The 56,274-nt window shown below is 67.6% G+C and carries 50 protein-coding genes, 1 tRNA gene, 1 other RNA gene and 2 pseudogenes (1 of these 54 only partly in view); 25 read left to right on the top strand and 29 right to left on the bottom strand.

Features of this window, described 5'->3' with window-relative positions; genetic code table 11:
• Nucleotides 1–255 carry the end of an aldehyde dehydrogenase family protein gene (locus EJI01_RS00260; RefSeq protein ID WP_126835119.1) on the top strand. The gene continues 1,179 nt to the left of window position 1, outside the view, so the window shows 255 of its 1,434 coding nt (coding positions 1,180–1,434); the start codon falls outside the window, past its left edge; it ends in the stop codon at nt 253–255.
• A gap of 7 nt (nt 256–262) precedes the next feature.
• Here the strand turns inward: EJI01_RS00260 and EJI01_RS00255 are convergent, their stop codons facing one another.
• The gene (locus EJI01_RS00255) at nt 263–1,171 is read right to left on the bottom strand and encodes a ZIP family metal transporter (RefSeq protein ID WP_126835118.1); all 909 of its coding nucleotides are present in this window, start codon (nt 1,169–1,171) and stop codon (nt 263–265) included.
• A 134-nt stretch (nt 1,172–1,305) separates the two neighbouring features.
• Here EJI01_RS00255 and EJI01_RS00250 point away from each other — a divergent pair, with 134 nt between their 5' ends.
• The 6 genes from EJI01_RS00250 (at nt 1,306) to EJI01_RS00225 (ending at nt 7,065) form a co-directional block, all read left to right on the top strand.
• Nucleotides 1,306–2,067, top strand: coding sequence for an SDR family oxidoreductase (locus EJI01_RS00250; RefSeq protein WP_126835117.1), 762 nt, complete (start codon nt 1,306–1,308; stop codon nt 2,065–2,067).
• A gap of 72 nt (nt 2,068–2,139) precedes the next feature.
• Nucleotides 2,140–3,426: a serine hydrolase domain-containing protein gene (locus tag EJI01_RS00245; protein ID WP_126835116.1), complete on the top strand. Its 1,287-nt coding sequence runs from the start codon at nt 2,140–2,142 to the stop codon at nt 3,424–3,426.
• Between the two features lie 47 nt (nt 3,427–3,473).
• A complete protein-coding gene (gene moaA, locus EJI01_RS00240) occupies nt 3,474–4,589 on the top strand; it encodes a GTP 3',8-cyclase MoaA (protein ID WP_126835115.1) in 1,116 nt (371 codons plus the stop codon).
• On the top strand, nt 4,586–5,230 hold the full coding sequence (gene mobA / locus EJI01_RS00235; RefSeq protein WP_126835114.1) for a molybdenum cofactor guanylyltransferase MobA: 645 nt from the start codon (nt 4,586–4,588) through the stop codon (nt 5,228–5,230). Before moaA ends, mobA begins: the two co-directional genes overlap by 4 nt.
• The gene (gene glp / locus EJI01_RS00230; RefSeq protein WP_126835113.1) at nt 5,227–6,540 is read left to right on the top strand and encodes a gephyrin-like molybdotransferase Glp; all 1,314 of its coding nucleotides are present in this window, start codon (nt 5,227–5,229) and stop codon (nt 6,538–6,540) included. Before mobA ends, glp begins: the two co-directional genes overlap by 4 nt.
• 18 nt (nt 6,541–6,558) lie before the next feature.
• Nucleotides 6,559–7,065 (top strand): Crp/Fnr family transcriptional regulator, encoded by a 507-nt coding sequence (locus EJI01_RS00225; RefSeq protein ID WP_126835112.1) that lies wholly within the window; start codon nt 6,559–6,561, stop codon nt 7,063–7,065.
• Here the strand turns inward: EJI01_RS00225 and rnhA are convergent.
• A complete protein-coding gene (rnhA, locus tag EJI01_RS00220; protein ID WP_126835111.1) occupies nt 7,062–7,511 on the bottom strand; it encodes a ribonuclease HI in 450 nt (149 codons plus the stop codon). The two genes, EJI01_RS00225 and rnhA, sit on opposite strands and share 4 nt — an antisense overlap.
• Nucleotides 7,508–8,296, bottom strand: coding sequence for a class I SAM-dependent methyltransferase (locus tag EJI01_RS00215; RefSeq protein WP_260602251.1), 789 nt, complete (start codon nt 8,294–8,296; stop codon nt 7,508–7,510). Before EJI01_RS00215 ends, rnhA begins: the two co-directional genes overlap by 4 nt.
• Between EJI01_RS00215 and gloB the strand changes: the two genes are divergently transcribed.
• Nucleotides 8,295–9,092 (top strand): hydroxyacylglutathione hydrolase, encoded by a 798-nt coding sequence (gloB, locus tag EJI01_RS00210; protein ID WP_126835110.1) that lies wholly within the window; start codon nt 8,295–8,297, stop codon nt 9,090–9,092. The two genes, EJI01_RS00215 and gloB, sit on opposite strands and share 2 nt — an antisense overlap.
• On the top strand, nt 9,089–10,675 hold the full coding sequence (locus tag EJI01_RS00205; RefSeq protein ID WP_126835109.1) for a transglycosylase SLT domain-containing protein: 1,587 nt from the start codon (nt 9,089–9,091) through the stop codon (nt 10,673–10,675). Before gloB ends, EJI01_RS00205 begins: the two co-directional genes overlap by 4 nt.
• A gap of 3 nt (nt 10,676–10,678) precedes the next feature.
• Here the strand turns inward: EJI01_RS00205 and EJI01_RS00200 are convergent, their stop codons facing one another.
• The 7 genes from EJI01_RS00200 to dnaX form a co-directional block, all read right to left on the bottom strand.
• Complete coding sequence (locus tag EJI01_RS00200) at nt 10,679–11,512, bottom strand: ABC transporter permease (RefSeq protein WP_126835108.1); 834 nt, start codon at nt 11,510–11,512, stop codon at nt 10,679–10,681.
• Entirely contained in the window at nt 11,513–12,328 is an 816-nt protein-coding gene (locus EJI01_RS00195) for an ABC transporter ATP-binding protein (RefSeq protein ID WP_126835107.1), read from the bottom strand.
• Nucleotides 12,329–12,378: 50 nt separating this feature from the next.
• A complete protein-coding gene (locus EJI01_RS00190; protein ID WP_126835106.1) occupies nt 12,379–13,413 on the bottom strand; it encodes an ABC transporter substrate-binding protein in 1,035 nt (344 codons plus the stop codon).
• A 112-nt stretch (nt 13,414–13,525) separates the two neighbouring features.
• Nucleotides 13,526–13,918, bottom strand: coding sequence for an MAPEG family protein (locus tag EJI01_RS00185; protein WP_126835105.1), 393 nt, complete (start codon nt 13,916–13,918; stop codon nt 13,526–13,528).
• A complete protein-coding gene (gene recR, locus EJI01_RS00180; protein ID WP_126835104.1) occupies nt 13,918–14,508 on the bottom strand; it encodes a recombination mediator RecR in 591 nt (196 codons plus the stop codon). The genes EJI01_RS00185 and recR overlap by 1 nt, the downstream gene beginning before the upstream one ends.
• A 127-nt stretch (nt 14,509–14,635) precedes the next feature.
• Complete coding sequence (locus EJI01_RS00175; protein ID WP_012747441.1) at nt 14,636–14,968, bottom strand: YbaB/EbfC family nucleoid-associated protein; 333 nt, start codon at nt 14,966–14,968, stop codon at nt 14,636–14,638.
• 40 nt (nt 14,969–15,008) lie between these two features.
• The gene (gene dnaX, locus EJI01_RS00170; RefSeq protein ID WP_126835103.1) at nt 15,009–16,814 is read right to left on the bottom strand and encodes a DNA polymerase III subunit gamma/tau; all 1,806 of its coding nucleotides are present in this window, start codon (nt 16,812–16,814) and stop codon (nt 15,009–15,011) included.
• A gap of 114 nt (nt 16,815–16,928) precedes the next feature.
• On the opposite strand from dnaX, the gene EJI01_RS00165 reads away from it, so the two are divergent.
• Both EJI01_RS00165 and ffs read left to right on the top strand, forming a co-directional pair.
• Entirely contained in the window at nt 16,929–18,047 is a 1,119-nt protein-coding gene (locus EJI01_RS00165) for a M12 family metallopeptidase (protein ID WP_185878769.1), read from the top strand.
• Nucleotides 18,048–18,085: 38 nt separating this feature from the next.
• Nucleotides 18,086–18,182: signal recognition particle sRNA small type (ffs, locus tag EJI01_RS00160), an RNA gene on the top strand.
• A gap of 27 nt (nt 18,183–18,209) precedes the next feature.
• Here ffs and EJI01_RS00155 read toward each other — a convergent pair.
• From EJI01_RS00155 to EJI01_RS00140, 4 genes are all read right to left on the bottom strand, one after another.
• Nucleotides 18,210–18,491 (bottom strand): hypothetical protein, encoded by a 282-nt coding sequence (locus EJI01_RS00155; RefSeq protein WP_126835101.1) that lies wholly within the window; start codon nt 18,489–18,491, stop codon nt 18,210–18,212.
• Nucleotides 18,492–18,565: 74 nt separating this feature from the next.
• Nucleotides 18,566–19,813: a TIGR03862 family flavoprotein gene (locus EJI01_RS00150; protein ID WP_260602250.1), complete on the bottom strand. Its 1,248-nt coding sequence runs from the start codon at nt 19,811–19,813 to the stop codon at nt 18,566–18,568.
• Nucleotides 19,810–23,079 carry a UvrD-helicase domain-containing protein gene (locus EJI01_RS00145; RefSeq protein ID WP_126835100.1) on the bottom strand — a complete coding sequence of 1,090 codons (3,270 nt, stop codon included), beginning with the start codon at nt 23,077–23,079 and terminating at the stop codon, nt 19,810–19,812. Before EJI01_RS00145 ends, EJI01_RS00150 begins: the two co-directional genes overlap by 4 nt.
• Nucleotides 23,076–25,625, bottom strand: coding sequence for a PD-(D/E)XK nuclease family protein (locus EJI01_RS00140; protein WP_126835099.1), 2,550 nt, complete (start codon nt 25,623–25,625; stop codon nt 23,076–23,078). Before EJI01_RS00140 ends, EJI01_RS00145 begins: the two co-directional genes overlap by 4 nt.
• 129 nt (nt 25,626–25,754) lie before the next feature.
• On the opposite strand from EJI01_RS00140, the gene trxA reads away from it, so the two are divergent.
• Both trxA and rho read left to right on the top strand, forming a co-directional pair.
• Nucleotides 25,755–26,087, top strand: a complete 333-nt coding sequence (trxA, locus tag EJI01_RS00135; RefSeq protein WP_093108875.1) for a thioredoxin TrxA — start codon at nt 25,755–25,757, stop codon at nt 26,085–26,087.
• A 186-nt stretch (nt 26,088–26,273) separates the two neighbouring features.
• The gene (gene rho, locus EJI01_RS00130; RefSeq protein WP_093108876.1) at nt 26,274–27,539 is read left to right on the top strand and encodes a transcription termination factor Rho; all 1,266 of its coding nucleotides are present in this window, start codon (nt 26,274–26,276) and stop codon (nt 27,537–27,539) included.
• A gap of 135 nt (nt 27,540–27,674) precedes the next feature.
• Here the strand turns inward: rho and EJI01_RS00125 are convergent, their stop codons facing one another.
• Nucleotides 27,675–28,736, bottom strand: coding sequence for an oxidoreductase (locus tag EJI01_RS00125; RefSeq protein WP_126835098.1), 1,062 nt, complete (start codon nt 28,734–28,736; stop codon nt 27,675–27,677).
• Between the two features lie 151 nt (nt 28,737–28,887).
• Here EJI01_RS00125 and EJI01_RS00120 point away from each other — a divergent pair, with 151 nt between their 5' ends.
• The 3 genes from EJI01_RS00120 to EJI01_RS00110 all read left to right on the top strand — a co-directional run bounded on the left by EJI01_RS00120 (nt 28,888) and on the right by EJI01_RS00110 (nt 32,299).
• Nucleotides 28,888–29,154 carry a type B 50S ribosomal protein L31 gene (locus EJI01_RS00120; RefSeq protein WP_126835097.1) on the top strand — a complete coding sequence of 89 codons (267 nt, stop codon included), beginning with the start codon at nt 28,888–28,890 and terminating at the stop codon, nt 29,152–29,154.
• An 80-nt stretch (nt 29,155–29,234) separates the two neighbouring features.
• Entirely contained in the window at nt 29,235–30,962 is a 1,728-nt protein-coding gene (locus EJI01_RS00115) for a hypothetical protein (RefSeq protein ID WP_126835096.1), read from the top strand.
• Nucleotides 30,959–32,299 (top strand): MATE family efflux transporter, encoded by a 1,341-nt coding sequence (locus EJI01_RS00110; protein ID WP_126835095.1) that lies wholly within the window; start codon nt 30,959–30,961, stop codon nt 32,297–32,299. Before EJI01_RS00115 ends, EJI01_RS00110 begins: the two co-directional genes overlap by 4 nt.
• Here the strand turns inward: EJI01_RS00110 and phoR are convergent.
• The 7 genes from phoR to pstS all read right to left on the bottom strand — a co-directional run bounded on the left by phoR (nt 32,283) and on the right by pstS (nt 38,971).
• Nucleotides 32,283–33,623 carry a phosphate regulon sensor histidine kinase PhoR gene (gene phoR, locus EJI01_RS00105; protein ID WP_185878768.1) on the bottom strand — a complete coding sequence of 447 codons (1,341 nt, stop codon included), beginning with the start codon at nt 33,621–33,623 and terminating at the stop codon, nt 32,283–32,285. The two genes, EJI01_RS00110 and phoR, sit on opposite strands and share 17 nt — an antisense overlap.
• 42 nt (nt 33,624–33,665) lie before the next feature.
• On the bottom strand, nt 33,666–34,358 hold the full coding sequence (phoB, locus tag EJI01_RS00100) for a phosphate regulon transcriptional regulator PhoB (RefSeq protein WP_126835094.1): 693 nt from the start codon (nt 34,356–34,358) through the stop codon (nt 33,666–33,668).
• The gene (gene phoU, locus EJI01_RS00095) at nt 34,359–35,060 is read right to left on the bottom strand and encodes a phosphate signaling complex protein PhoU (RefSeq protein WP_126835093.1); all 702 of its coding nucleotides are present in this window, start codon (nt 35,058–35,060) and stop codon (nt 34,359–34,361) included.
• Nucleotides 35,061–35,068: 8 nt separating this feature from the next.
• Nucleotides 35,069–35,851, bottom strand: coding sequence for a phosphate ABC transporter ATP-binding protein PstB (pstB, locus tag EJI01_RS00090; protein ID WP_126835092.1), 783 nt, complete (start codon nt 35,849–35,851; stop codon nt 35,069–35,071).
• A gap of 5 nt (nt 35,852–35,856) precedes the next feature.
• Nucleotides 35,857–36,741, bottom strand: coding sequence for a phosphate ABC transporter permease PstA (gene pstA / locus EJI01_RS00085; RefSeq protein WP_126835091.1), 885 nt, complete (start codon nt 36,739–36,741; stop codon nt 35,857–35,859).
• Nucleotides 36,742–36,859: 118 nt separating this feature from the next.
• Nucleotides 36,860–37,918 carry a phosphate ABC transporter permease subunit PstC gene (gene pstC / locus EJI01_RS00080; protein WP_185878767.1) on the bottom strand — a complete coding sequence of 353 codons (1,059 nt, stop codon included), beginning with the start codon at nt 37,916–37,918 and terminating at the stop codon, nt 36,860–36,862.
• A 15-nt stretch (nt 37,919–37,933) separates the two neighbouring features.
• Nucleotides 37,934–38,971, bottom strand: coding sequence for a phosphate ABC transporter substrate-binding protein PstS (pstS, locus tag EJI01_RS00075; RefSeq protein WP_126835089.1), 1,038 nt, complete (start codon nt 38,969–38,971; stop codon nt 37,934–37,936).
• A 249-nt stretch (nt 38,972–39,220) separates the two neighbouring features.
• On the opposite strand from pstS, the gene EJI01_RS00070 reads away from it, so the two are divergent.
• A complete protein-coding gene (locus EJI01_RS00070; RefSeq protein WP_126835088.1) occupies nt 39,221–40,738 on the top strand; it encodes a Ppx/GppA phosphatase family protein in 1,518 nt (505 codons plus the stop codon).
• Between the two features lie 3 nt (nt 40,739–40,741).
• Here the strand turns inward: EJI01_RS00070 and EJI01_RS00065 are convergent, their stop codons facing one another.
• The 3 genes from EJI01_RS00065 to EJI01_RS00055 all read right to left on the bottom strand — a co-directional run bounded on the left by EJI01_RS00065 (nt 40,742) and on the right by EJI01_RS00055 (nt 44,331).
• Nucleotides 40,742–41,203, bottom strand: a complete 462-nt coding sequence (locus EJI01_RS00065; protein ID WP_126835087.1) for a SixA phosphatase family protein — start codon at nt 41,201–41,203, stop codon at nt 40,742–40,744.
• Between the two features lie 11 nt (nt 41,204–41,214).
• Nucleotides 41,215–43,401, bottom strand: coding sequence for a polyphosphate kinase 1 (gene ppk1 / locus EJI01_RS00060; protein ID WP_185878766.1), 2,187 nt, complete (start codon nt 43,399–43,401; stop codon nt 41,215–41,217).
• Between the two features lie 63 nt (nt 43,402–43,464).
• A complete protein-coding gene (locus tag EJI01_RS00055) occupies nt 43,465–44,331 on the bottom strand; it encodes a GNAT family N-acetyltransferase (protein WP_126835085.1) in 867 nt (288 codons plus the stop codon).
• Between the two features lie 139 nt (nt 44,332–44,470).
• On the opposite strand from EJI01_RS00055, the gene EJI01_RS00050 reads away from it, so the two are divergent.
• From EJI01_RS00050 to EJI01_RS00040, 3 genes are all read left to right on the top strand, one after another.
• Entirely contained in the window at nt 44,471–46,156 is a 1,686-nt protein-coding gene (locus EJI01_RS00050) for an FAD-dependent oxidoreductase (RefSeq protein WP_126835084.1), read from the top strand.
• A gap of 83 nt (nt 46,157–46,239) precedes the next feature.
• Complete coding sequence (locus EJI01_RS00045) at nt 46,240–46,944, top strand: glutathione binding-like protein (protein ID WP_126835083.1); 705 nt, start codon at nt 46,240–46,242, stop codon at nt 46,942–46,944.
• Nucleotides 46,945–46,984: 40 nt separating this feature from the next.
• Nucleotides 46,985–47,061 (top strand) — tRNA-Pro (locus EJI01_RS00040).
• Between the two features lie 114 nt (nt 47,062–47,175).
• On the opposite strand, the gene EJI01_RS29170 is transcribed toward EJI01_RS00040, so the two are convergent.
• Nucleotides 47,176–47,370, bottom strand: a complete 195-nt coding sequence (locus tag EJI01_RS29170; RefSeq protein WP_260602249.1) for a hypothetical protein — start codon at nt 47,368–47,370, stop codon at nt 47,176–47,178.
• 147 nt (nt 47,371–47,517) lie between these two features.
• On the opposite strand from EJI01_RS29170, the gene EJI01_RS29165 reads away from it, so the two are divergent.
• The 3 genes and pseudogenes from EJI01_RS29165 (at nt 47,518) to EJI01_RS00030 (ending at nt 51,937) form a co-directional block, all read left to right on the top strand.
• On the top strand, nt 47,518–47,913 hold the full coding sequence (locus tag EJI01_RS29165) for an autotransporter domain-containing protein (protein WP_260602291.1): 396 nt from the start codon (nt 47,518–47,520) through the stop codon (nt 47,911–47,913).
• Between the two features lie 475 nt (nt 47,914–48,388).
• Nucleotides 48,389–48,892: pseudogene (locus tag EJI01_RS29630) on the top strand (ESPR domain-containing protein); the annotation flags it as partial.
• A gap of 105 nt (nt 48,893–48,997) precedes the next feature.
• Nucleotides 48,998–51,937 (top strand): autotransporter domain-containing protein, encoded by a 2,940-nt coding sequence (locus EJI01_RS00030; protein ID WP_185878796.1) that lies wholly within the window; start codon nt 48,998–49,000, stop codon nt 51,935–51,937.
• A 128-nt stretch (nt 51,938–52,065) separates the two neighbouring features.
• On the opposite strand, the pseudogene tnpC reads toward EJI01_RS00030, so the two are convergent.
• A pseudogene (gene tnpC, locus EJI01_RS00025) lies at nt 52,066–52,673 on the bottom strand (IS66 family transposase); the annotation flags it as partial.
• Nucleotides 52,674–52,823: 150 nt separating this feature from the next.
• The gene (locus EJI01_RS29560; RefSeq protein WP_185878765.1) at nt 52,824–53,864 is read right to left on the bottom strand and encodes a hypothetical protein; all 1,041 of its coding nucleotides are present in this window, start codon (nt 53,862–53,864) and stop codon (nt 52,824–52,826) included.
• Between the two features lie 938 nt (nt 53,865–54,802).
• Here EJI01_RS29560 and EJI01_RS00015 point away from each other — a divergent pair.
• Complete coding sequence (locus EJI01_RS00015) at nt 54,803–55,024, top strand: hypothetical protein (protein ID WP_126835081.1); 222 nt, start codon at nt 54,803–54,805, stop codon at nt 55,022–55,024.
• Nucleotides 55,025–55,076: 52 nt separating this feature from the next.
• Here the strand turns inward: EJI01_RS00015 and EJI01_RS00010 are convergent, their stop codons facing one another.
• Nucleotides 55,077–55,412 carry a hypothetical protein gene (locus EJI01_RS00010; RefSeq protein WP_126835080.1) on the bottom strand — a complete coding sequence of 112 codons (336 nt, stop codon included), beginning with the start codon at nt 55,410–55,412 and terminating at the stop codon, nt 55,077–55,079.
• Between the two features lie 544 nt (nt 55,413–55,956).
• Between EJI01_RS00010 and EJI01_RS00005 the strand changes: the two genes are divergently transcribed.
• Complete coding sequence (locus EJI01_RS00005) at nt 55,957–56,139, top strand: hypothetical protein (protein ID WP_126835079.1); 183 nt, start codon at nt 55,957–55,959, stop codon at nt 56,137–56,139.
• Nucleotides 56,140–56,274 lie beyond the last annotated feature (135 nt).

Raw genomic sequence — 56,274 nt, 5'->3', positions numbered from 1 at the left:
GACGAGGCTGTGGCGCTCGCCAATGCCACGCAGTTCGGCCTGGTCGCCGGCATCTGGACCGAGAACGGCGCGCGCCAGTTCCGCATGGCCAAACGCGTGAAGAGCGGCCAGGTGTTCATCAACAACTATGGCGCCGGCGGGGGTGTGGAGCTGCCCTTCGGCGGCGTCAAGTCCTCGGGCTATGGCCGCGAGAAGGGGTTCGAGGCGCTCTACGGGTTCACCACATTGAAGACGGTGGCCGTGAAGCACGGTTGACCGGGGTCTAAGCCAGCGCGGTATCCAGCAGCATCATCAGCACGAAGCCCACCATCAGCCCACCCGTCGCGAAGGCCTCGTGGCCCTTGCGGTGGGACTCGGGGATGATCTCGTGGCTGATCACGAACAGCATCGCGCCGGCGGCAAAGCCCAGGCCCCAGGGCAGCAAGGCGGCCGATCCGCTCACGATCGCAGCGCCAAGCACCGCGCCCAAGGGTTCGACCAGGCCGGACGCCATGCCGAGCCCGACCGCAAAAGCCCGCCGGTAGCCCGCAGCCAGCAGCGCCACGGCAACCACCAGGCCCTCGGGCACGTCCTGGATCGCGATGCCGGTTGCCAGCGCGCTGCCGCGCAGCGCATCTCCGCCCGCGAAGCCAACGCCGATGGCCAAGCCTTCGGGGAGGTTGTGCAGCGCGATCGCGAACACGAACAGCCAAGTGCGACGGAGCACCTGTGCGTTGCGCCCCTCCACGCCCTTGATGAAATGCTCGTGCGGCAGCACGCGGTCCAGCACCAGCAGCGCGAGCGCGCCGAGCAGGATCGCGCTGCCAACGATGCCGCCGGCGCCCCACGCGTCCACACCTGTGGCGCGCGCGGCAGCAATGCCGGGAATGATCAGCGAGAAGGCGCTGGCCGCCAGCATCACCCCGGCGCCGAAGCCGAACAGCGTGTCCTGCGCGCGCTCCGACAGGCGCTGCGAGAACAGGATGGGGAGCGTGCCCAGCGCGGTCGCGAGCGCAGCCACCGAACCACCGGTCAAGGCCTGCAGAACCACCGGCCGGCTGGCCACGGACTGCCAGAGCTGCGCGCCCAGCACCAGCACGCCGGCCAGCACGATCGCGATGCCGACGAACTGCCGCAATGGCAGGCCGGGACGTTTGGCCGCGCCGATGAAGGATGAGCTGTTGTTGTTCATGGCTCAAATGATAGGAATTCTCATTTGATCCGTGCTTCAGCAATTTCAATCCCGGCGATAGGGCACCGGCGGCGAGCGAGGAGAAGAGCTGCCTACACTTGCGCGTTCCTCATAGACAAACCCGGAGACAACGAATGCGCGTCAAGGACAAATCCATCATCGTGACCGGCGCCGGCGGCGGCATCGGCGAAGGCATCGCAAGGCGGCTGGCGGCCGAGGGCGCGCAGGTCATCGTCAACGACATCAACGTCGCGCTCGGCGAACAAGTGGTCGAAGCCATCCTGCGCGCCGGCGGCCGGGCCTCCTTCTTCGCCGCCGACGTCACCCGATCGGCCGAAGTCAAGGCGCTGGTCGAGGCCGCGGTCCAGCGCCACGGCAAGCTCGACGTGATGGTCAACAACGCCGGCTGGACGCACCGCAACCGTCCGGCGCTCGAAGTGAGCGAGGACGAGTTCGACCGCTGCTACGCGGTCAACGTGAAGAGCATCTACCTGTCGACCGTGCACGCCGTGCCGGCATTCCGCGCCAATGGCGGCGGTTCCTTCATCAACATCGCCTCCACCGCCGGCGTGCGTCCGCGCCCGGGCCTCACCTGGTACAACGGCTCGAAGGGCGCGGTCATCACCACCAGCAAGTCGCTCGCCGCCGAATTCGGCCCCGACAACATTCGCGTGAATTGCATCAACCCGGTGTTCAATCCCGACACCGGCCTGGCCGCCGAGTTCGCCGGCGGGCCGATCACCGAAGAGCGCAAGGCGAAATTCCGCGCCACCATCCCGCTCGGCCGCTTCTCGACCGCGCTCGACGTGGCCAATGCGGCGCTCTACCTGGCCAGCGACGAGGCGTCCTTCATCAGCGGCGTCTGTATCGAGGTCGACGGCGCGCGCTGCGTGTAGGGCTGCGGTGCCGGGGAGGCGAAGGCGGCGCAGACCGCACGAACGAATCCCATCCACAACGAGGAGACAAGAATGACGAAGCCATTCAGGCGATACCTGTGCCACATCGCGGCCGGCCTCTTCTTCGCGGGGCCGCTGCTGGCCGCCGCGCAGTCGCTGCCGACCACCACGCCCGAGCGCGTCGGGCTGTCCACCGAGCGGCTGCAGATGATCACCGACGTGCTGAAGGCCGATGTGACCGCCGGCAAGATCCCCGGCGCCGTGCTCCTCGTGGCACGCGGCGGCAAGGTTGCCTGGTTCGAGGCCGTCGGCCGCCTCGACCCGGCCACCGGCACGCCGATGCCGCGCGACGGCATCTTCCGCATCTACTCGATGAGCAAGCCCATCACCACGGTCGCAGCGATGATGCTGATCGAAGACGGGCGCATGAAGCTGGACGACCCGGTCTCGATGTACCTGCCCGAGTACGCCAACATGACGGTCGGCGTCGAGAAGCCGGGCAGCGACAGCAAGCCGGTGCTCGATACCGTGCCGGCACGCCGGCCGATCAGGGTGCACGACCTGATGCGTCACACCTCGGGCCTCACCTACGGCTTCTTCGGCACGGGGCTGGTGAAGGAGGCCTACAACGCAGCCAACCTGCATGCCGGCGATCCGAGCAACGCCGAGTTCTCGCAACGCCTGGCCAAGCTGCCGCTGGCCTACCAGCCCGGCACCACCTGGGACTACAGCTACTCGACCGACATCCTCGGCCGCGTGGTCGAGGTGGTGTCGGGCCAGTCGCTCTACCAGTTCGAGAAAGCGCGCCTGCTCGACCCGCTCGGCATGAAGGACACCAGCTTTTACGTGAGCGATGCACAGCGCCAGCAGCGCATCGCCGAGCCGCTGGCGAACGACCGCAGCTTCGGCGTCGGCGCCGAGTTCAGCGACCCGCGCATCGTGCAGAAAGCCGAATCGGGCGGCGGCGGCATGGTGTCGACCGCCGCCGACTACGCGCGCTTCCTACAGATGCTGCTGAACGGCGGCACGCTCGACGGCAAGCGCTACCTCGGCTCACGCACGCTGGGCTTCATGGTGTCTGACCACGCCAACGGCGGCGCCGGCATCGCGCCCGGGCCGCTCTACCTGCCGGGCCCCGGCTACGGCTTCGGCCTGGGCTTTGCGGTGCGCCGCAGCGACGGCGAAGCGCCCTACCCGGCTGCCGCCGGCGAGTTCAACTGGGGCGGCGCCGGCGGCACCTACATGTGGGTGGACCCCGAGAACCAGATGTTCGTGGTGCTCATGCTGCAGTCGCCCAAGCACCGCGTGCACTACCGCAGCCTGCTGCGCAACATGATCTACGCCGCCGTGGTCAAGTAGCCCTGGAACGGCAACCGGCCGGCCTATGCGTTAAATTGCCCTTCCCCATGAAGAAGCATGTCGTCCCCGTTTCCGAGATCGGCCGCGCCCGCCGCGTGGCGGCACCGGAGCGCGCCGTGCCGGCCACCGGCGTGCTGCTCGACCGGCTTTCGCGTCCGCTCACCGACCTGCGCATCAGCGTCACCGACCGCTGCAACTTCCGCTGCAGCTATTGCATGCCGAAGGAAGTATTCGACAAGGACTACCAGTACCTGCCCCACAGCGCCCTCTTGAGCTTCGAGGAGATCACGCGGCTGGCGCGCATCTTTGCAACGCATGGCGTGCACAAGATCCGGCTTACCGGCGGCGAGCCGCTGCTGCGCAAGAACCTGGAGGTGCTCGTCGAGCAACTGGCCGCCATTCGCACCCCGCAGGGCGCGCCGCTGGACCTCACGCTGACCACCAACGGTTCGCTGCTGGCGCGCAAGGCCGAAGCGCTGAAAGCCGCCGGCCTCAATCGCGTGACCGTGAGCCTCGACGGCCTCGACGACGCGGTGTTTCGCAGCATGAACGACGTCGACTTTCCGGTGGCCCAGGTTCTCGCAGGCATCGATGCGGCCCACGCCGCCGGCCTCGGCCCGATCAAGGTCAACATGGTGGTCAAGCGCGGCACCAACGAGCAGGAGATCCTGCCGATGGCGCGCCGCTTCCGCGGCACCGGCGTGGTGCTGCGCTTCATCGAATACATGGATGTCGGCGCCACCAACGGCTGGCGCATGGACGAGGTGCTGCCCTCGGCCGAGGTGGTGGCGCGCATCGCCGAAGAATTCCCGCTCGCGCCGCTCGAAGCCAGCGCGCCGGGCGAAACCGCGCAGCGCTGGGCCTACCGCGACGGCGGCGGCGAGATCGGCGTCATCAGCAGCGTGACGCAGGCCTTCTGCCACGACTGCAGCCGCGCGCGCCTGTCGACAGAAGGCAAGCTCTACCTGTGCCTGTTCGCCAGCAGCGGGCACGATCTGCGCCCGCTCCTGCGCGGCGATGCCGACGATGCGCAGATCACCTCCGCCATCGGCCACATCTGGCAGGGGCGCAGCGACCGCTATTCCGAACTGCGTGCATTGCGCGGCCCCGACATGGATGCGGCCGCGCCGCGCCGCGTCGAGATGAGCTACATCGGCGGATGAGCACTCCTACTTCCATCGCGGCCAGCGAGATCACCGGCCTCGTGCTCGCCGGCGGGCGCGGCTCCCGCATGGGCGGCATCGACAAGGGCCTGCAGAGCTTCAACGGCACGCCGCTCGCGATGCATGCGCTGATGCGTCTCGGCATGCAGGTCGGCGAGCTGATGGTCAATGCCAACCGCAACCTGTCGGCCTACGAATCCTTCGGCGCACCGGTCTGGCCCGACGGCCTGGCGGACTACGCCGGGCCGCTGGCCGGTTTCCTGACCGGGTTGGAGCGCTGCGAAACGCCCTACCTGCTCACCGTGCCCTGCGACACGCCGCTGTTCCCGCTCGACCTGGCAAGCCGCCTGGGCGAGGCCTTGCTGGCAGACGATGCCGAGATCGCCATGGTGAGCGCGCCTGAACTCGCGGCCGAGGCCGATGGTGCTTCGGCGCTGCGTCCGCAGCCCGTGTTCTGCCTGCTGCGCGCCACGCTGCTCGAAAGCCTGGTCCGCTTCACCCAGGACGGCGGCCGCAAGATTGACAAGTGGACCGCGCAGCACCGCACGGTGCTGGTGCCCTTCGACCGGCCCGGCGACGCGCCCGATGCGTTCTTCAACGCCAACACCCTGACCGAGCTGCACGCGCTCGAAAGACGATGAGCCGCATCGCCGAGATCGCCGCCGCCCTGGCCGGCTACGACCCCAAGGCCCTGGGCGTCGACGCCGTGCAGGCCTTCCTGGCGCGTCTCGCCGGACCAGCCGTCGTCACGCAAAGCGAGCGCATCGCACTGCGCGACGCGCTTGGCCGGGTGCTGGCCGAGGACATCATCTCGCCCGTCAGCGTGCCGCCGCACGACAACTCGGCGATGGACGGCTTCGCCTTCGACGGCGCGCTGCTTCCCGCCGACCCCTCGAGCGATGCCTCGGTGAGCCTGCACGTGGTGGGCACGGCGCTGGCCGGCGCCGCCTGGCGCGGCACGCTCGGCGCGGGCGACGCCGTCAAGATCATGACCGGCGCCATGATGCCCGCCGGCCTCGACACCGTGATACCGCAGGAATTCTGTTTTGTCGAAGGCGAGCAGGTCCGCTTCCCGGCCAAGGTGCTGCGCCGCGGCGACAACCGCCGCCTGGCCGGCGAGGACCTGATGCAGGGCAAGGCCGCACTGCAACGCGGCGAGCGCCTCTCGCCCGCTGCGCTGGGCATGGTCGCGAGCCTCGGATTGCCGATGGTGCCGGTACTGCGGCGCCTGCGCGTCGCCTACTTCTCCACCGGCGACGAAATCCTCAGCCTCGGCGAGCTGCCGCGTGAAGGCGCGGTCTACGACAGCAACCGCTACACCGTGTTCGGCCTGCTCACGCGGCTCGGCTGCGAAGTGATCGACCTGGGCCTTGTGCGCGACGATCCCGCGGCACTGGCCGACACGCTGCGCCGCGCCGCCCGCGAGGCCGACGCGATCATCACCAGCGGCGGCGTCAGCGTCGGCGAAGCCGATCACACGCGCGCCGTGATGCAGCAGCAGGGCGACATGGCCTTCTGGCGCGTCGCGATGCGGCCCGGCCGTCCGATGGCGGTCGGACTCATCCCCAAGCAAAGCGAAGCCGAGGGCACGGCCGTGCTGTTCGGCCTGCCGGGCAATCCAGTGGCCGTGATGGTCACCTTTCTCGCCTTCGTGCGCCCGGCTCTGCTTCGAATGATGGGCTGCCACGCCGCCGGCTGCGCGCCGCCGCCCATGCTGCGCGCCAGGAGCGTGGCCGCGATCCGCAAGAAGCCGGGGCGCACCGAGTACCAGCGCGGCCGGGTAGAGGCGGTGCCGGGATCGCTGCCCGAGGTCCGCATCGCCGGCAACCAGGGCTCCGGCGTGCTCAGCTCGATGGTCGAGGCCAACGGCCTCGTGGTGCTGCACCACGAGCAGGGCAGCGTGGCCGCGGGTGACGCGGTCGACGTGATGATGTTCGACGGGGTCGTCTAGGCCCAACCGGAGATGCGCATGCTCGCAGCGCGAATCGAATTGATGCAGCAGATGCCGATCTTCGGCGCCATCGCCGCAGAGGCCATCGAATTCCTGCTGGAGCCGGCGCCGGTGGTGCGGGTCGCGGGCGGCGACTTCTTTTGCCGCGAAGGCGATATGGCCGACGGCATGTACGTGCTCGAAAGCGGCCGTGTGACGATATCGAAAAGCTGGCGGGGCCGTCAGCTGCTGCTGCGCCGCCTCGGCCAGGGCGACTGCTTCGGCGAGATGGCGCTGCTCGATCTGTTCCCGCGCAGCGCCTCGGTGCGCGCCGACGAGGACTGCAGCGCCATCCGCATCACGCCAGACAACCTGCTGCGCCTGTTCGAGCACGACGCCGAGCAGTTCGCGTTGATCCAAATGAACATCGGTCGCGAGATCAGCCGCCGCTTGCGTGCGACCGACGAGATCCTGTTCCGGGCACGGATGGGGGAGCCGCTGGATGCGCCCGAGCACCTCCACACGCTGCCGGGTCCTCTTCGCTAAAGCCGCCCGAGCGCCCGCTCCACGCCCTTGTTCGCCAGCATGTCCGCACGTTCGTTGCCGACATCGCCCGAGTGCCCCTTGACCCAGCGCCACTCGATCTGGTGGCCTCCCTCCGCTACCAGCTTGTCGAGCTCCTGCCAGAGTTCGACGTTCTTCACCGGCTGCTTGGTCGAAGTGCGCCAGCCCTTCGCCTTCCAGCCGCGGATCCATTCGGTGATGCCCATGCGCACGTACTGGCTGTCGAGGTAGAGCACGACCTTGCAGGGGCGCTTGAGCGCGCGCAGGCCTTCGATCACGGCCTGAAGTTCCATGCGGTTGTTGGTGGTGTTGAGCTCGCCGCCGAAGAGTTCCTTCTCGGTGGCACCCGACTTCAGCCATGCACCCCAGCCGCCCGGGCCAGGATTGCCCTTGCAGGCGCCGTCGGTGTAGATCTGTACTTCGTTCAAAAAAAGACTTCCTCGTTGTGATCGGTGACCGCATCGCGGTGCACCTTGCCCGCGATCGGCACCGGCGCGCTCGCGCGCTGGGCCGCGCGCCGCCATTCGGCGCTCAAGAGCCGCATGCCGCGCACCCGCTTGACCGCGACCAGAAAATAGACCGCGCCGAAGATCGGCCACCAACGCTCGCCGGCGGTATCGAACCAGCGGCAGCGCTCCAGCCAGGCCTCGCTGCGCACCGCCGGCCGGTAGATGCCGAAATTCCCCGACTCGACTTCGAAGCTCAGCAAGCGCAGCCAGTCGCGCATGCGCCGGTAGCCGATGAAGTCGCCGGACTCGGGCAGGAACAGCTCGCCGAAGCCCAGTCGCCGGTAAAGATGTGCGCGGCGCTGCCGCATTCCCCAGAGGCTGGCCGGATTGAGACCGCAGATGACGACGCGGCCTTCCGGCACCAGCACGCGCTCGACCTCGCGCAGCGTCGCATGGGGGTCGTTGCTGAGTTCGAGCGCATGCGGCAGCAGGACCAGGTCGAGGCTGTTGGCCGAAAAGGGCAGCGCCGTGAAGTCGGTGACCAGCGCGCTCTTCGCCGCCAGCGAGGGATCGTCCAACGCCTGCCAGCGATGCGGCATGCGGTTGGTGCGCAGCCCGTCGACCTCGGCCAACCCCAGCTGCAGCGCGTGATATCCGAAGACATCGGCCACCGCCAGGTCGAACTGGGCCTGCTCCCAGGCCAGCAGATAGCGGCCGGGGGGGGTATCGAACCAATCATGCAAACCTATAATTTGACCGCTCATGACCCTCGTTCCGCTGCCCGCCTTTGCCGACAACTACATCTGGATGCTGCAGAACGGTCGCAACGCGATCGTGGTGGACCCGGGGGAGGCCGCGCCGGTGTTCGAAGCACTGGAACGCGGCAATCTGCAGCTGGCCGCGATTCTAGTCACGCACCACCACCCCGATCACACAGGCGGCGTCGCTGCGCTGCACGCCGCCACCGGCGCACAGGTCTTCGGTCCGGCGCGCGAGTCGGTTCCGGCGCCCTTCACGCGGCTCGCGCAGGGCGACCACGCCGAAGTGCTGGGCCTGCGCTTCGAGGTCATCGACATCCCGGGCCATACCGCGGGCCACATCGCTTTCTTCCTGCCGGCCGATGCGCGCAACGCCGCGGCCGGCGAATTCGCGCCGCTGCTCTTCTGTGGCGATACGCTGTTCTCCGCCGGCTGCGGACGCCTGTTCGAGGGCACGCCCGCGCAGATGCTGGCCTCGCTCGACGCGTTGGCCGCGCTGCCCGGCGATACCCGCGTGTGCTGCGGCCACGAATACACACTTGCCAACCTTCGATTCGCGCAGACCGTGGAACCCGGCAACGCCGATCTGACTCAGTACACCGCGCATTGCGAAGCATTGCGCGCGCGCGGTGAACCTACGCTGCCCTCGCAGCTAGCCATCGAGCGCAGTATCAATCCCTTTCTTCGCAGCCGCGAAGCCACTGTCCTCCGAGCGGTCCACGCGCACGCCGGCCTCTCCGCGCAAGCCGCGGAAGCCGAAGTGTTCGCCGCACTGCGCCAATGGAAAAACGACTTCCGATGAAATTTATCGTTGCTGCCTGCCTCGCAGGCTCCCTGTTCCTTGCAGGCTGCGCGAGCACCACCACCGGCACGAGTCCCCCCTCTTCCGCTCCCACGACCTCACCCACCGCTTCCAGCACCGCTGCAGCGGCGCCGGTCTATCCCGGCGGACCGCTCACGCCCATCACCTCGAGCGACACCAGATCGCGTTCCGTCGTCACGCTCGCGCCGCCGGCCGACATGTGGGAACGCATCCGCCGCGGCTTCAAGATGCCGAACCTGCAAAGCGATCTCGTCACCGACCGCGAGCAGTGGTATGCGAGCCGGCCCGACTACATGCAGCGCATGACCGAGCGCTCGAGCCGCTACATCTTCCACATCGTCGAAGAGCTGGAGCGCCGCGACATGCCGACCGAGCTCGCGCTGCTGCCCTACATCGAAAGCGCGTTCAACCCGCAAGCGATCTCCAGCGCCAAGGCCGCGGGCATGTGGCAGTTCATGCCCGCCACCGGCACCGACTTCGATCTCAAGCAGAACATCTTCCGCGACGACCGGCGCGACGTGGTCGCCTCCACCCGCGCGGCGCTCGACTACCTGCAGAAGCTCTACGGCATGTTCGGCGACTGGCACCTCGCGCTCGCCGCCTACAACTGGGGCGAAGGCAGCGTCGGCCGAGCGATCGCCAAGAACAAGCGCGCCGGCCTGCCCACCGGGTACACCGATCTTTCGATGCCGGCCGAGACGCGGTACTACGTGCCGAAGCTGCAGGCGGTCAAGAACATCGTCGCCAATCCCGAGCGCTTCAACGCCGACCTGCCGCTGATCGCCAATCACCCCTATTTCCAGACCGTGACGCTCAAGCGCGACCTCGATGTGGCGCTGGCGGCCAAGCTGGCCGACGTGAAGATCGAGGACTTCCGCGCGCTCAATCCGTCCGCGCACAAACCGGTGCTGCTGGCCGCGGGCACGCCCGAGATCCTGCTGCCCTGGGACAACGCCGCCGTGTTCCAGCGCAACTTCGAGGCCTACACCCAGGGGCAGTACGCAAGCTGGACCGCCTGGACCGTGCCCTCGACGATGACCGTGGCCGACGCCGCCCAGCGCGCCGGCATGAGCGAGTCCGACCTGCGCGCCATCAACAGCGTGCCGCCGCGCATGCTCATCAAGGCCGGCTCCACGCTGATCGTGCCGCGCGGCGCGCGCGTGCAGGAAGACGTCGATGCGGCGGTCGCCGACACCGGCCACCTGAGCTTCCAGCCCGAGATGGTCACGCGCCGCACGCTCGTGAAGGCCGGCCGCAACGACAGCGTCGCGAGCATCGCGCGCCGCTACCGCCTCAGCGCCGCCAGCGTCGCCGAATGGAACGACGTGAAGACCAGCCACGCCTTCCAGCGCGGCGTCCGGGTCGTGGTCTACCTGCCGGTGAAGGCCGCGGCTGCCCAACGCGTGGGCCGCGGCGCTCGCTCCAGCACCGTGATCGTGACCAGCAAGCGCGGCGGCGGCGTGGTCAAGACCAGTGCCGGCAAGGCCGCGCCCGCAGCGAAGGCGTCCAAGGTCGTGCGCGAGAAGCGCGGCGGCACGCCTGCTAAGAAGAAGAAGCGCTGAGAGTCAGAGCTTCTCGGTCTCGCCGCTGCGCGGCTGCCATTTCATCAGGCGCTTCTCGATGATGCCGACGATACCGTCGAGCGCCAACGCAAAGGCCGTCAGCACCACGATGCCGGCGAAGACCGTGTTGACGTCGAAGGTGCCCTCGGCCTGCAGGATCAGGTAGCCCACGCCGCGCGCCGAACCCAGATACTCGCCCACCACCGCGCCGACGAAAGCCAGCCCCACCGAGGTGTGCAGGCTCGAGAACACCCAGCTGGTCGCACTCGGCAGGTAGACGGTGCGCAACAGCTGCCGCTGGTTGGCGCCGAGCATGCGCGCATTGGCCAGCACCACGGGGCTCACTTCGCGCACGCCCTGGTAGACGTTGAAGAACACGATGAAGAACACCAGCGTGACCGCCAGCGCCACCTTGCTCCAGATGCCGAGGCCGAACCACAGCGCGAAGATCGGCGCCAGGATCACGCGCGGCATGGAGTTGGCGGCCTTGATGTAGGGGTCGAGGATCAGGCTCGCAGTCGGCGCCAGCGCCAGCCAGAGCCCGCACGCCAGGCCGAGCAGCGTGCCGATGCCGAAAGCCAGCACCGTCTCGAGCAGCGTGGTGCCCAGGTGCCGGTAGATGTCGGCATTGCCCGGCAGGCCTTCGGGAAACAGCAGGTTCGGCGGTACGGCGAAAGGCAGGAACCAGCTCCACACCCGGCCCGCGACCTTGATCGGTTCGCCGAGAAAGAAGGCGAACTGCTGGTCGCGCGACAGCAGGTGCCACAGCAGCAGCAGCACGACCAGCAGCGCGATCTGCCAGAAGCGCGCGTTGCCTTCATGGGGCCTGAGGCTCATTCAGGCCGCCTTCCCGAGTTGCTGTGCGTAGCCCTTGAGCACCTCGTCGCGCAGCACGTTCCAGATCTGCGTGTGCAGTTCGACGAAGCGCGGATGCGTGCGCACCTCGGCCACGTCGCGCGGGCGCGGTAGATCGATCGCGAACTCGCCGATCGGGTGCGTGGCCGGCCCGGCCGACAGCACCACCACGCGGTCGCTCATCGCGATCGCTTCGTCGAGGTCGTGCGTAATGAAAAGCACTGCTTTCTTCTTTGCGGCCCAAAGCTCGAGCACCTCGTTCTCCATCAGCTGCCGGGTCTGCACGTCGAGCGCACTGAAGGGCTCGTCCATCAGGATGATGTCGGGATCCAGCGCCAGCACCTGCGCGAGCGCCGTGCGCTTGCGCATGCCGCCGGAAAGCTGGTGCGGATAGCGGTCGCCGAAGCCGGTGAGACCGACCCGCGTGAGCCATTGCTCGGCCTGCGCCCTCGCCTCGCCATCGGGCACACCGCGGTACTGCAGACCCACCATCACGTTGGCGAGCGTGCTGCGCCACGGCATGAGAGCTTCGGTCTGGAACATGTAGCCCGCCCGCGCATTGGTGCCCGTCAAGGGCTGCCCGAACACCTTGATCGTGCCCGAGGAGGGTTCGAGCAGGCCCGCGCCGACGTTGAGCAGCGTCGACTTGCCGCAGCCCGTGGGCCCGACCACAGAGACGAACTCGCCCTCGCGCACGCGCAGCGTGGTGCCGGCGACGGCGGTGTAACGCTGGCCCTGCGCGTCCTTCGAGCGAAAGGTGCAGCTGATATCGAGAAGTTCGAGCGCGTAACTGGACATGGGATGGAAACAAAAAAACCCGGCCGAAGCCGGGTTGCAGAACGTTCGAGTCAGGCTTTGAACCTGTCCTTCGCGCGCCGCGCAAAATCGTTGGTGTATGTCTTGGCGAGGTCGATCTTGTCGGCCTTTACCATCGGGTCGAAGCTGGCGATGGCGCCGAGCGCGGTCTTCGGACCCTCCGCCGGTATCAGGCCGTCGGTGGCGATTGCCTCGCGTACCTTGTCGAATGACGCCAGGTACAGCGCGCGATCGCCGAGCAGGTAGGTCTCGGGCACGGTCTTGATGATGTCGCCCGGTCCCGCGGTCTGCAGCCACTTGAGGCCATGCACGATCGCATTGGCGAGCGCCTGGCAGGTGTTGGGATGCTTCTGGATGAATTCCGTCGGCGCATAGAGGCAGCCCGCCGGCATCGGTCCGCCGAAGACCTCCTGCGTCCCCTTGAGCGTGCGCGTGTCGCTGATGATCTTCACGTCGCCCTTCTGCTCGAGCATCGTCATCACCGGGTCGGTGTTGCTGATGGCGTCGATCTGGCCCGAGCGCAGCGCCGTCAGCGCGCCGGCCGCGACGCCAACGCCGATGAAGCTCACGTCGCTGGCCTTCAGGCCGCCGCGCGACAGCACGAGGTTGGCCACCATGTTGGTAGACGAGCCCGGCGCGGAGACGCCGATCTTCTTGCCCCTGAGATCGGCGATCGCCTTGTAGTTCGCCATGTTCTTGGTCGACACGCCGATCGCGATCTGCGGCGCTCGCCCCTGCAGCACGAAGGACTGGAAAAACTGGTTCTTGGCCTGCAGGTTGATGGTGTGCTCGTAGGCACCCGAGCACACATCGGCCGAACCGCCCACCACCGCTTGCAACGCACGCGCACCGCCGGCGAAGTCGGAGATCTCGATATCGAGGCCTTCGGCCTTGAAATAGCCGAGCTGTTCGGAGATGGTGAGCGGGAGGTAGTAGAAGGCAGCCTTGCCGCCGACGGCGATGGAGATCTTCGACTTTTCCAGCTTGGCCTGCGCCTGGATCAGCGGCGTCGCGATGGAGGCAGCACCCAGCGTGGCAGCGGCGGTGAAAGTTCGGCGATTGAGCATGAAGTGACCCGCGGCCTTTTCGTTTCTTTTGAATCGAATCGAGCTTAGGGGTGCCCCCCTGCGCCTGCATCGGGAACATCCCGTGCGGGTTTTCACGTAAGCACGAAGACCACTAACGGCCGGCGAAAACGATCGCGATGTTGACCAGGAAAGCGAGCGCCCAGACGGCGCTGCGCGCCGTGCCGATGCCCTTGATGTAGAGCGCGATGTAGGCGATGCGCAGCAGCACGTAGGCCGCGGCCAGCAGGTCCAGCTGCGCCTGCGCAGCGCCGAGCTGGTGGGCGATGATCACGGCGCCGATGAAGAAGGGAAGCCCTTCGAAGCTGTTGGCTTGCGCGCTCATGGCGCGCGCACGCCAGCCGTTCTGGCGCCCAGCCCATTCGCGCGGCGACTGGTTGTCGCGCCACCTGAAGCTGCCGATCTTGCCGATGTAGGCGGCGGCGTAAGGCAAGGCCACCGCGACCAGCACGCACCAGTAGGCCAGCGTGAGCGAAGGCAGGCTCATCACCGGCGGTCGACCAGCGCGTGGGCGATGGTGCCGAGGTCGACGTACTCGAGTTCGCTGCCGGCCGGCACGCCGCGCGCGAGCCGCGTCACCGTGAGTCCGCGTTGCCTGAGCTCTTCGCCGATCACGTGCGCGGTGGCTTCACCTTCGGCGGTGAAGTTGGTGGCGAGGATCACCTCGCTCACCGTGCCGTCGAGCGCGCGCTCGAACAGCCGCGCCAAGCCGATGTCCTTCGGCCCGATGCCGTCGAGCGGACTGAGCTTGCCCATCAGCACGAAGTAGTAGCCGCGGAAGGCACCCGTGCGCTCGAGTGCGGCCTGGTCGGCCGGCGTCTCCACCACGCACAGCTTGGTTGCGTCGCGACGCGTGTCGAGGCATACGCTGCAGACCGGCGCCTCGGTGAAGGTGTTGCAGCGTTCGCAATGCCGCACATGGGTGGCCGCCTGCTGCAAGGCGCGCGCGAGCAGTTGCGTGCCCTCGCGGTCGTGCTGCAGCATGTGGAAGGCCATGCGCGAAGCGGACTTGGCGCCGATGCCAGGCAAGCGGCGCAACGCTTCGACCAGCGCCTCGAGCGAACTGGAATCGGCCACGTTCATATGCTCCAGTGCGCGATGTCTGTTTCAGGAACACCGCGGAACCGGCTTTGCCGGGCCGCTGGTGCTGCCCCCGGTGAGGGGGTTGGCGGCCACACGAAGCGGGCAAGCCTGGGGGAGAGCATCAGAAGGGCAGCTTCATGCCGGGGGGCAGGCCCGGCATGCCGGCCGTGAGCTTGCCCATCTTCTGCTCGCTGGTCTCCTCGGCCTTGCGCACCGCGGCATTGAAGGCCGCGGCCACCAGGTCTTCGAGCATGTCCTTGTCGTCGGCCAGCAGGCTCGGGTCGATCGTGATGCGCTTGACATCGTGCTTGCATGTCATCACGACCTTCACCAGCCCGGCTCCCGACTCGCCCTCGACCTCGATAGTGGCCAGTTCTTCCTGCGCCTTCTTGAGGTTGTCCTGCATTGCCTGCGCCTGCTTCATGAGGCCGGCCAGTTGTCCTTTGTTGAACATCGTTGGTCCTGTCGATCGTTGGAGAAAAAGAAGAAAAGATTCAGGCCGGCTTGAGCGTACCCGGGACGATTCTCGCGTCCCAGTCGCGCATCATCGACTGAATCTCGGGATCGTTGCGGATCGCTTCCTCGGCCACGCGCTGGCGCTCGTCGGCCGCCTGCTTGTTGCGGCGCGCGGGACTGTCGGCCACGGCACCGATCTCGATCGCGATTTTCACGCCGTGGCCCAGTGCCGCGAGCGCGGTCTGCAGCTTCTCCCGACTGCTCGTCTGGTTGAGCGATTCGCGCTCGACGCGCAGCAGCCACTGGTCGACATCGCGCGCCACCAGCTGCGACTGCAGCGCGAGTTCGCGCGCGAGCGCGGTGATCGCCTCGGCCGCGACCATCTGCGTCACGGTGGCGTGCCAGAAGTCGCCCTCCTCGCTGGGCACGATCGATGTCGATTCGCTCTCGCGCGGCATTTCGCGCGCGCCGGGCGGCGGCTGCACGCGCACTTGCATGGCCATCACGTTCGCGGCGGGTGCCGGATCGGCAGCGACGGACGGCCTTGAGGCAGCCGTTGCAGCGAGCGAGGGCTCGTCCCGCACCGGCAGCCGCTGCCCGGGCGGTGCGACCGGGCCGGCGGTCGCCACGACCGCAGCCACCGCGGGGCGCGCCGCCTCGACGGCCGGCGCGCGAGACGCGGGCGCCGCGGCGCGCGCCGCTTCATTCAGAGTTTTTTTTTCCGCGCCGACCGCGCCGGTGGGCTTGAAGGCCAGGAGGCGCAGCAAGACCATCGTGAGCGCAGCGTACTCGTCGGGCGCCAGGCCCAGTTCGCCGCGGCCGTGCAGGCAGAGGCTGTAGAGCAGCTGCGTTTCGTCAGCGGGCATCGATGCGGCCAGGCGCTCGGTCTCTGCCGCGTCGGGATCCGTCGCATCGTTGCTTTCCGCGCGCGAAGGGACGGCCTGCAGCACGGCCATGGCCTGCAGCACGGCGGTCATTTCTTCGAGGGTGGAGGCGGCCGACATGCCGTCGCGGCGCAGGCCCTCGGCGGTGTCGACCACCGTCTTGCCGTCGCCCTGCGCCAACGCCTCGATCAGGCGGAACACATGGCCGCGGTCGACACTGCCGAGCATCTGGCGCACGCCGGCTTCCAGCAGTTCGCCGTTGCCGAAGGCGATGGCCTGGTCGGTCAGCGAGAGCGCGTCGCGCATCGAGCCGCGGGCAGCGCGCGCGATCAGCCGCAGCGCATGCGGTTCGGCCGGCACGGTCTCGGCCTCCAGCACGCGCGTGAGATGTTCGAGCACGGTTTCGGGTGCCATCGGTCGCAGGTTGAACTGCAGGCAGCGCGACAGCACGGTGACCGGCACTTTCTGCGGATCGGTGGTCGCCAACACGAACTTGAGGTACTCCGGCGGCTCCTCCAGCGTCTTCAGCATCGCGTTGAACGCGTGGCCGGTGAGCATGTGCACTTCGTCGATCATGAAAACCTTGAAGCGTCCCTGCACCGGCTTGTAGACCGCCTGCTCCAGCAGGGCCTGGACCTCGTCGACGCCGCGATTGGAGGCCGCATCGAGCTCGGTGTAGTCGACGAAGCGGCCGGTGTCGATGTCCTTGCAGGCCTGGCACACGCCGCACGGCGTGGCGGTGATGCCGCCCTGCCCGTCCGGGCCCTGGCAGTTGAGCGACTTGGCCAGGATGCGCGAAACGGTGGTCTTGCCGACGCCGCGGGTGCCGGTGAATAAATAGGCGTGGTGCAGCCGCTGCGAGGTCAGCGCGTTTTCCAGCGCCTGAACGACATGCTCCTGGCCCACCATCTCGCTGAAAGTCTTGGGGCGGTGTTTGCGAGCGAGCACGAGATAGGCCATCGACGCATTTTAGGGGCCTGCCGCAGGCCCCCTTTTGAGTCGACATAGGCCTTTTTACTTATAGATTTTCGCGGTTCCGCGCATAGCATGGGACGGCCTTTCGAGGAGACCGACATGTCTACTGCGACCCACAGGGCCGCGCGCATTGCCGCGGCCAGAAAAGCACAGTCCGGCGATGCCGGGGCGCGCCGCTACTGCGCCCAGCCGATGCAGACGCCGCGGCAGTTCGACAGCAACGTCTCTGCCGGGCGGGCCTCCGCCATCCTGGCTTCGAGCAAGAAATGGGTGAACGGCACGCAGCTGACCTACTACTGCTTCAAGCGCGGCGATGCGGTGCCCGCCGCGTGGCAGGGCAGCAACGAGGACGCGGGTGTGGTCGAGGAATCCTTCGAGGCCTGGGCCAAGCTCGGCATCGGCATCGCCTTCCGGCGCGTCGAGGCCGCGGAAGATGCGATCGTGCGCATCGGCTTCGATGCGCAGGACGGCTCCTGGTCCTATGTCGGGCGCGACGTGCTCGGCATTCGCGACCCGCTGCAGCGCACGATGAATTTCGGCTGGCCGCTCACCACGCCCTACGGCCAGGACACGGCGCTGCATGAGATCGGCCACACCCTCGGCCTCGAGCACGAGCACCAGAACCCCCATGCCGGCATCACCTGGAACCGGCAGGCGGTGATCGACTATTTCCAGGGGCCGCCGAACTTCTGGGAAGAGTCGCAGATCGAGTGGAACATCCTGCGCAAGATCCCGCAGGCCGAGGTCAAGGGCACGACCTGGGACCCGGACTCGGTCATGGAATACCAATTCGAGCCTGGGCTCATCGATGCGCCTGCGCAATACCAGGCCGGGCTCGTGCCCAAGGGCGGCTTGTCCTACGCCGACAAGGCCTGGGTGGTGGAGACCTATCCCGGCGTCAGGGCCCCGGCGATGTCGACGCTCAAGGTCGGGCTGTCGCAGCTGCTCAAGCTCAAGGCCGGCGAAACCCGCAACTTCGAATTCATCCCGGCGCGCACGCGCACCTACAGCATCGGCACCTTCGGCACTTCCGACACGGTGCTGGTGCTGTTCGAGGTCACGCCGGCCGGCAACGTGCAGATCGCAGGCAACGACGACAGCGGCACCGATCTCAATGCGCGCATCAGCATGCGCCTGCAAAAAAGCCGCCACTACCTGGTCGGCGTGCGACTCTTCTACGCCGATGCAGCGCTCGAGACCTCGCTGATGGTTTGGTGATTCATGGGGGTAAGGGGCCTGGCCTACAATCCTCAGTTGACGGGCCTCCCCGCATGGTGAAGTGGCCAACCGGGTCAGGTGGGGAACCAAGCAGCCCTAACTGCGTAGTCAGTGCCGGGGGTAAGGCTCGTCAACCTCACATCCAAGGAAACCGCATCGCCCTCAGGTGACGGTTTCCGCCTGTGCGAGCTTGGCAAGCAGCGTGTCGGCGAGCGCCACCGTCTTGTGCTCCATGTTCGCGACGTGATAGCAGCCCAGCGCGCGCCCCTCGTAGCTGAGGGCCGCGATCGGGAAGTGGTGACCCAGCGCGGTCGCCGCATCGTGCAGGCATTCTGCGATCGACCGCAGGCCCTGCCGGGCATAACGCTTGTCGGACTTGCCGATGCTCACGCTGTAGTTGAAATATCTGTCTCTGATCTTCTGGATGTCGACCTGCGGGTACATGTTCTTTTTGTCAGGCTCAAGGAGCGTGGCATTGTCCGCGGCCCTGCAAACAAATGCACGTCAACCGGAAGTATTCAGTTCGTACTCCGATACGACATCACGCCGTGCGCCGCCGCCGTGCCGCTGGCCATCGAGGCGGTGAGCAGGTAGCCGCCGGTCGGCGCTTCCCAGTCGAGCATCTCGCCCGCGAAGAACACGCCGGGCAGCGCGAGGCTCATCAGGTGGGCATCGAGCGCTTCGAAGCGCACGCCGCCTGCCGTGCTGATCGCTTCATCGATCGGCCTCGGCGCAATCAAGCGAAGCGGCACCGCCTTGATCGTCTCGGCGAGCTTCTCCGGTGCATGCATTTGCTCGCGCGGGAGCACTTCATACAGCACGCCGGCTTTGATGCCTTCGAGGCCGAGCCGGCTCTTCAGATGGCTGGCGAGCGAACGCGCGCCGCGCGGATGCAGCACGGCGGCACGCACCTGCTCGGCGCTGCGATCGGGCAGCAGATCGAGCAGCAACGTGGCGCTGCCCTGGGCTGCGATCTCGTCGCGCAGCAGCGCTGAAGCCGCGTAGATCAGGCTGCCTTCGACGCCGGTGGCGGTCGCGACGAATTCGCCCTTGCGCGCAAAGCGGCGGCCGCGGGAGTCGGTGAAGGAGATGGCGACCGACTTGAACGGCAGGCCGGCAAAGCGCTCGGCGAAATGCGTGGTCCAGACGACGTCGAAGCCGCAATTGGCCGGCGCGAGCGGCGCCACCGCCACGCCGCGCTCGCTGATCCACGGCACCCAGGCGCCGTCGGAGCCGAGCCGCGACCAGCTGGCGCCGCCGAGCGCCAGCACCACGGCATCGGCCTGCATGTCGATCTCGCCGGCTGGCGTCGCGAAGCGCAGCGCGGTCGACGTCGCTGCTGCATCGGGCCAGCCCAGCCAGCGATGACGCATGTGGAAGCGCACGCCGGCCGCGCGCAGGCGATGCATCCACGCGCGCAGCAAGGGCGCAGCCTTCATGTCGGTGGGAAACACCCGCCCCGAGGTGCCGACAAAGGTTTCGATCCCGAGCCCGTGGACCCATTCGCGCAGCTGCTCCGGGCCGAAGGCGCGCAGCAGCGGCTCGATCTGCGCGCGGCGCTCGCCGAAGCGGCCGGCGAAGCTGTCGAAGGGTTCGGAGTGCGTGAGGTTCAGGCCGCCGCGCCCTGCGAGCAGGAACTTGCGTCCGACCGAGGGCATGGCGTCGTAGAGATGCACTTCCACGCCCTGCGCGCTCAGCACGTCGGCCGCCATCAGCCCGGCCGGGCCGCCGCCGACCACGGCGACCTTCATTTTCTTTTTCGTCATTCGAGGGTCACCAGTTCGCCCTGCCCCGTGAGGAAGGCCGCGCACACCGTGTCGCCGGGGTAGGCGCCCTGCACCGCTTCGCGATAGCGCTGCAGCTGCGCGATCAGCGCGGCATCGTGCTGCGGGCGGGCGGCGGACTTGTAGTCGAGCACCCACCAGGCGCCGCTTTCGCGATGCCGCACCAGGCGATCGATGCGCAGCGTCTGCCCCTCGTGGATCAGCGTGATTTCGTTGCCGTGCCAGTCGAGCGCCGCGGCATCCCATGCCCAGGCACCGGCGCCCGAACGAATGCGCTGCGCCATCGTGGCGGCGGCGCGCGCGGCGGCGGCGTCGAGCCCGAACTCGCGGCCCGCGGCGCGCACGTGCGCCGGCGGCAGCGGCGCGCCGGGCAGGGACCATTCGAGCAGGCGGTGCATGGCCTGGCCGAAGGCCGAGGCGCGCGTGTCGGCGGCCGGCATCCTGCGCTCGATGGACGGCGTGAGCTCGGGCACGGCGGGCAGCGCAGGCAGCGCAGGCAGCGCAGGCAGCTTCAGCATGCCGAAGCTAGCCGGCGCCTGCGGGGCGGCGATGGGCACGGCGCCCGCCACATCGAGGATCGGCTCGCAACGCGCCTCCAGGCGCGCCCACCAGCTCTGGTCATTCGGCCGCGCGGCGGCCGCGGCCGACAGCACGAGTTCGGTTCTTGCGCGCGTGGTCGCCACGTACAGCGCGTTGATCTCCTCGCGGTGCCTGGCGGCTTGCTCTTCGGCAAGATCGTCCATGCTGCAGGCCGGCGGGTTCCTTTCGCTCGCGACGAAGACGAAGCGCTCGGGCGCCGCCGCATCGCCCGGCCATTTCACCAGCACACCCATGGTCTGCGCGCGCTGAGCCTCCGCGTCGGTGTCGAGCAACAGCACAAGCTCGGCTTCGAGCCCCTTGGCGCCGTGGACCGTGAGGAGTTGCACCGCATCGGCTGCGGCGATCGACGGTGCGCGCAAACCGCCGGCGCGCAGCGCGCGCACCAGCGCATAGGGCGTCGCGAAACGCGCGCCATCGAGTTCGAGCGATGCGGCCACCAGGCCGCGCAGGTTGCTCAGCACGCCGGCGCGCAGCGCGGCCGGTGCCGCCGCCGCGAACCTGGCGAGCACGTCGGCGTCGTGATAGATCGCGCTCAGCGCATCGTGCGGCGGCAGCGCGGCCAGCCATTGCTGCCATTGCCGCAGGCGCGGACCGATGCCGGCCAGCGGCTCAGGCAGCTCGGGCGCCTGGAGCAGCTCGAACCAGCTCGCGGGCCGGGCGCGCTGGCGCAGCGCCAGCTGCACCAGGGCATCGTCCTCGATGTCCCACAGCGGCGATTTCAGCGCACGAGCGAGCGAGAGGTCGTGGTCCGGCGAAACCAAGGCATCGAGCAGCGCCACCATGTCCTGCACCTCGGGCGCGTCGTTGAGCTCGTTCTTCTCGGGCTGCTGGACCGCGATGTGCAGCTTGCGCAGCTCGTCCTGGAGCACGGCCAGCCGGCTGCGGCGGCGCGCCAGCACCATGATGCTGCTGGGTGCGAGCCCGCCCGCAATGCGCTCGGCAATCCATCGGGCCGCCTGCTGGCATTCCTTCTGCAGCAGCCGCTCTTCGGGCAGCACGCGCGGGATGGTGAGGCTGTCGCGCCACTGCAGCGCGCCATGCTCGTCGACACCACTGCCCTCATCGGCGGAAACCACCGCGTTCCGCGCGATCGGCGGCAGCTTGCGCACCTGGCCGGACACGCGCGATTCGGTCGTGTGGTCGCGGAAGCCGCCGAACTCGCCGGCCTGCTGCGCATCGCCCATCACCGCGTTGACGAGGCCGACCACGGCCTGCGCGTTGCGGTGCGTGTGGTCGCAGTTGAGCAGGTCGCCGCCGAGCCCTTGCTGGACGAACTGCTTGGCCGCGATGAACACCTGCGGCTCAGCGCGGCGAAAGCGATAGATGCTCTGCTTCGGATCGCCGACGATGAACACGCCCGGGCGGCGCCCGCCGGCACCCGCATAGCTGCCGAGCCAGCCATGGAGCGCCTGCCATTGCAGTGGATTGGTGTCCTGGAACTCGTCGACAAGCAGATGCCGCACGCGCGCATCGAGGCGCTCCTGTACCCAGCCCCACAATTCCGAGTTGCCGAGCAGCAGATGGGCGGCCTGCTCGACATCGTTCATGTCGACCCAGCCGTGAGCGGCCTTGACCTCGGCAAAGGAGCGGATCAGGAGTCGCGTCAGCCGCGCCATGCGCTGCTGGTGCAGCCAGGCGGCGTGCTGCGCCTGTGCGGCGCAATACTGCAGCGCGCGCTCCTGCGCGGCACGCACCTCCGCCAAGCCTGCGAGCTTCTCGCTGAACTTGCGCGGTTCGCCCTTCTGGGTGAGCAGGGCCTCGAGCACGCCTGCGGCGCGGCCCTCGGTCAGCGCCTGCTCGAGCTCGATGCCCTTCTGCGAAAAGGTCGGCGCACTCGCACGGCCCAGCGCGCGCGCGGCGGCCTCAAGCGCGTTGCGAAAGGCCGGGTCATGGAGCAGGACCTCTTCGGGCGAATCGGCGCCCTCGAACGCCGGATACATCACGCCCACCGGCACCACGGCTTCGTCGACCGCGTGATGCGCGTCGGCCAATGCGAATTCGACGCGCCGCGTGAGCGCGTCGTCCAGCGCCTTGGCTGTCTGCGAACGGCCATGCGTCGCAACCAGCGCGTGGTAGTCGGTGGAGGCCTCGGCGTTGGCCGCCACGGCCGAAAAGAAGGGGCGCCAGACGCGCGCGCGCGCCTCGGCATCGTCTTCGAGCAGCTGGTAGTTGGCCGGCAGCCGGAGCCGCTCGAGCACCGCTACCGGAGCGCTGCGCAGCAGGCCGGCGAACCAGGCATGGAAGGTGCGGAACTGCACCGGCCGGCCGCTCGACAACAACTCGCGATAGAGCCCCTGCAGCCGCGGTGCGCGGGCTTCGGCGGCCGCACGGTCCATGCCCCGCATCACGAGTTCGGGCACGAGTTGTTCCAGCGGGCGGCCGGCAAAGGCCTCCAGCCATTGGTCCAGCCGCTCGCGCATCTCGCCGGCCGCCTTCTTCGTGAAGGTGATCGCGAGGATCTCGTGCGGCGCGCAGGCGCCCTCGCCTTCTTCGAGCAAGGCGCGCAGGATGCGCGACACCAGCATCCAGGTCTTGCCGGCGCCCGCGCAGGCCTCCACCGCAACGGAACGGCGCGGGTCGCAGGCGATCGCATAGAAACGGTCGCGCGCGACGGGGGCGCCATTGTGCTCATAGGCGGCAACGCTCATTCCGCCAGCTCCCAGAAGTCCTTGCGGCACAGGCCGCGGGCGGCGCAGTGTTCGCAGACGGTGCCTTCGCCGAGCGCAGGCAGTGGAGCGCCGCGGCCGATGCGTGCGAGGTCGTCCATCACGCCGTCCACCAGCGCATCGCGCGCGGCGATCACGTCGATCTGCTCGACGGTGCGCGTGCCGGAGGCCTTTTCGCCGACGTTGACGTAGGCGGCACGCAAGCTGTCGTCGGGGAAGAGCGCGGCGTAGAAGGCGAGCTGGGTGTCTTCGGTCGGATCCTTGACGCGATCCTTCGTCTTGTCGACCGACTCGGTCTTGTAGTCGATCACGAAGGCCCGGCCATCGGGCGTGGCATCGACGCGGTCGAGACGGCCGACCAGTTTCACGCTGCCCAACGGAACCTCCTTCCACGGCTCGGCCTCGACGAACACGGCGCCCTCATCCGCCTCGTGCCCCGCCAGCCAGTCCAGGTAGCCGTCGCGCACCGCGGGCCAGGCTGCGGCGAAAGGAAGGAACTCTGCCTCCGAGAGCCCGAATTCGCGCGTCGCCTCCCGCTCCGCGGCAGCCATCAGCGCGAGCCGCGCCGGCAGCGCCGCGGTAGGTGCCTCTTTCAAGGCTTCGTGGAAATGGCCCAGCACCGCGTGCAGCCAGTTGCCGAAGTCGCGCTTGTCGACTTCCGCATCGAGTTCGTCGCTGCTGCGCAGGCCGAGCTGGCGCAACGCGAAGAAGCGGTAGGGGCAGCGGCGCAGGTCCTCGTAAGCCGTCGACGACAGCGTGACGGGCACGAGCGCATCGCCGTGCGGCTGCGGCCGCGGCGTCGGCCGCGCGGCCACCTGCACCGGCATGCGCGGGTCGGTGGCGTCGGCTGCCGAACGGTTGAGCTGCAGCATCTGCACGAGCGCGCTGGGGCGCACGGGTTCGCCGCTGGCATCGAAGTGGCGCCACAGCAGATCGCAATGCGGCGCACGCAACGCGATGGCCCATGCGGCGCGCTGGGCAGTCTCCAGCGCTTCGCGCGAAGGCAGCGCGAGCGCGAGGCGCTGCGCCGGGTTCCAGTCGCCGGGCAGCTCGGGCGACGCGGGCAGGCGCTGGTCATCGCAGCCGGGCACCACGACGGCACCGAAGGCGCGCCCCAGCAACTGGTGCAGCGGCAGGACGACAACCTGCGGCGAATCCGCGTCGGAAGGCAGGCGCACGCTGGCAGCTTCGAGCACGTCGCGCACCCAGGCAGTGAACTCTGCGAGCGTGCAGCGTGCACCGCGAATCTCCCCTTCTTCGGCCTCCAGGTAGAGCGCCGTGATGACTTCGATGCCGACCACATCGGCATGCAGCGCGGGCCATTGTCCGCCGGCCTCCAGCAGCGCGCGCGTGGAGGCGAGCCATTCGGCAAGCGGCCGGGCACGGGCCAGCGTCGCACGCTGCGCTTCGACGTCGTTGGTGAATGGCAGCAGGCCCAGGTCGCGCGGCTTCTCGCTCGCCGCAACGAAGGCGCACCAGCTGTGCCAGTCACGCATGCCGCGATCGCGCAGACGCGCCTCCAGCGCCCGGACCGAACGGCCGTCGAGGGCGCTCGCGCTCTTGAGCCAGTCGAGCACCTGGTCGCTGGACGCATCATGGGCACAGGCGCGCAGCGCGCTCATGAGGGTGGCAGCCGCCCGCGTGGTCGAAAGTTTCCAGCCGGTCTCGTCGCGCGGCATCACGCCCTGGGCGGCCAGTTGGGCACTGATCCGGCGCGTGAGCGCACGGTCGGTGGCCGCCAGCGCCACGGGCGCGCGGCCCTCGGCCAGGTGGCGCAGCACGCAGGCAGCGGCGCGCTGGGCTTCGTCTTCGGGATCGGCCGCGGGATGCAGGGCCGCGGTGCATTCGGGTGCGTCCAGCGTCGCGAGCGGCAACCGCAGCACACGCTCGCCGAACAGCGCCGCGAGCTTGTTCGTGAGCGGATCGCTTTGCAGACCGTCGAGCACGATCAACTGGTCGACCTGGGCCAGCGCGCCGCCGCCGAGCAGTACGTCGGTCGCATAGGCGGAGCTGGCGGCCCAGGCGAGCGCGATGCCGTTCAGCGCGCTCTCGATGCCGAACCACTCCGAGCCCTTGCCTGCATCGATGGCGCCGCGCACGCGATCCGCCCAGGCCGCGCGTTCGATCGGATGCTCGGCCGCGGCCAGTGGCGCGAGCTGCAGCGCGATCTCGACCAGCCGGCCCGCCAGCGCGACGCGCGATGCCGCAAGGCCCGCGCGCGACAGCAGCGACTGCGCGGTGAGCAGGTCGCGCGCCATGTCGAAGGCGATGTCGTCCACGCCGGGCACGAAGCCGCCGGCGCTGCGCGCCCAGTTGCGCGTGGTCTCGAAGCGCGGTGCGAAGCCCGGCGTGCCGCAGGCGGCCCACATGGCGCGCGCCACCTGCATCAGTTGTGCATAGGGCACCAGCACCACGGTACGCGCGGCATGCAGTCCGCGCTCCGCCAGCACGCGCGAAATCCGGCCGACGAGGCCATGGACCGGGTCGCACCAAAGCGCATGCGCGGGGTGGCGCTCAGAGGACTGCATCGGATGTGGGTGTAGGGCTTTGGCTATCGATGCCATAGCGTCCGCGCCGACCGCGCCGGCACTTGGTTTCTGTCACAATGACCCGCACTTTAGCTGCACCGAAACTTTCAGCGCAGAAGGACACACACCATGGCCAGCGAACTCATCAAACACATCTCCGACTCTTCTTTCGAAGCCGACGTGCTCAAGTCCGGCAAGCCCGTGCTGGTGGACTACTGGGCCGAATGGTGCGGTCCCTGCAAGATGATCGCGCCCATCCTCGACGAGGTCTCCAACACCTACGAAGGCAAGTTGCAGATCGCCAAGATGAACGTGGACGAGAACCGCGACATCCCCGCCAAGTTCGGCATCCGCGGCATCCCCACGCTGATGCTGTTCAAGGACGGCCAGCTGGCCGCGACCAAGGTCGGCGCGATGAGCAAGGCTCAGCTCACCGCCTTCATCGACCAGCAGCTCGCCTGAGCGTCGATTCCCGGCTGCCTGCGCGCAATGCGCCGGCAGCCTCGCTTTTCCTGTCATAATCCTCGCAGATCACCGGCCCTTCCAGGCACCCGGTTCGAGTTCCCCGGTTTGTGAGGCATCTCTCGCCTCTCATCAAACCTCCCCCCTGGTTCTTTCCGACAAGATTTCCCCGCACGGGGTCATTCCATGCACTTAAACGAACTCAAGGCACTCCACGTGTCTGAAGTCCTCAAGCAGGCCGAAGCGCTTGAGATCGAAAACGTCGGCCGCATGCGCAAGCAGGAGCTGATGTTCGCGATCATCAAGAAGCGCGCGAAGGCCGGCGAACAGGTTTTCGCCGATGGCGTGCTCGAGATCCTGCCCGACGGCTTCGGCTTTCTGCGCAGTCCCGACACCAGCTTCACCGCCAGCACCGACGACATCTACATCTCGCCGAGCCAGGTGCGCCGCTTCAATCTGCACACCGGCGACATGATCGAAGGCGAAGTGCGCACGCCCAAGGACGGCGAGCGCTACTTCGCGCTGACGAAGCTGGACAAGGTCAACGACGGCCTGCCCGAGCAGAACAAGCACAAGGTGATGTTCGAGAACCTCACCCCGCTGTTCCCCAAGGAACTGATGCGGCTCGAGCGCGACGGCTTCAAGGGCGAAGAGAACATCACCGGCCGCATCATCGACATCATCGCGCCGATCGGCAAAGGCCAGCGCGCGCTGCTGGTGGCGCCGCCCAAGAGCGGCAAGACGGTGATGATGCAGCACATCGCGCATGCGATCAGCGCCAACTACCCCGAGGTCCACATGATGGTGCTGCTCGTCGACGAGCGGCCCGAGGAAGTGACCGAAATGCAGCGCACCGTGAAGGGCGAGGTCATTGCCTCGACCTTCGACGAGCCCGCTGCGCGCCACGTGCATGTGGCCGAGATGGTGATCGAGCGCGCCAAGCGGCTGGTCGAACTCAAGAAGGACGTGGTGATCCTGCTCGACTCGATCACCCGCCTCGCCCGCGCCTACAACAATGTCGTGCCCTCGTCGGGCAAGGTGCTGACCGGCGGCGTGGACTCCAACGCGCTGCAGCGTCCCAAGCGTTTCCTCGGCGCTGCGCGCAATGTGGAAGAAGGTGGCTCGCTGACCATCATCGGCACGGCGCTGATCGATACCGGCAGCCGCATGGACGAAGTGATCTTCGAAGAGTTCAAGGGCACCGGCAACTCCGAAATCCACCTCGACCGCCGCCTCTACGAGAAGCGCGTGTTCCCCTCGATCCAGCTCAACCGCAGCGGCACCCGCCGAGAGGAGCTGCTGCTGCCGCCCGAGATCCTGCAGAAGACCCGCATCCTGCGCCAGCTCATGTACAACATGGACGAGATCGAGGCGATGGAGCTCATGCTGAAAAACATGAAGGCGACCAAGACCAATGTCGAGTTCTTCGACATGATGCGTCGCGGGGGGTAACTAGCTCGCCCCCAGGCTGCGCGCACTTCGTGTCGCTTCGCCACCCCCTACCGGGGGCAACACCAGCGGCCCGGCAAAGCCGGTTCCGCAGTGTTTCACGAGCAGGCCTCGCTTCGCGCTTGCCTCGAGCTTTGATCAGCGGGTCGGCAGCGCATGGCCCTCGGCTGCGCTTTGCCGGCCGAGGTCCAGCAGTTCCATGAGTTCGACCGCCTGCTCGGGCGGTACGGGGTTTTCGCCCTTGCCCAGGATTGCGTCGCGAAGTGCGGCGTAGTAGGCGACGTAGTTTCCCGGTAGCGTCGGCACCTTGCGCGTCAGCGCTTGGCCCTCATCGGCTGGCACGGTGAGTTCGCCGTCGAGCGTATCGGCACCCCACCCTTCGCCGCCCGGTCGGCCGCCGGCGCGCAATGCGTCCTCCTGCGGATCGACTCCCCGCTTGACATAGCTGGCGCGCGTGCCGTGCACGATGTAGCGCGGCGCCGCATGGGCCGCCAGCGTGGTCGCGTGCAGCACGACGCGCAACGGCGCATGCGCGCCGGTCTCGTAGCGCAGCACCGCATGGAAGTAATCTTCGACCAGCGCCCCGTCGCGCAGCGCCGCTGTGTCGAGCTGCAGCGTGTCGGGCCGGCCGAAGAGCTGGACCGCCTGGTCGACCAGGTGGGCGCCGAGGTCCACCCACAGGCCCGCTCCCGGCACCGGCTGTTCGCGCCAGCGCTCCCGCACCTGGGGCCGGAAGCGGTCGAAGTGCGACTCGAAGTAGACAGGGCGGCCCAGCTCCCCGCTCGCGAGCAGCCCCTGCAGCGTCAGGAAGTCCGAATCGAAGCGGCGATTCTGGTAGACCGACAGCAGGCGGCCCTTGCGCTGTGCCAGTTCGGCCAGGTCGCGGGCCTGGGCCGCATCGAGCGTGAAGGGCTTGTCGACCACCACGTGCTTGCCCGCGGCGAGCGCGTCCCTGGCCAGCGGGTGATGCTGCGCATTGGGCGCGGCGATCACGACCAGGTCGATGTCGGCGCGGCCCAGCAAGGCGGCCACATCGGGCACCACTTCGACGCCGGGCCAGTCGGCATGCACCTTGTGCGGCTGTGAACTGGCCACCGCCCCCAGCTGCAGCCCCGGAACGGCCGAGAGGACCGGTGCATGAAAGGTCTGGCCGGCGAAGCCGAAGCCGACGAGGCCGGCGCGCACGGGGCGTGAATTCATGGGAAAGAAGGTCTGGCACTATGGATGCCCAGTATGCGATAATTGCGGGCTTCGCGAAAAGTGCAGCCCGGTGCCGTGCCGGGTGGGTTCCGGCTCATTGGGGCCTCCATGTGGACTCTATGTGGCTCTCGCATCGACCAAAGGAAAGATCATGAAAGAAGGCATTCACCCGAACTACCGCGAAGTTCTGTTCGTCGACCTGTCGAACGGCTTCGAGTTCGTGACCCGTTCGTGCGCGAACACCAAGGAAATGGGCAAGGCCAAGGACGGTCGCGAATTGCCTCTCTACAAGCTCGACACGTCGAGCGAATCGCACCCCTTCTACACCGGCACGCAGAAGTCGGTCGATAACATGGGCGGCCGCGTCGAGAAGTTCCGCAACCGCTTCGGCAAGACCACCGGCGCCGCCTCCAAGTAAGGCAGGCACTTCCAGGTCGAGGGCAGCCCGGTTTACCGCGCTGCCCTTTTTCTTTCCTTCCAACCACTTCACTTCCCCCGTTGAACCAGCCGACGCCAGCGATCGTTGCTCAGAGCGCCGTACGCCGCCTGCCGCGCCTTGCGCTGCTGCTGCTGTGCGCGGCCTACCTGATGCCGGGCCTGCTGGGTCGCGGACCCTGGAAGAGCGCCGACATCGCGGCCTTCGGCTACATGGCCGAACTGGCGCGCAGCACCGAAGGGCTGGCGCGCTGGTTCGACCCGATGCTGCTCGGGCTGCGGCCCGAAACGCCCGCCCTGATCCCCTACTGGATCGGCGCGTGGGCCATCAAGATCGCGCCCGCATGGGTGCATCCCGACCTCGCGGTGCGGATCGCCTTCGCCCTCCTGCTCTGGGGCACTTTCACGGCGACCTGGTATGCGGTGTACTACCTCGCCCGCACGACACAGGCGCAGCCGGTGGCCTTTGCCTTCGGCGGCGAGGCGCGCCCCACCGACTATGCGCGCGCGATCGCGGACGGTGCGCTGCTGGCGCTGATCGCCTGCCTCGGGCTCGCCCAGCTGGGGCATGAAACCACGCCTGCGCTGGCGCAGCTTTTCTTCACCTCGCACCTGTTCTATGGCGTCGCAGCGCTGCCCTACCGGCGTGTCGCCCCCCTGATCGCACTCGTGATCGGGAGCGTCGGCATGACCCTGGGCGGCGGGCCGACTGTCGGGCTGGCGCTGGGCATCGGCTGCGCGGCCCTGCTCGCCGCCGAACGCCGGCGCAGTGCAGAGGCGACGCCGGACGACGAACCCAGGTATTCCATCGGCGCGATCGCGTCGATCCTGGGGGCGGCAGTGTTGGCCGGGCTGCTGGCCGCCGGGCTGGGCCTCCTGCAGTGGAAGATCGAGCTGCCCGGCAGCCAGGCCGGAACCAGCGTCTTCGGCGAAGTGCGCAGCCAGGCCAAGCTGCTCCTGTGGTTCACCTGGCCGGCCTGGCCGCTTGCGCTCTGGACGTTGTGGCGCTGGCGCCGGCAGCTCACTGCTCGCCATGTCGCGCTGCCCTTGTGGTTTGCGTTGGTGCCGCTGGCCGCGACCTGGACCACCAATTTTTCAGAACGCTCGCTGCTGCTGGCCCTGCCCGCCTTCGCAACGCTGGCAGCCTTTGCGCTGCCGACCTTCAGGCGCAGCGTTGCAGCGCTGATCGACTGGTTCACGCTGCTATTCTTCAGCGGCTCGGCGATCATCATCTGGGTGATCTGGGTCGCGATGCAGACCGGCGTACCGGCGAAGACGGCGGCCAACGTGGCGAAACTGGCGCCCGGCTTCGTGCCCCAGTTCTCGGCAGCCGCCTTCATCCTTGCGCTGGCTGCGACGCTGGCCTGGGCCTGGCTCGTGCGCTGGCGCACCGGCCGGCACCGGGCGGCGCTCTGGAAGACGCTGGTGCTGCCGGGCGGCGGCGCGGCGCTCTGCTGGATGTTGCTGATGACGCTGTGGCTGCCGGTGCTCGACTACGCGCGCAGCTACGTGCCGCAGGTGCGTGCCATCTCGGAACAGGTCGGCCAACCGGTGTGCATCTCCGAGATCGCGCTGAGCCGGCCTCACATCGCAGCGCTGCGCCACCACGGCCAGTTCAACCTGCAGCCCCTGACCGGATCCCAGCCCTGCCCCTGGCTGCTGGCCAGCCCGGAGGCGATCGGCCGCCTGCACAAGATCGTGAACCTCGAGGGCTGGCGCTTCATCGGCACGCTGCGCCGCCCGACCAGCGCGAGCGACGATCTGTTGCTCTACCAAAGAATCAATCCTTGACGAGCGAACGGCGGGTGATCGCACGGCACGCAGCGACCGTGCTGGTCGGCCAGCTCGCCGTCATGGCCTTCGGCGTCACCGACACCATCGTCGCCGGCCGCTATGACGAAGGCGCTCTCGCCGCGCTCGCGGTGGGCTCGGCGATCTTCATCAGCGTCTTCGTCTCGCTGATCGGCATGCTGCAGGCCCTGCTTCCGGTGTGGGCCGAGCTGCATGGCGCACAGCGCACGGCGGAGGTCGGCCGCTCGGTGCGGCAGTCGCTCTACCTGTGCGGCCTCGCGATCGTGCTCGGCATGGCAGTGCTGCTGCATCCCACGCCGCTGCTGGGCTGGGCCGAGGTGCCGGTGGCCATGCGGGCCGACGTCGAGGCCTACCTGCGCGTGCTCGCCTTCGCCCTGCCTCCTGCGCTGCTTTTTCGCCTCTTCAGCACGCTGAACCAGAGCCTGGGCAAGCCCCAGCTGGTGACCTGGCTGCAGCTGGGCTCGCTCTGCCTCAAGCTGCCGCTGTCGATCTGGTTCACCTTCGGCGGCGCCGGCTGGCCTGCGATGGGCCTGGCAGGCTGCGGCTGGGCGACGCTGGCGGTGAATTGGGCGATGCTCGCCTGCGCGATCTGGCTGCTGCGCAGCCAACCCCTCTACCGCGAGTACCGCTTCTGGCGGCGCATCGAGGCGCCCGACTGGCGCCAGATCGGCCAGTTCGCCCGGCTCGGCGTCCCGGCCGGGCTGGCAGTGCTGGTGGAGGTGACCTCCTTCACGCTGATGGCGCTGTTCATCGCGCGCCTGGGCACGGCTGCATCGGCGGCCCACCAGATCGCGTCGAACCTCACTGCCGTCGCCTACATGATGCCGCTGTCGCTCGCCATCGCCACGAGTGCGCGCGTGAGCTTCTGGCTCGGCGCCGGCAACGCCACGCTGGCGCGGCGCGCCTGCGTCAAGGGCTTCGAGCTGACTGTCCTCTGTGCGCTGCTGTTCGCGGCAGCCATGGCAGGCCTGCGCTGGCAGCTGCCCTCGATCTATTCCGGCAATCCCGCCGTGGTGGCGCTCGGCGCCACGCTGCTGCTGGCCACCGCGGCCTACCATTTCGTGGATGCGCTGCAGACGCTGTGCGCCTTCGTGCTGCGCTCCTACCGAGTCACGGTGATGCCGCTGGTCCTCTACTGCACGCTGCTCTGGGGCGTGGGGCTCGGCGGCAGTTATCTGCTGGCCTATCGCGGCATCGGCCCCTGGCCGGCCATGCAGTCGCCGCTCGCGTTCTGGCTCATGGGCGCGCTGGCGCTCGCGCTCACGGCGGCGCTGTTTCTCGCGCTGCTCTGGTCGACGCTCAGGCGACGGCGCTGAGCGCAGCCGCCTGCCGCAGGCGCGTGATCGGGAACACGAGCGCGAAGCGCGACCCCTTGCCCACCGTGCTCTCGATGCGCAGTTCGGCGCCATGGCGCTGCGCGACGTGCTTCACGATCGCCAGGCCGAGCCCGGTGCCGCCGGTTTCGCGCGAACGGCTGCGATCGATCCGATAGAAGCGTTCGGTCAGCCGCGGAATGTGCTCGGCCGCGATGCCCGGGCCGCTGTCACGCACCGCGTACTCGCCCCGGCCGTCGGGCAAGAGGCGCCAGCTCACCGCCACCTCGCCGCCGCCGGGCGTGTAGCGGATGGCATTGCTCAGCAGGTTCGACATCGCGCTCTGCAGCTCGGTCGGGGCGCCGGCGATCTCGGAATCGGCCTCCACCGAGAAGGACAGGCGATGGCCCTGCGATGCCAGCCGGCTCGACAGGCCCCGGCCCTCGTCCTCGCACTGCGCCATCAGCGCCCGCACGCGGGTCCAGCGGTTGGCCGGCGGCGTCGCGCTGCCTTCGAGGCGAGACAGCGTCAGCAGGTCGTTGACCAGCGTCTCCATGCGGTGCGACTGCTGGCCCATCAATGCCAGATAGCGGGCGCGCTCCTCGGCATCGAGCGGCAGGTTCTGCAGGGTCTCGACGAAACCGGCCAGCACAGTGAGTGGCGTGCGGATCTCGTGCGAGACGTTGGCGACAAAATCGCGCCGCATGGCCTCGGCCTGCTCCAGCGAGGTGATGTCGCGCGTGAGCAGCATGCGGCGATTGCCGGCATAGGGATGCACCTGCACCGACAACCGGACCGGATGGCCGCGATGCATTCCCGCCTGCGACGACGCATCGATCACCACGTCGCGGCTGTAGTTCCAGGAGGCTAGATAGGCGACGAACGCCGGATCGCGCACCAGGTTCGCGAGGTGCTGCAGCAGGTCGCGATCGGCGTCGATGCCGAACTGCCCGGCGGCCGTCTGGTTGCACCATTCGATGCGCCCCTGTTCGTCGAGCAGCACAACCCCGTTGGGAGAAGCTTGGATCGCGGCCAGAAACTCCTGCAGACGGTCTTCGGCCTGCCGCGCCTGCTGCTCCCGCGTGCGCAGCAGCTTGCGGATGCGTTCAGCCAGCTCGCCCCAGACGCCGGGGCCGCGCGATGGCAGGCCCGTGGCATCGTTGCGCAGCACGTGCAACAGCTGCTGCGCGCGCCAGGCGTCGAGCACCAGCCACAGCACCGCGCCGAGCCATGCGCCCAACCATACGAAGCGCCAGCCGAAAGGCACCACGGCAGCAGCCCCCCCGATCAGGGAGGCCATCAGGAAGGTTGCAATACGAAACGGCATTCCGGCCCATTATCCCGCCGGGACCAGCCCCAGCACCGTCCGTCAGACCGTGGCCTGGGCCGTGAGCCGGTAGCCTGCACCGCGCACCGTTTCCACCATCGGCGCGGCCGGGCCGAGCGATTCGCGCAGGCGCTTCACGTGCACGTCGACCGTACGCTCCTCGATGTAGACGTGGTCGCCCCACACCTTGTCCAGCAGCTGCGCGCGGCTGTGCACGCGTTCGGCATGCTGCATCAGGTAGCCGAGCAGCTTGAACTCGGTCGGGCCCACCTTCAGCAATGTGCCCTGCCATGTCACGCGGTGCGTCGCGGTGTCGAGCACGAGTTCGCCGATCTCGACGCGCTCGGTCACGGCCTCGGGCGCGCGGCGGCGCAGCACGGCGCGGATGCGGGCCAGCATCTCCTGCGTCGAGAAGGGCTTGGTGATGTAGTCGTCGGCGCCCGCGTCGAGCCCGGCCACCTTGTCCGGCTCGTCGCCGCGCGCGGTCAGCATGAGGATCGGCATCGCCTTGGTGCGCGGGTCCTTGCGCCACTGGCGCGCCAGCTGCAGGCCGCTCTGGCCCGGCAGCATCCAGTCGAGCAGCACCAGGTCGGGCAGAAAGGCATCGAGCTCGCGCTGGGCCGCCGCGCCGTCCTCCGCCCAGATCGGCTCGAAGCCGTTGTGGCGCAGGTTGACGGCGATCAGCTCGGCGATCGAGGACTCGTCTTCGACAATCAGGACGCGGGGCTTCTTCATCTATTGAAGTGCGCTTTCGATTTCCTGCATCGAAGTGTGCCGCACGTCGGCGCCCTTGACGATGTAGATGATGAACTCGGCGATGTTCTTCGCATGATCGCCGATGCGCTCGATCGCCTTGGCCAGGAACAGCAGGTCGAGGCTGGCCGAGATGGTGCGCGGGTCTTCCATCATGTAAGTGACCAGCTTGCGCACGAAGCCGTCGAATTCCTTGTCGATCAGGTCGTCGTCCTTCAGGATCGAGAGCGCCGCGGCCGTGTCCAGGCGCGCGAAGGCGTCGAGCGCCTTGCGCAGCAGGCCCGAGGCCAGATCGGCCGCAACGCGCAGCTCGATGGAAGGCAGCGCACGGGCCGAACCGCTCTCGATGATCTTCTTGACCATGCGCGCGATCTTGTTGGCTTCGTCGCCCACGCGCTCCAGGTTGGCGGTGGTCTTGGAGATCGCGATCAGCAGGCGCAGATCGCGCGCCGTCGGCTGGCGCCGCGCGATGATCGAGGACAGCTCGCGGTCGATCTCGATTTCCATCGCGTTGACGCGGTGCTCGGTTTCCATCACGCGGTCGGCCGCCTCGGGATCGAACTGCGACAGCGAATAGACGGCCTGATGGATCTGGGACTCGACCATGCCGCCTAGCTCCATCACGCGCGAGGAGACGGCGTTGAGTTCGGTGTCGAACTGGCTGGAGAGATGTTTTTCGGTCATGGTGCCTCCTAGCCGAAACGGCCGGTGATGTAGTCTTCCGTCTCTTTGCGCTTCGGCTTGAAGAACAGCTCTTCCGTCGCGCCGAATTCGATCAGGTCGCCGAGATACATGTAGGCGGTGTAGTCGCTGCAGCGTGCCGCCTGCTGCATGTTGTGGGTCACGATGACGACGGTGTACTCGTTTTTCAGCTCGGCGATCAACTCCTCGATTTTCGCCGTGGAGATCGGATCGAGCGCCGAGCACGGCTCGTCGAGCAGCAGCACCTCGGGCTTGATCGCGATGCCGCGCGCAATGCACAGGCGCTGCTGCTGGCCGCCGGAGAGGCCCGAGCCGCTTTGCTGCAGCTTGTCGCGCACCTCGGTCCAGAGCGCGGCCTTCTTGAGCGCCCATTCGACGCGGTCGTCCATCTCGGAAGCGCTCAGGTTCTCGAACAGCTTCACGCCGAAGGCGATGTTGTCGTAGATCGACATCGGGAACGGCGTCGGCTTCTGGAACACCATGCCGACCTTGGCGCGGATCAGCGCCACGTCCTGCTTGGAGGTCAGCAGGTTCTCGCCGTCCAGCGCGATGACGCCCTCGGCACGCTGCTCCGGGTAGAGCTCGAACATGCGGTTGAAGGTGCGCAGCAAGGTCGACTTGCCGCAGCCCGACGGCCCGATGAAGGCCGTCACCTTGTTCTCGGGAATCTCGAGGTTGATGCTCTTGAGCGCGTGGAACTTGCCGTAGTAGAAGTTCAGGTCCTTGACCGAGATCTTGGCGCGCGACGGCTGCGCAGCGATGGTGGTTGGCATGATGTTCAGAGTTTGTTGCGCGTCAGGATCCGCGCGAGGATATTGAGGCCGAGCACTGCGACGGTGATCAGGAACACGCCGGCCCAGGCAAGCTTCTGCCAGTTCTCGTACGGGCTCATCGCGAACTTGAAGATGGTCACCGGGAGGCTGGCCATCGGCTGCGTCACGTCCGAGGTCCAGAACTGGTTGCTGAGCGCGGTGAACAGGAGCGGCGCGGTTTCGCCCGCGATGCGCGCCACCGCCAGCAGGACGCCTGTGACCACACCGGCGCGCGCGGCGCGCAGCGTGATGCTCAGGATGACCTTCCACTTCGGCGTGCCAAGCGCATAGGCTGCTTCGCGCAGGCCGGCCGGAATCAGCTGCAGCATGTTCTCGGTGGTGCGGATCACGACCGGGATCACGATCAGCGCAAGCGCCAGCGCACCGGCCAGGCCCGAGAAGGACTTGAAGTACGCCACCACCACCGCATAGACGAACAGGCCAATCACGATCGAAGGTGCCGACAGCAGGATGTCGTTGACGAAGCGGATGATGTTCGAGAGCCAGCTCTTGGGGTTGTACTCGGCCAAGTGGATGCCGGCCATGATGCCGATCGGCGTTCCGATGAAGGTGGCGAGCAGCACCATCACCAGCGAGCCGAACATCGCGTTGGCGATGCCGCCGGATTCGTTCGGCGGCGGCGTCATTTCTGTGAAGGTGGCCAGCGCCAGTCCGCCCACGCCGAGACGCAGCGTTTCCCAGAGGATCCAGAACAGCCAGAACAAGCCGAATGCCATCGCAGAAAGCGACAGCGTGAGCGCGATGATGTTGATGCGCTTGCGGCCGGCGAATTTGGCTGCACGCATTTCGTCGAGCGCCTTGGCGCTCAGCAGGCGTTCGGCCGTGCTCATAAAAAAACCTCCACACTATGCGCTGCGGTGCGAGCCCCTTTGGGCGGCCGGGCGGGGCTCAGAAAAACCTCCGCGCTGCGCGCTGCGGTGCGAGCCCCTTCGGGCGGCCGGGCGGGGCTCATGATTTCGTCCCTTCGCTCTTCTTGAGTTGCGCAAGCAGAATCTTGGAGAGCGACAGCACCACGAAGGTGATGAAGAACAGCACCAGGCCCAGATACATCAGCGAGGCTTGGTGCAAGCCTTCAGCCGCTTCGGCAAACTCGTTGGCCAGCACCGAAGTGATGCTATTGGCCGCTTCGAAGACCGAGAGCGAATTGAGCTGGTTCGTGTTGCCGATCACGAAAGTGACGGCCATCGTTTCGCCAAGGGCGCGGCCGAGGCCGAGCATGATGCCGCCGATGACGCCGGCCTTGGTGTAGGGCAGCACCACCTTGGAAACTACTTCCCAGGTCGTGGAGCCGAGGCCGTAGGCCGACTCTTTGAGCAGCGGCGGCGTCACTTCGAAGACGTCGCGCATCACCGAGGCGATGAACGGGATGATCATGATCGCGAGGATGATGCCGGCCGACAGGATGCCGATGCCCACGGGCGGGCCGGCTACCAGCGCGCCGAGGTAAGGCACCCCGGCAAGAAGCTTCTGCAGCGGCTGCTGCACGTAGGTGGACAGGATCGGCCCGAACACCAGCAAACCCCACATGCCATAGACGATCGAGGGGACGGCAGCCAGCAGCTCGATGGCCGTTCCGAGCGGCCGCTTCAGCCACGACGGCGACATCTCGGTCAGGAAGAGCGCGATGCCAAAGCTCACTGGCACTGCAATGACCAGGGCAATGAGCGAGGTCGCGATCGTGCCGTAAATCATCACCAGCCCGCCGTACTCGTTCTGCACCGGGTCCCAGACGCTGCTGGTAAGGAAGCCGAGGCCGAATTTCGAGATGGCAGGCCAGGCGCCGGCCAGGAGCGACAGCAGGATGCCGATCAGCATCGCCAAGGTCAGCAACGCGGCGCCCTTGGCGGTCCAGCCGAACAGCCGATCGGTGGCAGCGCCAGTGCGCGGCCTTTTGGCCGGCGGCGGACTCGAAGTCGCACGGTCGGACGGGAGCGAGGTGGAAGCAGTGGGGTAGGTGGATGACACAGGTCGCTCCGAATGCGGCGCGTGTTCGAGCGGAGTGCTCATACGCGCCGGTCCACTTTACTTGTAGGCGACGGGCTTGCCCGACGCGTCCTTGACTTCACCCCAAGCCTTTGCAATGGTGGCTTTCACTGCGTCAGGCATCGGCACATAGTCAAGGTCGTCAGCGGTCTTGTCACCATTCTTGTAAGCCCAGTCGAAGAACTTGAGAGCGGCTGCAGCTTGCGCCGGCTTCTCCTGCGCCTTGTGCATCATGATGAAGGTTGCACCCGAGATCGGCCAGGCGTCCTTGCCGGCCTGGTTCGTCAGGATCTGGTAGAAGGTCTTGTTCCAGTCTGCATTGGCAGCGGCCGCCTTGAAAGCGGTGTCCTCGGGCGCAACGAAGTTGCCGGCCGCGTTCTGCATTTGCGCATAAGTCATCTTGTTCTGCTTGACATAGGCGTATTCGACGTAGCCGATCGAATTGGGCAGACGATTGACGAAAGCAGCGACGCCCTCGTTGCCCTTGCCACCCGCGCCTGTCGGCCAGTTCACTGCAGTACCCTCGCCCGCCTTGGTTTTCCATTCGGCGTTGACCTTGCTCAGGTAGTTCGTGAAGATGAAGGTCGTGCCCGAGCCGTCGGCACGCCGCACCGGCGAGATCGCGGCGTCAGGCAGATTGAGAGAGGGATTCAGCGCCTTGATGGCCGGATCGTTCCATTTGGCGATCTTGCCGAGATAGATGTCGCCGAGCACCTGGCCGTTGAGCTTGAGCTCGCCGGGCTTGACGCCCTGGATGTTGACCACCGGCACCACGCCGCCGATGACGGTCGGGAACTGCATCAGCCCCTTGGCCTGGAGGTCTTCGTCCTTGAGCGGCATATCCGACGCGCCGAAGTCGACCGTCTTGGAATCGATCTGCTTCAGGCCCGCGCCCGAGCCGACCGATTGATAGTTGATCTTGACGCCGGTCGCCTTGTTGTAGTCGCCGGCCCACTTCGCATAGAGCGGCGCGGGGAAAGTCGCACCGGCACCGGTGACATCCTGCGCAAAAGCGGGAACATGGGCCAGGGCCGCGGCAACGAGGCCGGCGGCAGCGAATTTGAACGTCATCTTCATGAAGCTTCCTTTGGATGTGCAGAAGGACCCCTTCCAGGGGGCTTGGACGGGACTCTAGGAAGCTTGTGTGACACCGGTGTGACACCCTTTTCCAGAGGGAAATCGGCGTTCTCGACGACCTGCGCTCCGTGACGCTGTCACACAATCGTCATGCGCAGCGCCTAGCCTCCGGAGCTTGCCGGCACCCTGTCCTGCACGGGAGCAGCCGACCGAGGCGCTACGATCAGGCCCCGCCCTCTTCTCCTCACCATGCAAAACGGAACCCGCCTCGCTGCGGTCGACCTCGGGTCGAACAGCTTCAGGCTCGAGATCGGCCAGGTCGATCACGGCCAGATTCACCGCGCCGAGTACCTGAAGGAAACCGTTCGCCAAGGCAACGGCCTCGACAGCGCCCGCAACCTCACGCCGGAGGCGATGCAGCGCGGCTGGGACGCGCTGGCCCGCTTCGGCGAGCGGCTGGCAGGCTTCAAGCGCTCGCACGTGCGCGCGGTGGCCACCCAGACCCTGCGCGAAGCCCGCAACCGCGACGAATTCCTGCTGCGGGCGCGCACCATTCTGGGCTTCGGCATCGATGTCATCACGGGCCGCGAGGAAGCCCGCTTGATCTATCAGGGCGTGGCACACCTGCTGCCACATACCGACGCCTCGAACCGCGAGCGCCGGCTGGTGGTGGACATCGGCGGCCGCTCGACCGAGATGATCATCGGCCATGGGCTAGAGGCCGAGGTGATGGAGTCGTACCGGGTCGGCAGCGTCGCCTGGTCGATGAAGCATTTTCCCGAAGGCCAGTTCACCACCGCTGCCTTCAAGGCAGCCGAGATCGCCGCCAAGGCGGTGCTGGACGACGCGCTCGGCACCTACGTGCCGGACCGCTGGGACGTGGCCTACGGCGCCTCCGGCACCATCGGCGCGGTGGGCGATGTGCTCGCGGCCGCCGGCGGCGAGCCGGGGCTCATCACACGCGAGGGGCTCGATTGGCTGGTCGACCGGCTGCTCAAGGCCGGCACCGCCGATCGCCTGCGCATCGAAGGCATGAGGGAAGACCGCAAGGCCGTGATCGGCGGCGGCGTCAGCGTGCTGCGCGCGGTGTTCGACCTGCTCGAGATCGAGGAAATGAAGGTGGCGCAGGGCGCCCTGCGCCACGGCGTGCTGTACGAGTTGCTCGAGCGCGACGAGAGCGTCGCCGATCTGCGTACCAGCACCGTGGCGCGCCTGGCCAGCCGGTTCGCGATCGACGCTCCGCAGGTCCGGCGCGTCAGCGAGACAGCCGCTGCTCTGTTCCTGCAGCTCGAGCCGGCCGCGCGCGGCGGCAGCACTACCAGCCGCGCCGGACGGGCATTGCGCAAGATCGGCTGGGCCGCCCAGCTGCACGAGATCGGCGCTCAGATTTCGCACAGCGAGTACCACAAGCACGGCGCCTACATCCTCGACAACGCCGACGCGCCGGGCTTCGCGGTGAACGAGATGCACTGGTTGAGCCAGTTGGTGCTCGGTCATCGCGGCAAGCTGCGCAAGATCGAAGCCTCTCTGAACGACGAGACCTTCGTCGCGCAGCTGCTGGCGCTGCGCCTGGCCGTGATCCTGTGCCATGCGCGACGCGATCCTGACCTCGAGGCCCTGCGCCTGGCGCGGACGGACAGCCGGCTTTTCACCATCGCGTGCCGTGCGGGCTGGTCCGAGACCTACCCCCAGTCCGCGCATCTGCTGCGCGAGGAAGTGCTGGCCTGGCAGAAGACCGCCTGGCGGCTCGAGCTGAAGGGCTGCTGACGCCTAGAGCAGTTCAGGCGACTGCACCGTGACCACCACGGTCTGCACGTCGCCATCGCGCTCGCGGGTGCGGATCCACCAGACGGCACCCTTGCGCACCGGGCAGCTGTCCTGCCTGAGCCCGAGCAGCAGCGAAATGGCTTCGCCGAGCGAGGGCTGATGCCCGATCAGCAGCACCACGGACTTGCCGTTGGGCCATCCGGCCGCGCCCAGCAGCGCGTCCGCCGTGGTGTCGGGTGAGAGTTCGCTGCGCAGTTTGTACTTGCGGCCCAGTGCCAGCGCGGTCTGCTCGCAGCGGCGTGCCGGGCTGCAGACAATGCGCGTGCCCTCGGGCAGCTGGCGGTCGAGCCAGGCCGCCATGCGCTTGGCCTGCTTCTCGCCGCGCTGGGTCAGCGAGCGCTGCAGGTCGTCGCAGCCCTCGGTCCAGTCCTCGGCCTCGGCGTGGCGCCAGAAAATCAGATCCATGGCTTGTTGCGTCATTCCCGTGAGGCAGCGCGGCTGCGACCTCGTGATGCGTAGCGGTCCATCAGTGCGGTCTGCGCGCCATGGGCTTCGACGGCGCGAACAACGGTGCCATCTTTACCCGGCTGCAGATCGACGCGGCGATAGATGCCGTCGGCACCGAGATCCCAGGCATCCTGCCCGTCGTGCAGGTAGGCCACCAGGCATTCGTCGATGAGCCGCTGGCGCAGGGCTGGATCGGTGACGGGCCAGGCCAGCTCGATGCGGCGCAGCATGTTGCGGTTCATCCAGTCGGCGCTCGACAGGTACAGGGACTCGTCTTCGCCCTGACGGAAATAGAAGACGCGCGAATGCTCGAGGAAGCGGCCGATCACCGAGCGCACGCGGATGTTGTCGGTCAGGCCCGGCACGCGCGCCGGCAAGGTGCAGGCGCCGCGCACGATCAGGTCGATCTGCACGCCCTTCCGGCCGGCGTTCACCAGCGCGGCGATCAGGGCCTCGTCGGTCAGTGCGTTCATCTTGGCGACGATGCGTGCAGGCTGGCCGGCGGCCGCCGCGGCAGCGAGCGCGTCGACGCGGGCGATCACGTTGCGGTGCAGGTCGAAGGGTGCCATCCACATGCGATGGAGCTTGGGCAGCCGGCTCTGGCTGGCCATGTGCACGAACACCGCCTCCATGTCGGCGGTCAGCATGGGGTCGGCCGTCAGGTGGCTGATGTCGGTGTAGAGCTTGGCCGTGCGGGGGTTGTAGTTGCCGGTCGACAGATGGCCGTAGCGCCGCATCTGCTTGCCCTCGCGGCGCGTCACCAGCAGCATCTTGGCATGTGTCTTCAGGCCGACCACGCCGTAGACCACCTGGGCGCCAATCGACTCGAGCATCTCGGCCCAGTTGATGTTGGCCTCTTCGTCGAAGCGCGCCTTGAGCTCCACCACCACGGTGACTTCCTTGCCGCGGCGAACCGCCTCGCGCAGCAGGTCCATGAGCTCGGAATCGGTGCCGGTTCGGTAGATGGTCTGCTTGATGGCGAGTACCTGGGGGTCCTGCACCGCTTCGCGCAGGAAGGCCAGCACGCCGTCGAAGCTCTCGAAAGGCTGGTGGATCAGGGCGTCGCCCTGCTGCAGCCGTTCGAAGAAAGACTGGCCCGGCGCCAGCATGACCGGGTAAGACGGCTGATAAGGCGGAAAGCGCAGCTGCGACTCCTCCAGCAGGTCGATCAGCTGCGTCAGCCGGGCCAGGTTGACCGGACCGTGCACGCGGTACAGCGCCTGCGGCGGCAGGTTGAATTGCGCCAGAAGAAAGCTCGCCAGCGACTCGGCGCAACTGGCCGAGACCTCGAGCCGGACGGCCTGCCCGTAGTGGCGATGCTGCAGGCCCTGCCGCAGCGCCGTGCGCAGGTTCTTGACGTCTTCCTCGTCCACCGCGAGGTCGGAGTGGCGCGTCACTCGAAACTGGGAGAACTCGCCGACTTCCCGTCCCGGAAACATGCTGAACAGATGGGCCCGCACGATGCTCGACAGCGCGACGAACAGCGTCTTGCCGCCCGACACCTTGGCCGGCATGCGGATCAGTCGCGGCAGCACGCGCGGCACCTTGACGATGGCGATCGGATTCTCGCGCCCGAATGCGTCCTTGCCGGAGAGGCGAACGATGAAGTTGAGCGACTTGTTGGCCACCTGCGGAAAGGGATGCGCCGGATCCAGGCCCACCGGAATCAGCAGCGGCTGGACCTCGCGCTCGTAGTAGTCGTGCACCCATTTGCGCTGCGCCGGGTTGCGCTCGCCATGCGAGATGATGTGGATGCCCTGGCTCGCGAAGGTCGGCATCAGCTCGTCGTTGTAAAGCGCGTACTGCCGTCCCACCAGCGCATGCGCCACCTCGGCCAGGCGCTCGAAGGACTCCACTGTGTAGTTGCCCTTGTGGTCGCCCGCGGCATTGGCGATCAGGTGCGGCGCCGTCCGGACCTCGAAGAATTCGTCGAGGTTGGACGACACGATGCACAGGTAGCGCAGGCGCTCGATCAGCGGCACTTCAGGGCGGTAGGCCCAGTCGAGCACCCGCTCGTTGAAGGCCAGGATGCTGTGGTCGCGGTCGAGCAGCGTCAGGGACGGCTCTGCGGCGACAGGCGCGCTGTCGGAAAGGGCTGGCAACGAGGAAAACGAATCAGGATCAACCGGCACGGCAGTGTATGCAGAAGCAATCATGACAGTGTCAACCGCCGTTGTGACAGTTGCATGACAACTGTATGACGACATTCCCGCGCTGTCTCAATTGCCCAGGAAGTGCTTTCGATAGCGCGCCGGCAGGTCCTCGATGCGCATCAGCATCGGCAAGTCGGCGGTATTGAAGTCCGGGTCCCAGGCCGGCGGGCCCAGGACCTTGGCGCCGAGCCGCAGATAGCCCTTGATCAGCGCGGGCGGCTCGATCTGAAGTTCGCCGTCGAGCCGATGCACCGGCAGCGGCAGCCGCGGCTGCACGTGGTACTGGATGGGCGCCATGTGGGTGGCCGAGAGCTGCCGCCAGATGCTGGCGGCCGCATCGCCGCTGGTCACGCCGTTGTGCCACATCGGGATGCTGGCGCAGCCGATCATGGTGTCGAGCTTGTTGCGGTTCATGAAGCCGGCCAGTGCCCCCCAAAGCGCCAGGATCACGCCGCCTTGGCGGTGGTCCGCGTGGACGCAACTGCGGCCCAGTTCAACCATGCGCTCGCGCAGGTCGCGCAGCCGCGTCAGGTCGAATTCCGTGTCGCTGTAGGTGCTGCCGATGCGCCGGGCCTGGGCCGGCGTCAGCACGCGGTAGGTGCCGATCACCTGGTTCGTCGCCAGCTCGCGCACCAGCAGGTGCTCGCAGAAGTCGTCGAACAGGTCGATGTCGTGGCCCTCCAGCGGCGTCGTGAGGCGGGCGCCCATCTCGCCCGCGAACACCTCGTAGCGCAGGCGCTGGGCCGCGCGCACATCGTCCTGGTGACGCGCCCAGGTCACGCTGATGCCGCCGGCTTCGGTGGTTGCCGGCAGCGTCGCGACGGGTGCGACAGGGATGGCGGCCGGTGCGCGAACCGGGTTCGGCGCCGGCCAGAGGGCAGCGCGCAGTCCCAGTTGCGAGAACGGAAACGTCGGCGTGGGCAGTTCTTTCATGCGAGACCCTTTCTGCGAACGGAGTCTGTGAGACAGCGGTGAAACACGCGTGTCAATCCGATGGCAGTTGCGTGACTTGCAACCATCAGGGCCGGCTTTCGGCGTCTAATGCCGACGTTTTGCCAACTGGAGTTTTTTCATGGCCGCCGAAGTCCAAGTCAGGGTCGAGGTCGAAACCCGTCGCCACCAGATGTTTCCCGTGCTGGGCGCATCCTGCATCGAACGCATCAGGCGCTTCGGCAGCGTGCGGCACTACGCACGCGGGGACTGCCTGTTCCGGGCCGGCGAGCCCGGGCCGGGGATGTTCGTCGTGCTGCGCGGCATCGTGGCGATCACCCAGCGCGACGGGCTCGGGCGCGTGGTGCCGATCGAGCGCCAGGGCCCGGGGCAATTTCTGGCCGAGATCGCGCAGCTCTCCGGCCGCCCCGCCCTGGTCGACGGCCACGCCGAGGACGATGTCGAGACCCTGCTGGTGCCGCCCGACCAGCTGCGCGCGCTGATCATCGCCGAGGCCGACCTCGGGGAGCGGCTGGTACGCGCGATGATCCTGCGCCGGGTGGCGCTGATCGAATCGGGCAGCAGCGGGCCGGTGCTCATCGGGCCGCCGCAGTCGGCCGCGCTGCTGCGGCTGCAGAACTTCCTGCGCCGCAACGGCCATCCCTACAACGTGGTCGACGCGACGCAGGACGCGGATGCAGCGGCACTGCTGGAGCAATACGGCGAGGCGGAATTGCTGGTGGTCTGTCCGGACGGCGCCGTCCTGGTCAATCCCACCGACAACGCGCTCGCGCGCTGCCTCGGCATGGTCGACACCATCGAGCATGGCGAGCTGTTCGACGTGGTGGTGGTCGGCGCCGGCCCTGCCGGCCTTGCGACCGCCGTCTACGCCGCCTCCGAGGGCTTGCGCGTGATCGTGGTCGACTGCCGCTCCTTCGGCGGCCAGGCGGGCGCGAGCGCGCGCATCGAGAACTACCTGGGCTTTCCGACCGGCATCTCCGGCGGCGCGCTCGCGGGCCGCGCCTTCGTTCAGGCGCAGAAATTCGGCGTCGAGATGCTGATCCCGGCCGAGGTCGCCTCCATGGATTGCAGCGAGGCCGAGACCAAAGAAGAGCTCACCGTCCAGCTCACCGACGGACGGCGCCTGCGATCCCGCACCGTCGTGATCGCCAGCGGCGCGCGCTACCGCCGGCCCGAGGTGCCGCGCCTGGCCGAATTCGAAGGCCGCGGCATCTGGTTCTGGGCCTCGGCGCTGGAGGCCAAGCTGTGCGCGCAGCAGGAGGTGGCGCTGGTCGGCGGCGGCAATTCGGCCGGCCAGGCCGCGGTGTTCCTTTCGCAGCATGCCGCCAAGGTCAACGTGCTGGTGCGCGGACCCTCGCTGGCCGCGACCATGTCGCGCTACCTGATCGACCGCATCGAGGCCACGCCCAACATCGAGCTGCACCCGCATACCGAACTGGTGGACCTGCACGGCGACCCGGCCTCGGGGTTGAACGGCGCCACCTGGCGCTGCCGTCGCACGGGCATCGAAGAGCAGTGCCCGACGCGCAATATCTTCCTCTTCATCGGCGCCGTGCCGGAAACCGACTGGCTCGAAGGCTGCGGCGTCTCGGTCGACAAGCATGGCTTCGTGCTGACCGGCGAGGCGGCGCGCGGAGGCTTTCCTGCCAGGCCCGCCGCTGCGCTGGAAACCAGCGTTTCCGGCGTGTTCGCGGTGGGGGACGTACGCTCCGGTTCCGTCAAGCGGGTCGGCGGCGCGATCGGCGAAGGCGCGGCCGTGGTCGCGTTGATCCACAAGCACTTGGCGCCGAGCGCGGTGGCCACCTGAGGCCCGAACGGGCCGCGTCCTGCAGAAAAAGCCACCGGCCGCTATGCTGGCCGGCCCAGTCTCTTTCCCCTGGAACGCAGCCCATGCCTCAAGCTCCCATCGACGTCTATTCCTGGCCCACGCCCAACGGCCACAAGATCCACATCATGCTGGAGGAGTGCGGCCTCCCCTACCGCGCGCACCCGGTGAACATCGGCAAGGGCGACCAGTTCGAAGCCGGGTTCCTCAAGATCAGCCCCAACAACAAGATTCCGGCCATCACCGACCCCGAAGGACCGGACGGCAAGCCGATCTCGCTGTTCGAATCCGGTGCGATCCTGGTCTACCTGGCCGGCAAGACCGGGCAGCTTCTTCCCGCAGGCGACCGTGCGCGCTACGAGGTGCTGCAGTGGCTCATGTTCCAGATGGGCGGCGTCGGCCCGATGCTCGGCCAGGCGCATCACTTCCGCCTGTACGCGCCCGAGAAGATCGCCTACGCCATCGACCGCTACAGCAACGAGGCGCGGCGCCTCTACGGCGTGATCGACAAGCAGCTGGCCAGCAACCGGTTCATTGCCGGCGAGACCTACTCGATCGCCGACATCGCCATCTTCCCGTGGCTGCGCAGTTGGGAGAACCAAGGCATCGTGCTCAACGAGTTTCCGCACCTGAAGAAGTGGTTCGAGGGCATCGCCGCCCGGCCCGCAGTGCAGCGCGGCGTCAAGGTACTGGCCGATCTGCGCCAGCCGATCACCGGCGACAAGGAGCGCGAAATCCTGTTCGGCAAGACGCAATACGCCAAGCACTGAGAAAGGCCTGCTTCGCGCAGGCTAGAATCGCAGGCTTCGTCGGGGTGTAGCGCAGCCTGGTAGCGCATCTGGTTTGGGACCAGAGGGTCGAAGGTTCGAATCCTTTCGCCCCGACCATCAGAAAATGAATGCCGGCAAGGACCTTGGTCTTTGCCGGCATTTTGTTTTTCGGTAAGCGCGATGTCCTCACCCCCTTGTCGGGCCGACCGCCTTCATCCAGCTGCGCGACAGCTACGGCGCGAACAACGTGTATCTCGGCGCGGATAAGGTGCGCAGCTTCACCAGCGCAGCCGGTACGCCGGACCCGGTGGCCACCGCGGCGGCGCTGGACAGCCTCCCCTCAAGCAATGCCATGCCCAACGCGGTGGCCTTCCTGCGCAGTGACTTCGCGGCGGGCGATGGCTTCAACCAGATGTCGGTGGACATCCATGCGTCCGGCACAAGACCGCGGCGCTGGAGGACAGCGGTTTCATATGCGGGGCGGCCATTGACCGGCTGCGCATCGCCGCCTGCGCACCCGGCAGCGCATCTGACAAAGAACCTCGGGGGCCCTGACGAGCAGGCGGAAGGCGGCTGCACGCCCGAGGGGGAGGACGCGCCACCTGGGGCCAGGTCTTCGGCTCCTGTGGCCGCATCGACGGCAACGGCAACGCCGTCAGGCTCAAGCGCGACATCGGCGGTTTCGTCGTCGGTGCCGACCCGGACGTGAGCGCCGGGCGGGCTGGCGCGGGCGCCCTGGCCGGCTACAGCCGTGCCAGCACCGACACCGATGCGCGCAACAGCGGCGCCAAGACCGACACCAGCCGCTCGGTCGCCTTCGCCGGCTTCGCCGACAGCGTCTCGGCCAAGTACGACAGCACCACCATGAAGCTATTCGCCACCCTGGCCCACATGCGCGTGAAGAGCGATGCCTTTCGAGCGCGGCAGCCCCGGCGGCGCTGTACAGCGACGCTGAACTGGGCGTTCTGAGCAGTGCAGGCACAGCCCAATTCAATTTCCTCAGAGCTGATCCACTTGTCGCTGCGCTGCAACAGAGCCCAGCCCCTGTTCAGGGCTTTGAGTATTTACGACTTACGAGCAAGTCGTGTGGATGGCTGACCCGCGGCATCATCACAAGTAACAACATGTGATGAAAGGGTCGATGAAATCCAGCCATGCCGACAGGGCAACTCGCAACAACAAATCCCTCCAACAAGAGCGCCTGGTTCGTGCATCTCGGCCCCTCGCGGCAGCGACACCCCAAAGGCCTCCATCCCCGCTTCTGTGATTGCGCTGGCGGTGCCTTCATGGCCGCAGTGAATGAGTGCGGCTCGGACACTGCCGGCGCGAGCTTGGCCCGCTGCAGCGACGCAAGCCACAGGCATTCACCAGCAACTCGCCTGCCCGCCCGCAGGCGCGCAGATCAGCAGCTTTTCGAATTTGTCTTCAGAAGGAAATAAATCAAATGAACCATGTGTTCCGCATTGTCTGGTCCAGGGCCCTAGGTACCTGGGTGGTCGCCTCGGAATCGGCCGCGCAGCGCGGCAAGAGCGGCAGGGATACCCGCCGATGCCAGGCACTACTGGCAGGCGTTGGCGTCGTTGCTGCGGCCCTCTGCGGCTGGTCGTCACCGGCCAGCGCACAAACATGGACGGGCACGACGAGCAGCGACTGGACGGTCGGAAGCAACTGGTCCGCCGGCACGGTGCCGACCGGCGACGTGACGATCAGCACGAGCACGCCGAATCCCTCCGTGCTCGGCGTCTCCGGCCCGGCCACCGCGACGATGGGCATCCTGACGATGGGCACGACGGCGTCGAGCTCGAGCGCGCTCACCATCCAGAGCGGGAGCACCCTGACGTCGGTGGCGGCAGGCACGAACATCATTGGTCAAGCTAACGGAGCCAATGCCACCGTCACCGTCACGGGTCCGGGCTCGGCCTGGTCTACCGCCGCCACTGTCTTCTTGGGGTTTGGCAATAGCGCTACGGCCACCCTGAACATTGCCGATGGCGCCGCCGTCAGCGCCAGCTCTCTGAATTTGGGGCAGGCTGGGATCGTAAGCGGCAACGCGGTGCTGAATATCACCAGTGGCGGCACCCTCACCACCACGGGCAACGCGGCGATGTTCAGGAGGGGCGGAAACAGCACCGCCAACGTTTCCGGCGCCGGCTCGCAGTGGAGCGTGGGCGGATCTCTGATAGTCGGCAGCGGCATTACCAGTGGCTCCTCCGGCATCAGCGTACTGAACGTGGACAACGGCGGCGCTGTGACAGTCGCAGGCCCTGTCAGCATTGGTGGGGTCAGCCTCAGCACCAGGGGACTCGGTGCGCTCACGCTCACGGGCGCTGGCTCGCAGCTGAGCAGCGGCGGGGCACTCAACATCGGCCAGTGGGGCACGGGCACGCTGACGGTGTCCAACGGCGCGGTGGCCACTGCCAGCACGGTGACGCTGGGTGCCAGCGTGTCCGGAAGCGGCACGCTCAACCTCCTCGGCGGCAGCACGCTGGCGTCGCAGGCGCTGACGGGCGGCACTGGCGTGATGCGCCAGGCCAACTTCGACGGCGGCACGCTGCGCGCGACCGGCAGCAACACGGCCTTCATTACCGGCTTTGGCGGCACCGAGCTCAACATCGCCGCAGGCGGGCTCACCCTCGACACCGCCGGCTTCGATGTCACTGCGGCCTCGCCCTTCTCCGGCGTGGGTGCGCTGACCAAGACCGGCCTCGGCACGGCGGTGCTGACCGGCGACAACAGCTACACGGGCGGCACGACGATTTCGGCAGGCACGCTGCAACTCGGCAATGGCGGCGCCTCGGGTTCGATCACGGGTGATGTGGCGAACAACGGCACGCTGGCCTTCGACCGCTCCGATGCCTACACCTATGGCGGCCGGATCTCCGGCACGGGCGCGGTCAGGCAGATCGGCACCGGCACGACCATCCTGACCGGCAACAACACCCATACGGGCGGCACGGCGATCGATGGCGGCACGCTGCAAGTGGCCGGTGATGCCAACCTGGGCGATGCGAGCGGTGCGCTGTCGTTCGATGGCGGCACGCTGCAGAACACCGCCGCCTTCGGCTCGGCCCGCGCGGTCACGCTCGGCACCGGCGGCGGCAGCTTCCAGGCCGACACCGATCTCGCGCTGTCCGGCGTCATCGGCGGAACCGGGGCGCTCACCAAGACCGGCGACGGCACCTTGATCCTGTCCAGTGCCAACACCTACACCGGCGGCACCACCGTCAGCGCCGGCACGCTCCAGATCGGCAACGGCGGCACCTCGGGTTCGATCACGGGCGATGTGACGAACAACGGCACGCTCGCGTTCAACCGCTCGAACCGCCTGGACTTCGACGGCGCGATCTCGGGCGCGGGCGCCATCCGCCAGATCGGCTCGGGCTTCACCAATCTCACGGGCAACAGCGCGGCGTTCACCGGCACCACGACCGTGGAAGCCGGCACGCTCGCCGTCAACGGCGTGCTCGGCGGCAGCGCCAACGTGCTCGCGGCAGGCCGCCTGCAAGGCTCGGGCACGGTCGGCAACCTCACCGTCGCAGGCACCGTGGCTCCAGGCAACTCGATTGGCACGCTGACCGTCAATGGCAACTACTCGCAAGCCGCCGGCTCGACCTACCAAGTGGAAGTCGGTCCTGCGTCCACTGTCTCCGACCTGATCCATGCCACGGGCAGCGCGAGCGTCGCCAGCGGCGCAACCCTCCAGGTGGTGCGCACCAGCAGCGCCGGCTACAGCCTTGACAACCGCTACACCGTGCTCACCGCCGACGGCGGCGTCACCGGCACCTACAGCCTGAAGGGCGATACCCAGTCCGCCTTCGTGCAGCTGGTCGATAGCTACGACGCTAACCACGTCTATCTCAGCGCCCAGAAGGTGCGCAGCTTCACGGACGCGGCGGCCACCCCCAACCAGGTGGCAGTTTCGACGGCACTGGAAAGCCTGCCGGACGACCACGGCCTGGTCCAAGCGGTTGCCTGGCTGCCCAACGACTTCGCCGCGCGCGATGCCTTCAACCAGCTGTCGGTGGACATCCACGCCTCCAACAAGACCGCGATGCTGGAGGACAGCCGCTTCGTGCGCGAGGCTGCCATCGACCGGCTGCGCACTGCGGCCTGCGCACCCGGCAGCGCATCGGCAGCACCGCAACAGCCAAGTGAGGGCTGCACGCCCGCGGACAACCAGGCCCGCACAGCCTGGTCCCAGGTCTTCGGCTCGTGGGGCCACATCGACGGCAATGGCGATGCGGCCAAGCTCAAGCGCGACATCGGCGGCTTCGTCGTCGGCGCCGACACCGGCGTGGGCGCGGGCTGGCGCGTGGGCGGCCTGGGCGGCTACAGCCGTGCCAGCGCCGACACCGACGCGCGCAACAGCAGCGCCAAGACCGACAGCTACCACCTGGGCCTGTATGGCTCCACCCAGTGGGGCGCCACCGCGCTGCGCCTGGGCGCCAGCCACAGCTGGAACAAGACCGACACCAGCCGCTCGGTGGCCTTCGCCGGCTTCGCGGACAGCGTCTCGGCCCAGTACGACAGCACCACCACCCAGCTCTTCGGCGAGGTGGGCCATCGCATCGAGGCGGGCACGGTGGCGCTGGAGCCCTTCGCGGGCCTGGCCCACGTACTCGTGAAGAACGATGCCTTCTTCGAGCGCGGCGGCCTGGCCGCACTCTACGGCGAAGGCGGCAGCGTCGATGCCACCTTCACCACGCTGGGCCTGCGCGCCAGCGCCCAGCTCGGCACTGCCACGCGGCTGCGCGGCATGCTGGGCTGGCGCCATGCCTTCGGCGACACGACGCCCACGAGCACGCATGCCTTCGGCGGCAGCCTGCCCTTCACGATCGCAGGCGTGCCGCTGGCGAAGAACGTGGCGGTGCTGGAGGCGGGCGTGGAGACGCAGCTGCGGCCGAACCTGACGCTAGGAGCGTCCTATTCGGGCCAGTTCGGCGACGGGCGGCAGGACCATGGGTTCAAGGTCAACCTGAACTGGGCGTTCTGACATCTGCTTCGAGCCGAGCCAGTGCGCCATCCTCGAGCGGTCTCATCAGGTACGTGGCGTCGAGGTGCGCCGCGTCGACTGCTGACGGCACAGCACCTCCAGCAACCGTGGATCGACGCCGGGGGCGCTCACGCTGCCAGCCTCTGCAGCACTGGGTCTGCCCGCAGGCTCCAGGGCAGCAGTTCCTCGATGCGGTTGATCGGGTGCTCGGCGATGCGCGTGAGCACCTCGCGCAGGTACGCTTCGGGGTCCAGCCCGTTAAGCTTGGCTGTCTCCACCAGGCTGTACAACGCGGCCGCCCGCTCACCGCCATCGTTGGAGCCCATGAACAGGTAGTTGCCTCTTCCCACGGCAACTCCGCGCAGCGCCCGCTCGGCAGCCGAGTTGTCGATCTCGATGCGCCTGTCATCCACATAGCGCGTCAGCGCCTGCCAGCGCGCCAGGCTGTAGCGCGCGGCCTTGGCCAGCTCCGACTTGGCCGATACCCGCGTGAGCATGCCATGCAACCAGTCGTGGAACTCGGCCAGCGGCGGGCCGGCTCGGGCTTGGCGAAGCTGCTTCCTGATCTCGGGCGGCCGGCCTCGCACGTCTGCCTCGATCTCATACAGCGCCTGGATGCGTCGCAGGGCTTGGGCGGCCAGGCCGGTCTCATCCGGCGCTCTCGGTACAACTCCCACCAGGGGCGTCGCGCATGAGCCCAGCAGGCTGCCTCGGTCAGCCCCCCGCTGTCGTAAAGGCCCCAGCGCCGCCGGTGATGGCCATTGGCTACTCAGCCGCAGAGATCCGGCTTTATCTGGTTCGCCGACGCCGAGGACGTTGATCGTCATCGCCGTTGCGTTGGCCGAAGGGCACTTACCTAGGATCGCCCCATTCTTCGCGCGCGACTTCAGTGGGGTTTCGTGCGCCATGCCGGGCATACAGTTCCGCGGCGGCCTCTGCCGTTTGCGTCACGTCGGCGCAGCCTTCCGCTAGCCGTGCCCACTCGGCCACAAAAGCACAGCGCCACTCTTGTTGCGGATATGGATGCGTGCCGAGCACGTCGAACGGCGATTTCTGCTGCCGGGCCATGGTTCCTCCTCGTCTTAGAAGGCAGCGGTCTAAAAGCGCCGTCTTGCCGTAAGGCAATAGTAAGGGAATGCTGGCATAAATGTGAACTTTTCGCATACTTACGCAGGCGTGCATTTATATGGCTGACCACTAGAAGGATGCCCGGCGGAGTCCGATCCGCACGTCCTCCTAGCGGCCGGGATGGCTCGCGATATCGCTGCCGGGCATCATCTGCCTGGCCCGCCGCCACCGCCACCTGGCCCGCCGCCACCGCCACCTGGGCCGCCGCCACCGCCACCGGGGCCGCCACCACCGCCACCGGGGCCGCCACCACCGCCACCGGGGCCGCCACCACCGCCACCGGGGCCGCCACCACCGCCACCGGGGCCGCCACCGCCACCGGGGCCACCACCGCCACCGGGGCCGCCACCACCACCGGGGCCACCACCACCACCGGGGCCACCGCCACCACCGGGGCCACCACCGCCGCCTGCTCCACCGCCTGCACCACCGCCGCCTGCACCACCGCCACCCGCACCGCCACCCGCACCGCCGCCGCCTGCTCCACCGCCGCCTGCTCCACCGCCACCTGCACCACCGCCGCCCGCACCACCGCCACCTGCACCACCGCCGCCCGCACCACCGCCACCTGCACCACCGCCGCCCGCACCACCGCCACCCGCACCGCCACCCGCACCGCCACCGCCCGCACCGCCACCGCCTGCACCGCCGCCGCCTGCTCCACCGCCACCCGCACCACCGCCGCCCGCACCGCCACCACCACCGGCACCAGCGCCGCCGGGGCCACCGCCGCCTGCACCAGCACCAGGACCTCCGCCGCCGGCGCCACTACCGCCGGGGTCCGCGCTGGCAATTCCAACGGTCCCACCTCCTCCCGAACCTTTAGAGATGACAGCCGAGCTGGCCGCGCCAGAAAAACCAGTTGTTCCGGGTGGCGACCCTGAGCCTCCGAGCTGGGGCGATCGCACCAGCTGACTCGATTGCCTGACATTGAAACAAGGTGCCTCTCCAAAGGGGTTGTATCGATCGCAGGCGGCCAAGCCCCTTGGTGCCGCGGGAGGAGCGGCGGCTTGGAGCCGTGCATCTGAGCGCCCCCTGGGCCGCGCATCGCTCACGCTGGGGCGCGAATCAGCAACAGGCGGTCTCGCCAACGCAATCGCCGGAGCCGGAGCCGGAACCGGAGCCAACGCCGGAGACGGAGCGGTGGGCGGGTCGGCCTTGGGAGTTCTGCTCTCGAGGGGCAGCTGAACACTCGGCCTCGGCGCTGGGGCCGGCGCCGGCGCAAGCGCCGATGCTCGCGCTGTTCTGGGCGAAATGCGCACCGTCATCACGGTTGTGGGAGCCGGCTGGGGAACGAGATCGTCTTGGGCGACCGAGTCAGTCGGTGCAGGCTCGGAAGGCAGGCTCGGTGAAGTCGGCTGCGATTCGGGCTGCTCTGTGTCTTCCCTCGCCTGCGTGCCCGATCCGGTGACAACCACTGTTTGGTCCGCGGGTTCCGCCGGCGGCGGAGCAATGGCCATGGTCTGATCCGCAGGGGCTACAGGCGGCCGAGGAACAGTTTTCACCGCACGGTCCACGGCGTCAGCTGAAGGCGGCGTAGAAGCTGCCGTCGATGAGTCCCCCGGCACGACAGAGGGCTGCGGAGAAGCCGCTTCCATTCGTTCCGCAGGCAAGCTGGCCGACTGCAACAGGGACGAGACCGCGCTCGAAAGCGTCGGGCCGCGCGTCGCGTCGCGACCCAGATACCAGAAGACGAACGCTCCATGCAATAGCGCCAGGACAATCAACAGCCAGACGATGGAAACATCGACGCCGTGCGGCACCGGGATAAAGCCGATGCGTCTCGGCGCTTTCTGCTCAAGAACAGCAGCGTTCAAAGGCAATAGGGAGCGCGGCGCGGTGTGCATCCAGCGCGGCTCGCTCACGGTGGTGTCGAACGTCGTCGTACCCGAGCGGACGCCCGAAAACTTTCCGGCACAGCCGCAGCAATATCTGGCGCGGTCCCTGTTGGGCGTATGACACGACTCGCAAAACTTCGTCATACCGACCTTCCCCCGGAGGACAGCGGGCGTTACGGAATAGGGATGAACTTTGTGATGATCACGAGCGAATTGATCACGACCCAAAAAGCCACGAAATCCAGCGCCCATGCCCGTTTGCGGATGAAACGCGATGGCTTGGATTGCGGTACTTGTTCGCCCGAATTCCTGCATGCATAGAAGGCCGGCAGCTTGTGCGAGCAGCATTTGCAGAAGCGCGCGGAGCCCATGTTGATGGTGCTGCAGGCCTCGCAGATTTCTGCCGAGGTCGTGCCTGCTTGCAATCTTGCGAGATCGATGAGATTGCCGAAGGCAATGCTCGAAGACGGAGCCTTGGTCTCGGCAACAAATACGGCAGCGGCTGTCATTGAGGCGCTCCTGGACGAAGGACGGTTGCAGGATTGGTGACAGCGCGCGCTTCGCGCAAGCGCTGCGCTTTGGCTTGAGCGAGGCTTCGCCCCAATCGGTGTTCTGCGACGGCGAGCCTTGCGAACATCAGCAGATCGGTGTCGTTCGGGCCGGCGCCCGAACCTTCGATTTGCTTTCGGAACGCTCGAACGATGCGGCTCTGTACCGCTTTGCGGACTCGCGCCGCGGCGGCCCGTGCCCTCCGGGCGCTCATCTCGCAAGGTTCGATGGACCTTCGGGCCGGCGCGTTGCGGCGCCGCAGCGCAGCGAGACGGCGCCTCTTTCTCGCTAACCGACCCTTTCTGCGTGTGACAGACTTTGACATTTCGCTCTCCTACTACGGCGCCGCAGATGTGAAGGCTTCACATTTTTACTACTCTTGTCTTATAGTGGCGAGGACTTTGTTGTAAGACTTCTCCTGATGTCGCTGTCCAATTGGTAACGGGGCGTTAACGCTCCATTTCACCTCCTCCGAGGATTCATGTGTCGCACAAAACACTGCGCGTGCTGTTCGAGATCAGGCTGCGCTGGAGCGACAAGGTGCGGCAGGAAGGTCCTACCCGTGTCGACGACGGCTTGTGGGTTCCTGACACGCCCAGCGCCAGAGAGAAGCTCGAGCAGGCGGCAGCCTTGGGAAACAGACTTTATGGCCCCGAAACTCACTGGATCGAAAGACGCCAAGCGTGATCAAGCCCGGCATCGGTTGATCTGCGACAGATGACGCAGACGACAGAAAGCCAACTTGCCTGGGTCCTGGCGGCTTGCGCACGCGTCATGCGGCCGTTGGTCAGGCTCGCGCTGGCCTTCGGTGTCAAGCATCCC

The organism is Variovorax sp. MHTC-1, assembly GCF_003984645.1.
Taxonomy (GTDB): domain Bacteria; phylum Pseudomonadota; class Gammaproteobacteria; order Burkholderiales; family Burkholderiaceae_C; genus Variovorax.
This window is presented reverse-complemented; position numbering and strand designations above follow the sequence as displayed.

Excerpts from the sequence above, each read along its gene's own strand:
- EJI01_RS00125 (WP_126835098.1), bottom strand. The coding sequence starts at position 28,736 with ATGAATTCACGCCCCGTGCGCGCCGGCCTCGTCGGCTTCGGCTTCGCC.
- EJI01_RS29170 (WP_260602249.1), bottom strand. The coding sequence starts at position 47,370 with ATGTCCACCGACATCTGGTTGAAGCCATCGCCCGCCGCGAAGTCACTG.
- phoB (WP_126835094.1), bottom strand. The coding sequence starts at position 34,358 with ATGAAGAAGCCCCGCGTCCTGATTGTCGAAGACGAGTCCTCGATCGCC.
- pstA (WP_126835091.1), bottom strand. The coding sequence starts at position 36,741 with ATGAGCACGGCCGAACGCCTGCTGAGCGCCAAGGCGCTCGACGAAATG.
- gloB (WP_126835110.1), top strand. The coding sequence starts at position 8,295 with ATGACCCTCGTTCCGCTGCCCGCCTTTGCCGACAACTACATCTGGATG.
- EJI01_RS00055 (WP_126835085.1), bottom strand. The coding sequence starts at position 44,331 with ATGAAAGAACTGCCCACGCCGACGTTTCCGTTCTCGCAACTGGGACTG.
- EJI01_RS00050 (WP_126835084.1), top strand. The coding sequence starts at position 44,471 with ATGGCCGCCGAAGTCCAAGTCAGGGTCGAGGTCGAAACCCGTCGCCAC.
- ppk1 (WP_185878766.1), bottom strand. The coding sequence starts at position 43,401 with ATGATTGCTTCTGCATACACTGCCGTGCCGGTTGATCCTGATTCGTTT.
- glp (WP_126835113.1), top strand. The coding sequence starts at position 5,227 with ATGAGCCGCATCGCCGAGATCGCCGCCGCCCTGGCCGGCTACGACCCC.
- EJI01_RS00070 (WP_126835088.1), top strand. The coding sequence starts at position 39,221 with ATGCAAAACGGAACCCGCCTCGCTGCGGTCGACCTCGGGTCGAACAGC.
- EJI01_RS00255 (WP_126835118.1), bottom strand. The coding sequence starts at position 1,171 with ATGAACAACAACAGCTCATCCTTCATCGGCGCGGCCAAACGTCCCGGC.
- EJI01_RS00185 (WP_126835105.1), bottom strand. The coding sequence starts at position 13,918 with ATGAGCCTGCCTTCGCTCACGCTGGCCTACTGGTGCGTGCTGGTCGCG.
- EJI01_RS00200 (WP_126835108.1), bottom strand. The coding sequence starts at position 11,512 with ATGAGCCTCAGGCCCCATGAAGGCAACGCGCGCTTCTGGCAGATCGCG.
- EJI01_RS00120 (WP_126835097.1), top strand. The coding sequence starts at position 28,888 with ATGAAAGAAGGCATTCACCCGAACTACCGCGAAGTTCTGTTCGTCGAC.
- EJI01_RS00065 (WP_126835087.1), bottom strand. The coding sequence starts at position 41,203 with ATGGATCTGATTTTCTGGCGCCACGCCGAGGCCGAGGACTGGACCGAG.
- EJI01_RS00010 (WP_126835080.1), bottom strand. The coding sequence starts at position 55,412 with ATGACAGCCGCTGCCGTATTTGTTGCCGAGACCAAGGCTCCGTCTTCG.
- phoR (WP_185878768.1), bottom strand. The coding sequence starts at position 33,623 with ATGCCGTTTCGTATTGCAACCTTCCTGATGGCCTCCCTGATCGGGGGG.
- EJI01_RS00195 (WP_126835107.1), bottom strand. The coding sequence starts at position 12,328 with ATGTCCAGTTACGCGCTCGAACTTCTCGATATCAGCTGCACCTTTCGC.
- mobA (WP_126835114.1), top strand. The coding sequence starts at position 4,586 with ATGAGCACTCCTACTTCCATCGCGGCCAGCGAGATCACCGGCCTCGTG.
- EJI01_RS00245 (WP_126835116.1), top strand. The coding sequence starts at position 2,140 with ATGACGAAGCCATTCAGGCGATACCTGTGCCACATCGCGGCCGGCCTC.
- EJI01_RS00165 (WP_185878769.1), top strand. The coding sequence starts at position 16,929 with ATGTCTACTGCGACCCACAGGGCCGCGCGCATTGCCGCGGCCAGAAAA.
- EJI01_RS00015 (WP_126835081.1), top strand. The coding sequence starts at position 54,803 with ATGGAAACATCGACGCCGTGCGGCACCGGGATAAAGCCGATGCGTCTC.
- phoU (WP_126835093.1), bottom strand. The coding sequence starts at position 35,060 with ATGACCGAAAAACATCTCTCCAGCCAGTTCGACACCGAACTCAACGCC.
- EJI01_RS00045 (WP_126835083.1), top strand. The coding sequence starts at position 46,240 with ATGCCTCAAGCTCCCATCGACGTCTATTCCTGGCCCACGCCCAACGGC.
- pstC (WP_185878767.1), bottom strand. The coding sequence starts at position 37,918 with ATGAGCACTCCGCTCGAACACGCGCCGCATTCGGAGCGACCTGTGTCA.
- EJI01_RS00140 (WP_126835099.1), bottom strand. The coding sequence starts at position 25,625 with ATGCAGTCCTCTGAGCGCCACCCCGCGCATGCGCTTTGGTGCGACCCG.
- EJI01_RS00225 (WP_126835112.1), top strand. The coding sequence starts at position 6,559 with ATGCTCGCAGCGCGAATCGAATTGATGCAGCAGATGCCGATCTTCGGC.
- EJI01_RS00250 (WP_126835117.1), top strand. The coding sequence starts at position 1,306 with ATGCGCGTCAAGGACAAATCCATCATCGTGACCGGCGCCGGCGGCGGC.
- moaA (WP_126835115.1), top strand. The coding sequence starts at position 3,474 with ATGAAGAAGCATGTCGTCCCCGTTTCCGAGATCGGCCGCGCCCGCCGC.
- EJI01_RS00205 (WP_126835109.1), top strand. The coding sequence starts at position 9,089 with ATGAAATTTATCGTTGCTGCCTGCCTCGCAGGCTCCCTGTTCCTTGCA.
- trxA (WP_093108875.1), top strand. The coding sequence starts at position 25,755 with ATGGCCAGCGAACTCATCAAACACATCTCCGACTCTTCTTTCGAAGCC.
- EJI01_RS00175 (WP_012747441.1), bottom strand. The coding sequence starts at position 14,968 with ATGTTCAACAAAGGACAACTGGCCGGCCTCATGAAGCAGGCGCAGGCA.
- EJI01_RS00150 (WP_260602250.1), bottom strand. The coding sequence starts at position 19,813 with ATGACGAAAAAGAAAATGAAGGTCGCCGTGGTCGGCGGCGGCCCGGCC.
- rho (WP_093108876.1), top strand. The coding sequence starts at position 26,274 with ATGCACTTAAACGAACTCAAGGCACTCCACGTGTCTGAAGTCCTCAAG.
- dnaX (WP_126835103.1), bottom strand. The coding sequence starts at position 16,814 with ATGGCCTATCTCGTGCTCGCTCGCAAACACCGCCCCAAGACTTTCAGC.
- pstS (WP_126835089.1), bottom strand. The coding sequence starts at position 38,971 with ATGAAGATGACGTTCAAATTCGCTGCCGCCGGCCTCGTTGCCGCGGCC.
- EJI01_RS00145 (WP_126835100.1), bottom strand. The coding sequence starts at position 23,079 with ATGAGCGTTGCCGCCTATGAGCACAATGGCGCCCCCGTCGCGCGCGAC.
- EJI01_RS00215 (WP_260602251.1), bottom strand. The coding sequence starts at position 8,296 with ATGAGCGGTCAAATTATAGGTTTGCATGATTGGTTCGATACCCCCCCC.
- pstB (WP_126835092.1), bottom strand. The coding sequence starts at position 35,851 with ATGCCAACCACCATCGCTGCGCAGCCGTCGCGCGCCAAGATCTCGGTC.
- EJI01_RS00155 (WP_126835101.1), bottom strand. The coding sequence starts at position 18,491 with ATGTACCCGCAGGTCGACATCCAGAAGATCAGAGACAGATATTTCAAC.
- EJI01_RS00190 (WP_126835106.1), bottom strand. The coding sequence starts at position 13,413 with ATGCTCAATCGCCGAACTTTCACCGCCGCTGCCACGCTGGGTGCTGCC.